Annotated in this window: 31 protein-coding genes and 1 pseudogene; 14 read left to right on the top strand and 18 right to left on the bottom strand. The window is 69.9% G+C overall.

Annotated features, from left to right (window positions below):
* A pseudogene (locus tag QMX80_RS07195) lies at nucleotides 1–232 on the bottom strand (hypothetical protein); the annotation flags it as partial.
* 278 nt (nucleotides 233–510) lie between these two features.
* Between QMX80_RS07195 and ggt the strand changes: the two are divergent.
* A complete protein-coding gene (gene ggt / locus QMX80_RS07200) occupies nucleotides 511–2,247 on the top strand; it encodes a gamma-glutamyltransferase (RefSeq protein ID WP_282276159.1) in 1,737 nt (578 codons plus the stop codon).
* A gap of 444 nt (nucleotides 2,248–2,691) precedes the next feature.
* Here ggt and gltS read toward each other — a convergent pair whose 3' ends face one another.
* From gltS to QMX80_RS07230, 6 genes are all read right to left on the bottom strand, one after another.
* On the bottom strand, nucleotides 2,692–3,903 hold the full coding sequence (gene gltS / locus QMX80_RS07205) for a sodium/glutamate symporter (RefSeq protein ID WP_057505091.1): 1,212 nt from the start codon (nucleotides 3,901–3,903) through the stop codon (nucleotides 2,692–2,694).
* A 454-nt stretch (nucleotides 3,904–4,357) separates the two neighbouring features.
* On the bottom strand, nucleotides 4,358–4,753 hold the full coding sequence (locus QMX80_RS07210) for a RidA family protein (RefSeq protein ID WP_055772130.1): 396 nt from the start codon (nucleotides 4,751–4,753) through the stop codon (nucleotides 4,358–4,360).
* A gap of 185 nt (nucleotides 4,754–4,938) precedes the next feature.
* Complete coding sequence (locus tag QMX80_RS07215; protein ID WP_282276163.1) at nucleotides 4,939–6,363, bottom strand: D-aminoacylase; 1,425 nt, start codon at nucleotides 6,361–6,363, stop codon at nucleotides 4,939–4,941.
* A 3-nt stretch (nucleotides 6,364–6,366) separates the two neighbouring features.
* Nucleotides 6,367–7,230 (bottom strand): MurR/RpiR family transcriptional regulator, encoded by an 864-nt coding sequence (locus QMX80_RS07220; protein ID WP_055772126.1) that lies wholly within the window; start codon nucleotides 7,228–7,230, stop codon nucleotides 6,367–6,369.
* A gap of 16 nt (nucleotides 7,231–7,246) precedes the next feature.
* On the bottom strand, nucleotides 7,247–8,602 hold the full coding sequence (locus QMX80_RS07225; protein ID WP_057505094.1) for a gluconate:H+ symporter: 1,356 nt from the start codon (nucleotides 8,600–8,602) through the stop codon (nucleotides 7,247–7,249).
* Between the two features lie 24 nt (nucleotides 8,603–8,626).
* Nucleotides 8,627–9,892, bottom strand: coding sequence for an amino acid deaminase (locus tag QMX80_RS07230; RefSeq protein ID WP_282276167.1), 1,266 nt, complete (start codon nucleotides 9,890–9,892; stop codon nucleotides 8,627–8,629).
* Nucleotides 9,893–10,100: 208 nt separating this feature from the next.
* Here QMX80_RS07230 and QMX80_RS07235 point away from each other — a divergent pair, with 208 nt between their 5' ends.
* On the top strand, nucleotides 10,101–12,392 hold the full coding sequence (locus QMX80_RS07235; RefSeq protein WP_055772119.1) for an NADP-dependent malic enzyme: 2,292 nt from the start codon (nucleotides 10,101–10,103) through the stop codon (nucleotides 12,390–12,392).
* A gap of 97 nt (nucleotides 12,393–12,489) precedes the next feature.
* Here the strand turns inward: QMX80_RS07235 and QMX80_RS07240 are convergent, their stop codons facing one another.
* Nucleotides 12,490–13,209 (bottom strand): LuxR family transcriptional regulator, encoded by a 720-nt coding sequence (locus QMX80_RS07240; RefSeq protein WP_282276168.1) that lies wholly within the window; start codon nucleotides 13,207–13,209, stop codon nucleotides 12,490–12,492.
* Nucleotides 13,210–13,350: 141 nt separating this feature from the next.
* Between QMX80_RS07240 and QMX80_RS07245 the strand changes: the two genes are divergently transcribed.
* The 3 genes from QMX80_RS07245 (at nucleotide 13,351) to QMX80_RS07255 (ending at nucleotide 14,897) form a co-directional block, all read left to right on the top strand.
* Nucleotides 13,351–13,728: a DUF4902 domain-containing protein gene (locus QMX80_RS07245; protein WP_082443753.1), complete on the top strand. Its 378-nt coding sequence runs from the start codon at nucleotides 13,351–13,353 to the stop codon at nucleotides 13,726–13,728.
* A 163-nt stretch (nucleotides 13,729–13,891) separates the two neighbouring features.
* A complete protein-coding gene (locus tag QMX80_RS07250) occupies nucleotides 13,892–14,464 on the top strand; it encodes an acyl-homoserine-lactone synthase (RefSeq protein ID WP_282276171.1) in 573 nt (190 codons plus the stop codon).
* A gap of 298 nt (nucleotides 14,465–14,762) precedes the next feature.
* Complete coding sequence (locus QMX80_RS07255; RefSeq protein WP_268768318.1) at nucleotides 14,763–14,897, top strand: hypothetical protein; 135 nt, start codon at nucleotides 14,763–14,765, stop codon at nucleotides 14,895–14,897.
* Between the two features lie 166 nt (nucleotides 14,898–15,063).
* Here the strand turns inward: QMX80_RS07255 and QMX80_RS07260 are convergent, their stop codons facing one another.
* Together QMX80_RS07260 and QMX80_RS07265 are read right to left on the bottom strand one after the other, a co-directional pair.
* Entirely contained in the window at nucleotides 15,064–18,144 is a 3,081-nt protein-coding gene (locus QMX80_RS07260) for a TonB-dependent receptor (RefSeq protein ID WP_055772109.1), read from the bottom strand.
* A gap of 227 nt (nucleotides 18,145–18,371) precedes the next feature.
* Nucleotides 18,372–19,979 carry an amidohydrolase family protein gene (locus QMX80_RS07265; RefSeq protein WP_282276172.1) on the bottom strand — a complete coding sequence of 536 codons (1,608 nt, stop codon included), beginning with the start codon at nucleotides 19,977–19,979 and terminating at the stop codon, nucleotides 18,372–18,374.
* A 173-nt stretch (nucleotides 19,980–20,152) separates the two neighbouring features.
* Between QMX80_RS07265 and QMX80_RS07270 the strand changes: the two genes are divergently transcribed.
* From QMX80_RS07270 to QMX80_RS07280, 3 genes are read left to right on the top strand one after another with little or no spacing between them, the layout of a single operon-like run.
* Entirely contained in the window at nucleotides 20,153–20,350 is a 198-nt protein-coding gene (locus tag QMX80_RS07270) for a zinc-finger domain-containing protein (protein WP_055772105.1), read from the top strand.
* Between the two features lie 8 nt (nucleotides 20,351–20,358).
* Nucleotides 20,359–21,471: a glycosyltransferase family 4 protein gene (locus tag QMX80_RS07275; RefSeq protein ID WP_282276173.1), complete on the top strand. Its 1,113-nt coding sequence runs from the start codon at nucleotides 20,359–20,361 to the stop codon at nucleotides 21,469–21,471.
* Nucleotides 21,452–22,795 carry an O-antigen ligase family protein gene (locus QMX80_RS07280; protein WP_282276174.1) on the top strand — a complete coding sequence of 448 codons (1,344 nt, stop codon included), beginning with the start codon at nucleotides 21,452–21,454 and terminating at the stop codon, nucleotides 22,793–22,795. Before QMX80_RS07275 ends, QMX80_RS07280 begins: the two co-directional genes overlap by 20 nt.
* Here QMX80_RS07280 and QMX80_RS07285 read toward each other — a convergent pair.
* Complete coding sequence (locus QMX80_RS07285) at nucleotides 22,780–23,706, bottom strand: LpxL/LpxP family Kdo(2)-lipid IV(A) lauroyl/palmitoleoyl acyltransferase (RefSeq protein ID WP_273084544.1); 927 nt, start codon at nucleotides 23,704–23,706, stop codon at nucleotides 22,780–22,782. The two genes, QMX80_RS07280 and QMX80_RS07285, sit on opposite strands and share 16 nt — an antisense overlap.
* Before the next feature lie 119 nt (nucleotides 23,707–23,825).
* On the opposite strand from QMX80_RS07285, the gene waaA reads away from it, so the two are divergent.
* On the top strand, nucleotides 23,826–25,121 hold the full coding sequence (gene waaA, locus QMX80_RS07290; RefSeq protein WP_055772095.1) for a lipid IV(A) 3-deoxy-D-manno-octulosonic acid transferase: 1,296 nt from the start codon (nucleotides 23,826–23,828) through the stop codon (nucleotides 25,119–25,121).
* 458 nt (nucleotides 25,122–25,579) lie between these two features.
* On the opposite strand, the gene QMX80_RS07295 is transcribed toward waaA, so the two are convergent.
* The 3 genes from QMX80_RS07295 to QMX80_RS07305 all read right to left on the bottom strand — a co-directional run bounded on the left by QMX80_RS07295 (nucleotide 25,580) and on the right by QMX80_RS07305 (nucleotide 28,406).
* Nucleotides 25,580–26,938 (bottom strand): TolC family outer membrane protein, encoded by a 1,359-nt coding sequence (locus QMX80_RS07295; protein ID WP_273084539.1) that lies wholly within the window; start codon nucleotides 26,936–26,938, stop codon nucleotides 25,580–25,582.
* Between the two features lie 24 nt (nucleotides 26,939–26,962).
* Nucleotides 26,963–27,610: a protein-L-isoaspartate O-methyltransferase gene (locus tag QMX80_RS07300; RefSeq protein ID WP_282276180.1), complete on the bottom strand. Its 648-nt coding sequence runs from the start codon at nucleotides 27,608–27,610 to the stop codon at nucleotides 26,963–26,965.
* Between the two features lie 130 nt (nucleotides 27,611–27,740).
* Nucleotides 27,741–28,406, bottom strand: a complete 666-nt coding sequence (locus QMX80_RS07305; protein ID WP_055772082.1) for a TetR/AcrR family transcriptional regulator — start codon at nucleotides 28,404–28,406, stop codon at nucleotides 27,741–27,743.
* 105 nt (nucleotides 28,407–28,511) lie between these two features.
* On the opposite strand from QMX80_RS07305, the gene QMX80_RS07310 reads away from it, so the two are divergent.
* The 4 genes from QMX80_RS07310 (at nucleotide 28,512) to pip (ending at nucleotide 36,895) form a co-directional block, all read left to right on the top strand.
* Nucleotides 28,512–29,627 carry an efflux RND transporter periplasmic adaptor subunit gene (locus QMX80_RS07310; protein WP_282276184.1) on the top strand — a complete coding sequence of 372 codons (1,116 nt, stop codon included), beginning with the start codon at nucleotides 28,512–28,514 and terminating at the stop codon, nucleotides 29,625–29,627.
* Between the two features lie 3 nt (nucleotides 29,628–29,630).
* A complete protein-coding gene (locus tag QMX80_RS07315; protein WP_282276186.1) occupies nucleotides 29,631–32,792 on the top strand; it encodes an efflux RND transporter permease subunit in 3,162 nt (1,053 codons plus the stop codon).
* A 188-nt stretch (nucleotides 32,793–32,980) separates the two neighbouring features.
* Nucleotides 32,981–35,872, top strand: coding sequence for a ligand-binding sensor domain-containing diguanylate cyclase (locus QMX80_RS07320; RefSeq protein ID WP_282276188.1), 2,892 nt, complete (start codon nucleotides 32,981–32,983; stop codon nucleotides 35,870–35,872).
* 81 nt (nucleotides 35,873–35,953) lie between these two features.
* Nucleotides 35,954–36,895, top strand: coding sequence for a prolyl aminopeptidase (pip, locus tag QMX80_RS07325; RefSeq protein ID WP_055772073.1), 942 nt, complete (start codon nucleotides 35,954–35,956; stop codon nucleotides 36,893–36,895).
* Nucleotides 36,896–37,041: 146 nt separating this feature from the next.
* Here pip and QMX80_RS07330 read toward each other — a convergent pair whose 3' ends face one another.
* The 4 genes from QMX80_RS07330 to QMX80_RS07345 are packed head-to-tail and all read right to left on the bottom strand — an operon-like array spanning nucleotide 37,042 to nucleotide 39,915.
* Entirely contained in the window at nucleotides 37,042–37,860 is an 819-nt protein-coding gene (locus QMX80_RS07330) for an N-formylglutamate amidohydrolase (protein ID WP_282276193.1), read from the bottom strand.
* Nucleotides 37,857–38,408, bottom strand: coding sequence for an NUDIX hydrolase (locus tag QMX80_RS07335; protein WP_055772066.1), 552 nt, complete (start codon nucleotides 38,406–38,408; stop codon nucleotides 37,857–37,859). The genes QMX80_RS07330 and QMX80_RS07335 overlap by 4 nt, the downstream gene beginning before the upstream one ends.
* Entirely contained in the window at nucleotides 38,405–39,352 is a 948-nt protein-coding gene (locus QMX80_RS07340) for a 5'-3' exonuclease H3TH domain-containing protein (RefSeq protein WP_282276198.1), read from the bottom strand. Before QMX80_RS07340 ends, QMX80_RS07335 begins: the two co-directional genes overlap by 4 nt.
* Nucleotides 39,340–39,915 (bottom strand): nitroreductase, encoded by a 576-nt coding sequence (locus QMX80_RS07345; protein ID WP_273084524.1) that lies wholly within the window; start codon nucleotides 39,913–39,915, stop codon nucleotides 39,340–39,342. Before QMX80_RS07345 ends, QMX80_RS07340 begins: the two co-directional genes overlap by 13 nt.
* 312 nt (nucleotides 39,916–40,227) lie before the next feature.
* On the opposite strand from QMX80_RS07345, the gene QMX80_RS07350 reads away from it, so the two are divergent.
* A partial coding sequence (locus QMX80_RS07350) for a DUF1631 family protein (RefSeq protein WP_282276196.1) occupies nucleotides 40,228–40,949 on the top strand: 722 nt, incomplete at its 3' end.

Below are 40,949 nucleotides of genomic sequence, written 5' to 3' on the forward strand. Positions count from 1 at the left end.
CTGCGGCGCCGGCCCGTGCGGCCAGCGGAGGCGCGGCGACGACGATGGCCGGCGAGGCCTTGCCGGCCGAGACCGCTGCCGCCGCCGGCGCGCGCGCATCCGGCGCGGTGCCGCAGCCGGCCAGCGCGAGCGACAGGCACAGCAGCACGAAGCCGGCAGCGCGGCGCCCGCGCGCCGGAATGGCGGGCGCACCGACCGTGGGGGAGGGCGTGTAGCGGACGGGCTTCGGCATGGCCGGCAGATTACCGCCGGCCGTGGCGGAGCAGGGATCACAATCGCGGTGCAGGTGTTAACCCGCAGCTATGGAATGCCGTGGTCTTGCCCCCGGCGCGCGGCCGCGGAGCGGCGCTTCCATGCGCGCGAGCTATACCGTGGGCCATGAAATATGGGCGACAGTCGCGCCATCGCCGGCCATGCTTCCAGATGGGCCAGTGCGGCCGTCGCCATCGGCACCGTCGCGGGCGGACGACGGCCGGCATTGCGCCCGCAAACCGCAAACCGGAGAAAGGCATGACCCTGCGAACCCTCGTTTCCCTCCCGGGCCGTGGCATGGCGCTGCTGCTGTGCGCGCTGCTGGCGCTGGCGCCGCCGGCCGGCGCGCGCGAACTGCTCAACTACCAGGCGATCCAGAAACCCGACCACGGCGACCGCGGCATGGTGGTCAGCCAGAACCAGCGCGCCAGCGAGATCGGCGCGCAGGTGCTGCGCGACGGCGGCAACGCGGTGGACGCGGCGGTGGCCACCGCCTTCGCGCTGGCGGTGCTGCTGCCGCGCGCGGGCAACATCGGCGGCGACGGCTACATGCTGCTGCACCTGGCCGGCGAGAACCGCAGCGTCGCCATCGACTACCGCTCGATGGCGCCGGCGGCGGCCACGCTGGAGCGCTTCATCGGCGCCGACGGCCGCATCGACGGCGAGACCGCCGGCTGGAAGGCCGCCGGCGTGCCCGGCACCGTGGCCGGGCTGGCGCTGGCGCATCGCCAGCACGGGCGCCTGCCGTGGGCGCGTCTGCTGCAGCCGGCGATCGAACTGGCCGACAAGGGCGTGGTGCTCAGCCGCGACGAAGCCTTCGCCCTGGACTGGGGCCGCCAGCGGCTGGCGCGCAGCCCGGCCGGCGCCGGCGTGTTCCTGCACGCCGACGGCAGCGCGCTGCGCGCGGGCGAACGCCTGCGCCAGGCCGACCTGGCGTGGTCGCTGCGGCTGATCGCGCGCGACGGCGAGGACGCGTTCTACCGCGGGCCGATCGCGCAGCGGCTGGTGGCGGCGATGCAGCGCCATGGCGGCCTGATCGGCAGCGAGGACCTGGCCGGCTACCGCGCCATCGAACGCGAGCCGCTGCGCAGCACCTACCGCGGCCGCGAGGTGGTGACCATGCCGCCGTCCAGCGGCGGCGGCGCCAGCGTGCTGGAAATGCTCAACCTGCTCGAACACGAGGACCTGGCCGCGCAGGGCCCCGGCTCGGCGGCGGCGCTGCACGCCATGGCCGAGGCGATCAAGCTGGCCTGGGCCGACCGCGCGCGCCATGCCGGCGACCCGGCCTTCGTCTCCGCGCCGGTACGCGGGCTGGTATCCAAGGCCTATGCCGACGCGCGCTGGAAGCTGTTCTCGCCCGACCGCGCGCTCGACGCCACCACGCTGGCGGCGGGCGATCCCATGCCTTACGAAAGTCCGCAGACCACGCATTTCTCGGTGGTCGACGCCGACGGCAACGCGGTCAGCAACACCTTCACCCTGGGCTCGGACTTCGGCGCCGGGGTGATGGCCGAAGGCACCGGCTTCCTGCTCGGCAACCTGATCGGCAACTTCTCGCTGCGCGCGCAGCTGGCCGCGCGTGCGGAGCCGGGGCGGGTGGTCGCCAACGCGCTGCTGCCCGGGCGCCGGCCGGTATCGAGCATGTCGCCGACCATGGTGCTGCGCGACGGCAAGGTGTGGCTGGTCACCGGCAGCCCCGGCGGCAACACCATCCCCGGTACGGTGATGCAGACGATCGTGGACGTGGTCGATTTCGGCATGAACATCGCCGAGGCCACCCACCGGCCGCGCATCCACCAGGACATGGGCAGCGGCATGCTGCAGATCGAACCGGGCTTCAGCCCCGACACGCTGCGCCTGCTGCGCGGGCTGGGCCACCGCATCGAAAGCGACGAGACCATCGGCAGCACGCAGACGCTGATGGTGGGCGAGGATGGCGGCGCGCAGGGCGCTGCCGATCCGCGCCGGCCCGGCGCCGGTTCCGCCGCGCAGTGACCGCGCGCATGGCCTGAGCCTCGGAAAGCCCTTTTCTGCAGGGCAGGTACGGCAGGGCCCGCCTTGCGGGCCCTGGGCCGGAAGCGCCCCGCCACAGGCGGCAGGGACCGGGCGAAGGCGGGAACGGCCCGAGCGTCAGCCCGGTTCCGGACAGGGCGATGTCCCTGGCCGCGTCCCGGCCGGGGACGCGGCGATGCGTTCCGGCCGTGACTTCCGGCGGCGCACCGCGGTGTCCCTGCATCGGCCTCCCAGGCCCGTTCCGAAGCCGGTTTCCGCCTCCGGCACCCGCATGCGCTTCATCCCGCTGGTGGTCTTGCGACCGGCGGCGTGTTCCCGCAGGAAAAGCGGGCCGCGGGAGCAACGCTCCTGCGCACTCCCGGAAACAGCAGGGCCGCCATCGCGGCGGCCCTGCGCACAACTGCTCGAACGCTGCTCCCGGCCGCGTCAGTGCGGCCAGAAGTTGAGGAAGCCGGTGATGATCAGCGCGTTGACGAAGTCGATGAAGAACGCGCCCACCAGCGGCGCCACCAGGAACGCGCGCGGCGCCACGCCGTAGCGCTGCACCAGCCGGCGCATCACCGCCATGGCGTTGGCGGTGGTGCCGAGCATGAAACCGATGAAACCGCCGCCCATCACCGCCGCGTCGTAGTCGCGGCCCATCACGTAGTAGATCGGCACCGCGAACAGCGCCACCAGCGCCACCTGGATGACCAGGTTGACCACCAGCGGCAGGCCCATGCCGGCCAGTTCCCACAGCTTCAGGTCCATCAGCGCCACCGCCAGGAACAGCGCCAGGCAGATGTTGCCGATCAGGTCGGTGGTCGGCACCGACAGCCTGATCAGGCCGGTGTAGTCGTCGATGTTGCGCACCACCGCGCCCACCAGCATCGCGCCGATGTAGGACGGCAGGGTCAGGCCCAGGCCCGCGAAGCCCTGGCTGACCCAGGCGCCCAGCCACATCGCCATCAGCAGCACGACGATGCTCTTGAGCGCGTCGAATTCGCGCGCCGACTCGCTGGGGAAGTGAACGTGCACGCTCTCGTCGGCCTCGGCGGCGCCATCGGCCCTGGCGCCGTTGCCGGCCGGGCCGCTGATGCGGAAGCGGCGCATCAGCACGGTGATGGCCGGCCCGCCGACCACGCCGCCGCAGATGATGCCGGCCATCGCCGCGGTGATCGCCAGGGTCTCGGCGCCCTGCAGGCCGGCCTTCTCGAACAGCGGCGCGAAGGCCATGCCGGTGGCCGGGCCGCCGGTGAGGGTGGCCGAACCGGCGAGCACGCCGAACATCGGGTGCAGGTCGAACATCCACGCCACGCTGATGCCGACCAGGTTCTGCACCACCGCGAAGATGCTGGCCAGCAGCAGGAAGACCATCACCTGGCGGCCGCTGATGCGCAGCAGGCGCAGGCTGGCGTTGATGCCCAGCGTGGTGAAGAAGGCCACCATCAACGGCACCTTGAGGCTGGTGTCCAGTTCGAACAGGGTGGTGCCACGCGCGTGCGCGGCCCATACCAGCAGGGCCACCAGCAGGCCGCCGACGACCGGTTCGGGCAGGTTGTAACGGCGCAGCACCGGGATCGCGCGGCACAGCGCATAGCCGGCGAACAGGGTCAGGCCGCCGAAGGCGATCGTCTGTACGGCATCAAGTTGGATCATCTAATCAGTACCTCGTGCCCTGCCAATGCAGGTGTCGTGGGCGGGGGCGGCGGAGGGCCGGTACCGCCGGGGGGAGAACTGCCCGGGGAATGTGGCTCCGCGGCACGGGGGAGGGGACGGAGCCACGGGCAGTCCGGCGGGAGCCGGCCCGTCCGCATGACGGATGGCAGACGGTTCGATGCCCGACGGCGGGTTTTCCGCCAGTCGGGGCAGGTGGGATGGCTGCGGCCGGCGTGGGCGCAAGCAGGCAGGCATGGCGTGTCTCCATGGCGAGCGGGCCGGTCTGCCGCGCCGCAACACGATGCGTGGGGCGGGACGGCGGCATCCACCATAGCCATGGAACGGGGCGTGGCGCCAGTCGAAAAAGATCGCGGCGGCATAGCCGGCCGTTATGCGCGGCAGCCGCGGATGTCCCTGCCCGGCGGCGCCGGAGCAGGGATCGGCAGGCGTGGATTCAGCGCTGCGGGCGCTTCCAGGCGACGCAGTCCACTTCCACCTTGCAGTCCACGACCATGCGGTTCTCCACGCAGGCGCGCGCTGGCGGGTGTTCGCCGAAGTAATGCCTGAACACGGTGTTGAACGCGTAGAAATCGCGCGCGTCGTCCAGCCATACGCCGCATCGGACCACGTGTTCAGGGCCGTAGCCGGCCTCGGCGAGGATCGCCAGCACGTTGCCGATGGCCACGTGCGCCTGCTCGGTCACGGTGCCGCCGACCAGCTCGCCGTCGCGCATCGGCACCTGGCCGGAGACATGCAGCCAGCCGTCGGCCTCGACCGCGCGCGAAAACGGCATGTGCTGCCTGCCCTGGCCTACGCCGCCTTCGGCGCCGTAACGCTTGATGTCGCTCATGAGATTCTCCTGACTTGATTTGCAGTAACCAGAGCCTTCTCTCCGCGGGGGGGGGGGGCGAGGGTACGGGCGGAGCCTCGACCGTCCCTTCGGCGCACCGGCGCATCCCTGTGCAGCGCCTTCCGTGCGGCTTGGCCGAGCAACCCGGCGATCCTGCCGGTTTGCCGCCCGCAGGGAGAAGGGAATCAGTGGCCCGGCGCGATGAACCGCCCCGGCCGCGCGACCACTTCCGTGCCGTCGTAGGCCAGTTGCCCGTTGACCCACACCGCGTCGATGCCCTCGGCCGCGCGCACCGGATCGTGGAAGCTGGCGGTATCGCGCACGCGCGCCGGATCGAACAGCACCAGGTCGGCGCACCCGCCCACGCGGATGAGGCCGCGCGCGCCCAGCGCGAAGCGCGAGGCGGGCAGGCCGGTCATCTTGTGCACGGCGGTGTGCAGCGGGAACAGAGCTTCGTCGCGCGCGTAATGGCCGAGCACGCGCGGGAAGGTGCCCCACAGGCGTGGATGCGGGCGCGGATCGCGTGGCAGGCCGTCCGAACCGATCATGGTCAGCGGATGCGCCAGGATGCGGCGCACGTCGGCCTCGTCCATGCAGTGGTAGACCGCGCCGGCCGGCTGCAGGCGGACGGCGGCGGCCATCAGCGGGATGCCCCAGTCGGCGGCGATGTCGGCCAGCAGGCGCCCGCCCTGCGACGGCTCCGGTCCGGACCAGGTGATCAGGATGTCGTAGGCATCGGTGACCTGCTTCAGGTCCAGGGTGGAGGCGCTGGCGGCGTAGGGATAGCAGTCGCAGGCGACGTCCTGCCCGGCCGATGCGGCGTCGAGGCTGTGCAGCACTTCGCGGCTGCGGCCCCAGTTGTCGATGCCGGCGCACTTCAGGTGCGAGACGCGCACCGCGGCCCGCGGCGCGCGCGCCGCATCGAAGGCCTCCTCCATCGCCTCGAGGATGCCGCCGAATTCATCGCGCAGGTGCGTCGCGTACAACCCGCCGGGCGGCAGTTCCGCCGCCAGTTCCGCCACTTCGCTGGACGGCGCGTGGAACGCCGAGCCATAGGCCAGCCCGCTGCTCAGGCCCAGCGCGCCCTGCGCCAGGCTCGCGCGCAGCTGCACGCGCATGGCCGCGATCTCCGCGGCGGTGGCGGCGCGGTCCAGCCGGTCCATGTGGTTCTGGCGCAGCGCGGTATGGCCGACCAGCGCGGCCACGTTCACCGCCGGCCGCGCGGCTTCCACCGCCTGCCGGTAGCTGGCGAAATCGGCGAAGCGGAAATCGCCGGCTTCGCCGAGCAGGTTCATCGGGTCCGGCACTTCGTCGCGGATGCGTACCGGGCTGGCGCTGATGCCGCAGTTGCCGACGACCACCGTGGTCACGCCCTGCGACAGCTTGCTGGCCATGTCCGGGTTGCGCAGCACTTCCAGATCGTCATGGGTGTGCACGTCGATGAAGCCCGGCGCCAGCGCGCGGCCGCCGGCGTCGATCACCTGCCGCGCGCTGCCGGCCACTGCGCCGACCTCGACGATGCGGCCATCGCGCAGCGCCACGTCGCCGTGGCTGCCGGGCCGGTCGCCGCCGTCGAGCACCAGCGCATCGCGGATCAATACGTCGTGCATCGGTCAGTCGCCCAGCGGCAGGCGCGAGTCGCCACCGCGGTAGCGGTCCAGCGCCAGCTTGATGCGGCGCAGGTGCTCGTGGTTGTCGCCGGCGCCGTTGAGCGCGGTGGTGGTGGCGAGCACGTCGATGGCCAGCATCATCGCGTAGCGCGAGGCGGAGGGTTTGAACACGAAATCGGTTTCCTCGATGCTGATCGGCAGCAGCCAGTCGCTCAGCCCGGCCAGCGGCGTGCCGGCGCGGGTGATGGCGCCCACGCGCGCGCCATAGGTGCGGGCGATCTCCACCGCCGAGGTGACTTCCGGGGTGATGCCGCTGACCGAAAGCGCCAGCACCAGGTCCTGCGGGCCGAGGATGGCGGCGGTCATCTTCATCACCACCGCGTCGCTGCAGGCGGTGATCGGCAGGCCGAAGCGCATCAGGCGGTTCTGCAGTTCCTGCGAGAACACCGTCGAGCAGCCGCCGATGCCGAACACGTGGATGCGCCGCGCCTGGCAGACCGCGTCGGCCAGCTGCTGCACCACCTCTTCCTGCAGGTTGGCCAGGTTGTGGCGCAGGCAGGCCTGGATGTCGTCGCAGATCTGCGCGAACAGCGCCGACACCGGCGGCGCGTTCTGCTGTTCCAGGAAGCGCTTGCCGACCGCGCTTGCCGACGCCAGCCGCGCGCGCAGCTCGCGTACGTGCTCGCAGCCCAGGGTCTTGGCGAAGCGCGAGATCGCCGCGGCGCTGACCTCGGCGCGCTCGGCCAGCTCGGTCACCCCGTACTGGGCGGCGGCATCGACGTCGGCGAGGATGGTGTTGGCGATGCGGACCTCGACCGGGCTGAATTCGTGCAGCCGCTGGCGCAGTTCGTAGACGATGTCGAACATGGTGGGGATCTTCGGTTCAGAGCACGGCGGCGAGGGCCGCCACCAGCGCGAGCGCGGTGACGGAGATGAGGGTTTCCAGCACGGTCCAAGTCTTGAAGGTCTGGGCTACGGACATGTTGAAGTATTCCTTCACCAGCCAGAAGCCGCCGTCATTGACGTGCGACAGCACCACCGAGCCGGCGCCGGTGGCCAGCACCAGCAGTTCCGGGTGCGGGTAGCCCAGGGCGGCGGCGATGGGCGCGACGATGCCCGAGGCGGTGGTCATCGCCACCGTCGCCGAGCCGGTGGCGATGCGCATCAGCGCGGCCATGGTCCAGCCCATCAGCAGCGGCGACAGGTCGAACTGGCGGGACAGATCGATGATCTGGCTGGCCACGCCGGTATGCACGAGGATGCCGTTGAGGCCGCCGCCGGCGCCGACCAGCAGGGTGATGGCGGCGGTCGGTGCCAGGCATTCCTGCGAGAACTTCAGGATCTGCTCGCGGTTGAAACCGCGCAGCAGGCCCAGCGTGACGAAGCTCAGCAGCGTGGCCAGCAGCAGCGCGACGACCGAGTGGCCGATGAAGCGCAGGCCGTGGTTGAGCGGCGAGCCTGGCGCGGCGATCTGGTCGGCCCAGCCGCCCAGCAGCATCAGCGCCACCGGCAGCAGCAGGGTGGCGATGGTGATGCCGAAGCCGGGCAGCTGGTCGTCGGGGATGCGGCCGTGGCCCTCGTCGAGCAGCGCGGCCTCCATCGGGTTGCGCGCCGGCAGCTTCACCCGCGGCGCGACCACCCGGGCGAACAGCGGGCCGGCCAGCGCGGCGGTCGGCAGGCCCACCAGCAGCGCGTAGAACACGGTGCGGCCGACATCGGCGCCGTAGGCATGCACGGCCAGCATCGCCGCCGGGTGTGGCGGCACCAGCCCGTGCACCACCGACAGCCCGGCCACCATCGGCAGGCCGACCAGCAGCAGCGGCACGCCGGTGCGGCGGGCGACGTTGAGCGCGATCGGGACCAGCAGCACGAAACCGACCTCGAAGAAGATCGGCAGGCCGATGCAGAAGGCGATCAGCATCATCGCCCAGTGCACGTTCTTCGTACCGAAGCGCGCGATCAGCGTGCGCGCGATGCGCTCGGCGCCGCCGGACTCGGCCATCATCTTGCCGAGCATGGTGCCCAGCGCCACGATCAGCGCGATATGGCCCAGCGTCTTGCCCACGCCCTGTTCGTAGGCGGGCAGGATTTCCGGTGCCGGCATGCCGGCCAGCAGCGCCAGCCCGACCGAGACGACGGTGACGCTGATGAAGGGGTTGAGCCGGTAGCGGGCGATCAGCACGATCAGCGCGAGGATCGCCAGCACGGCGTAGATCAGCAGCAGGTGTCCATGGCTCATGCGTACCGGTCCGGGGCAGGCGGGTCAGAACTGCGTGGTGACGGCATCGACCACGATGTGGTCGTCGTCGACCACCAGCAGGTGGCGCCACTTGTCGAAGGTCAGGCACGGGTGCGAAATGTCGAAGCACAGCATGTCGCCCACGCGCAGGTCGTCGTCGGCGCGCACCTGCAGGAAGGCGTGCTGGTCCATCATCGCGGTGACCTGCCAGTGCGCGGCGGCATCGCCGGGCGCCGCATCGCCGGGCCGGTAGTGCAGCGCCGGCACCGGGAAGCCGGCATCGAAGGCGGCATCGCGCTTGCCGAGCCCGACGATGGCCTTGTCCGGCTCCGGCCGCGACTGCACGTAGGCCCAGAGCCGTAACGCGGGCTGCAGGCTTTGGCCCATCTGCCGGGCGACCGGATTGCTGGCATGGATGCGGGTGGCGGCCTGGCGGTAGGCGCCGACGTCATGGGTGAGGTAGCAGCCCGGGCGCAGCACGATCTCGGCCGCGGCGTCGCCGGACAAGGCGGCGAATTCCTCGGCGACCACGTCGAACCAGGCCGAGCCGGCGCCGGACAGCAGTGCCGGCATGCGGCCGAAGGCGCGGCCGTCGCGCAGGCGCTGGAAGGTTTCCACGCTGCGGCGCAGGACCGCGCGCACGCCGGCTTCATCGGCCACCACGCCCTCGTAGACTTCCACGCCGGCCAGCCGCAGCGCCTGCGGCCAGCACGCGACGGCTTCGACCACCGCCTGCGCCTGCGCGTCGTTGCGCACGCCGGTGCGGCCGCCGGCAACACCGATTTCCAGCAATACGTCCAGGCGCAGCCCGCGCGCGTCGAACCAGCGGCCCAGCGCATCGGCGTTGTCGGCCGAGTCCACCAGGCAGAACACCTCGGTATCGCCGGCGTCCAGCAGGTCGGCGACGATGGCCATGTTGGCCGGGCCGACCAGCTGGTTGGCGATCAGGATGCGGCGCGCGCCGGCCAGCCACGCCTCGCGTGCCTGCGGCGCGGTGGCCACGGTGATGCCCCAGGCACCGGCGTCGAGCTGCAGGCGGAACAGTTCCGGGCTCATCGTGGTCTTGCCGTGCGGCGCCAGCTGCACGCCATAGGCGGCGACGAAGCGGCGCATCCATTCCAGGTTGTGCAGCAGCGCCGAACGCAGCAGGACGGCGGCGGGCAGGCTCACCTGTTCGCGCAGGATGGACCAGCCCTGGTGGCCGGCGTCCGTCGGCAACGCACCGTCGCCGGCACCGAGGCCCTTGCCCCTGAGCGTGGCCGGTGCGTTGTGAAATAGTTTTTTATCCATGCCGGATTACTTTCATGTGGCCGCCGTTCTTCCCGCTGGAGAGGTGTCTATGTAGCAGATAACTGCTTCCATGAAAAATATTTTCGTATATTGTTGCGAAGCAGCATGGCGAATCGGGAGCGCTGTCCTGAATACAGTCCCCGATGAAACGGTCCATGTCGTCGTTGAGTCGCTAGAATCGGGCATTCAGCCACAGCAAGTCCCGTCGATGTCCAAAGAAGATTTCAAGCAGGCCGCCCTCGACTACCACCGCATGTCGCCGCCGGGGAAGATCCGGGTCGCCGCCACCAAGCCGATGCTCACCCAGCGCGACCTGTCGCTGGCGTACTCGCCGGGCGTGGCGTATGCCTGCGAAGCGATCGTGGCCGATCCGGCCGCGGCCAGCGAGCTGACCGCGCGCGGCAACCTGGTGGCGGTGATCTCCAACGGCACCGCGGTGCTGGGCCTGGGCAACATCGGTCCGCTGGCCGGCAAGCCGGTCATGGAAGGCAAGGGCGTGCTGTTCCAGAAGTTCGCCGGCATCGACGTGTTCGACATCGAGGTGGACGAGAACGACCCGGACAAGCTGGTCGACATCATCGCCTCGCTGGAGCCGACCTTCGGCGGCATCAACCTGGAGGACATCAAGGCACCGGAATGCTTCGTGGTCGAGCGCAAGCTGCGCGAGCGCATGAACATCCCGGTGTTCCACGACGACCAGCACGGCACCGCGATCATCGTCGGCGCGGCCATCCTCAACGCGCTGGACATCACCGGCAAGAAGATCGGCGAGGTCAAGGTCGCCACCACCGGCATGGGCGCGGCCGGCATTTCCTGCGTGAACATGCTGGTGGAACTCGGCGTCAGGCCGGAGAACGTGCTGGCCTTCGACCGCGACGGCGTGATCTACGCCGGGCGCGAGGGGCTGGACCCGGAGAAGGCGCGCTATGCGCGCGACACCGACAAGCGCACCCTGGCCGAGATCGTCGAGGGCGCGGACATCTTCCTGGGCCTGTCGGCCCCGGGCATCCTCACCGCCGAGATGGTCAAGACCATGGCGCCGGACCCGGTGATCTTCGCCCTGGCCAACCCGACCCCGGAGATCATGCCGGAGCTGGCGCGCGCCGCGCGCCCGGACGCGATCATCGGCACCGGCCGTTCGGACTACCCGAACCAGGTCAACAACGCGCTGTGCTTCCCCTACCTGTTCCGCGGCGCGCTGGACGTCGGCGCCACCGGCATCAACGAGGAGATGAAGGTCGCCTGCGTGCGCGCCATCGCCGCGCTCGCGCGCAAGGAGGCTTCCGATCTGGGCGCCGCCTATGGCGGTGAAACGCCGAGCTTCGGCCGCGACTACCTGATCCCGCGCCCGTTCGACCGCCGCCTGCTGGTGGAGCTGTCCTCGGCCGTGGCCCAGGCGGCGATGGATTCGGGCGTGGCGACGCGCCCGATCGCCGACATGGCGGCCTACCGGGAGAAGCTGGCGCAGTTCGTGTATCGCACCAGCCTGCTGATGAAGCCGGTGCACGACCAGGCGCGCACCGACAAGCAGCGCGTGGTCTATGCCGAAGGCGAAGAGGAAGTGGTGCTGCGCGCGGTGCAGAACGTGATCGACGAGGGCGTGGCCTTCCCGATCCTGATCGGCCGCCCGGACGTGATCGAGTCGCGCATCGAGCGCCTGGGACTGCGCATGAAGCCGGGCGTGGATTTCGAGATCACCAACATCAACGACGATCCGCGCTTCAACGACTACTGGCAGTACTACCACGGCCTGACCGGCCGCCGCGGCGTGACCGTGGCCGCGGCCAAGAACCTGCTGCGCTCGCGCCCGACCCTGATCGCCGCGGTGATGGTGGCGCGCGGCGAGGCCGACGCCATGCTCAGCGGCGTGGTCGGCCGCTTCCACAAGAAGCTCGGCTACGTGCGCAGCGTGATCCCGCTGGAGCCGCGGGTGAGTTCGACCTCGGCGATGACCGGCGTGATCAACTCGCAGGGCGTGTTCTTCTTCGTCGATACTCACGTGCAGGAAGACCCGAGCGTGGAGCAGATCGTGGAGTCCACGCTGCAGGCGGCCTACCGCATGAAGCTGTTCGGCATCGAGCCGAAGGTGGCGCTGCTGTCGCATTCCAATTTCGGCAGCCACGACTCCAAGGACGCGCTGAAGATGCGCCAGGTGCGCGAACAGCTGCTCAAGCGCAACCCGCGCCTGAACGTGGACGGCGAGATGCAGGGCGACACTGCCTGGGACGAGGCGCTGCGCGAGAAACTGCTGCCCAACAGCACGCTCAAGGGCCGCGCCAACCTGTTCGTGCTGCCCAACCTGGAAGCGGCCAACATCGCCTACAACCTGGTGCGCGTGTTCACCGACGGCGTGGCGATCGGCCCGATCCTGATGGGCACGTCCAAGCCGGTGCACATCCTTACCAGCAGCGCCAGCGCCCGCCGCATCCTCAACATGACCGCCATCGCCGCGGTCGATGCGCAGATCCGCAAGCAGATGGAAGCCGAACGCGGCGGCTGAGCGCCGCCCGCGGAGTGACCACGACCGGGCCGGCGGATGCCGGCCTTGTCGTATCCGCAGGTCGCCGCTGCGCCGCCTTGCCGGCCGGTGGCGCGGATCAGGCGAGGATGCCCAGCACCACCGCGCGTACCGCCGCGGCCGTGCGGTTGCCAACCTCGAGCTTGGCCATGGCGTTGTTCAGGTGGAAGTTGACCGTGCGCTCGGTGATGTTGAGGCGGGCGGCGATCTGGCGGTTGGTATGGCCTTCTGCGACCCAGCGCAGGATTTCGATCTCGCGCTCGCTCATGGCTTCGCGGGAGGTCGAGCGCCAGCGCGTGAGCATTTCCCGCGCCAGCCCGTGATGGGCGACCTGGCCCAGCCAGAGCAGCTGCGGCCACCGGGCCCGCAGTTCCTGCGCGTCCAGCCTTTCGCCGCCGCGGGTCACCGTCAGCATGCCGCGCACGCTGTTGGCCGCCAGCGCCGGCAGCGATACGCCGCAGGTGATGTCGTGCAGGCGCGCGTCCTCCCAGAACGCGGCGGCCGGATCGAGCGGATCGTCGGAGTTCGACCAGGCGAAGGGATCGAGCGATGCCGCGCCCTGGCGGACCGTGGGATCGACCTGCAGGTAGGCGTTGTCCTGGTAGCGCTTCTGCCAGACTTCCGGGTAATCGTTGAGCATCACGATCTCCGGCTGCGCCAGCGGCAGCGGCGCGCGCATGCCATAGGCGCAGTGTTCGAAGCCCAACGCGCGCACCAGCCCGGCGACCGTGCCGAACAGGTCGTCCTGCCCGCCGGGCGCCAGCAGCGCATTGAGTTGGTCTTCCCGCCACGCTTCCATTTCCGCCCTCGACGAAATCGTGATCCCGGTCCGGCGGTACTGTCAGCACTGACAGTTTCCAGCGCATGCGCAGGGCATCTAGATTGGGCAACCCGACCGCCCTGCGCGGTGCACCGCCGCGGCCTGCACCGCCAAAGACGCATGATAATGATTGACGACGACGGTTACATCCGCCTTCCGCGCGGTGCGCTGGGCCAGATCCGGCTCGTGCACCTGGTGTCGGGGCTGGACGAGGAGGAGCGCACCGGTGCGATGGGGGCGGTCCACTCGGCCATCTGCGGCTATACCGAATGGGCCACCGCCTCCGCACCGGCGGTCTCGGTGGGCTGGGACTGGCATATCGATACCCTGGCCCGCCCGGTGTCCGCCGCCTGCCGCGACGCTCCGCGCAGCAACGTGATGCTGGTGGATGGGCAGGGCAGGGACATCGGGCCGGAGTACACGGCTCGCTGCCTGCAGCGGCTGGTCGAGGCGCTGGAGTGGAAGCCGGTGGTGCTGGACGCCATCGGTTTCCGCTGACACCCGGTCCGGACGCGGCCTCCATCCGGTTCGTGCGGGTGTCGTATGGAGGACATGCCGTCCCGTTCCGGGGCGCCCGGCGACCTGTCAATTCTGACAGTTATCAGGCCTGTGCTGCATTGCAAGACTCGTTTCCCATCCATCAGGAACAGGGGAATGCGTCATGGAATTCATCCTTGCCAGTGCGAACAATCTGTCGCCGCTGCTCAACCAGGCGCTGGGCCAGTACCGCTACCGGGTCTTCATCGAAACGCTGGGCTGGCAGATGGACACGCCGCCGGGAATCGAGCGCGACCGGTTCGACCAGCCGGAAACGGTGCACGTGATCGTCCGCGACGAACAGCACGACATCGTCGGTTATGCGCGCCTGCTGCCGACCACCGGCCCGTACCTGCTGGGCGAGATGTTCCCGGAGCTGATGAACGGCCTGCCGCCGCCCTGCTCGGAAGATGTGTGGGAACTGTCGCGCTTCGCGGTGATGGACCTGCGCGGCGCGCGCACCGGCATTTCCGCGTTGCGGCCGTCCGCGCTGGCGGTGGATATCCTGCAGCTGGCGGCTGATTACGTGGAAAGCCGTGGCGGGAAACGGCTCATCACGGTCTCGCCGCTGGCGATGGAGCGGTTGCTGCGCCGGACCGGCTTCCATGTCCACCGCGCCGCGCCGCCGGTGATGATCGAAGGCCATCCCACCTTCGCCTGCTGGATCGAACTGGCCGGGCGTCCGACCCGGGAGTAGCGGAAGGCGCCAGGAGCGGCTTTTCGACCCGCTTTTCGATGGCACGGAGGCTTTGACGTCACCGATAGCGGAAAAGCAGGGAAAAACCTGTCAATCCTGACAGTTACGGAAAGAGGGGCATCTCGGGTGAAATTCCCCGTGAGGCCGGAGAGCCTTCGAGAGGCAGGAAAGGGGACGTCTCTCGATCGGCGGGGAACGCCATACGGAGGGAACAGGGAGGTTGGCGGCGGGAAGGGGTCCCGCTTTCGCGCGCGGTCGTCGCGCCCCTCCGTGTTCTGTTCATATCGGGAGACGAGGCATGTTCAAGAAGAGTTCGGACCACGACGGCAGGCACGGCGTCTCCGATCCGCTGCGGCTGCAGTTCCTGGCAGGTCTCTTTGTCGGTACCGTCGTCGGCATCGGCGTGGGTGGGCTGCTGGGCATCCTGTCCTGAATCGGCAAGCCCCGGCGTCCGCTGCTCCGGACCGCTGCTGGGCGTGGAACTCCGCATCGCCGGAACCGGCTTACCGGTTCCGGCGTCTGCGTGTCCGGGACCACGCGATCATCGCGGACGGCGTGTCCGCCGATGCGTGGCGTCGGGACGCGATGCCCGTATCCGCTCAGTCGAAGGACTTGGTCAGGGTCAGGTAATAGCCGCGGCCCAGCGCATTGTGCAGCGAGGAGTAGAAGCCCAGGCTGCGGCCGGACAGCGGCGGATCGCGGTCGGCGACGTTGCGCACGGTCAGGCGCACGCTGCTGTTGTCCAGCAGGTTGCCGTGCTTGCCGAAGCGGTGTTCCAGCCACAGGTTGGTCGTAGTCCAGGACGGGATCCGGTACAGGGTGCCGTCGGCCAGCTGCGCATCGCTTGAATCGAAGGCGCCGACGCGGCGCACGAAGGTACCCACGCTCCAGTCGCGGTAACGCCAGCTGGCATTGAACGAGGCGCGCCATTCCGGCGTGCCGTTGATGCCGAGCAGGCTGCCGGCGCTGCGGATGGTGAAGCCCTTGTCGATCAGGCCGGACTGCTGCGCCTGGTCGACCATGTCTTCCAGGTCGGAGGGCATCTGCGTCTGTTCGATCAGCCGGCTTGCATCGAGGCTGGCGTTGAAGGTGCCGAGCCGGTCGGTACGCAGCCGCCAGGACAGGCCGAAGTCGATGCCGCGGGTCAGGCGCGGCAGGCGGTTGGTGTACTGGTCGCGTACCTGCAGCACGTTGCCGACTGCTTCCAGTCCGGTCCCGGCGAAATTCTCGCGCTTGGCGTCGTCGGGCGCCTCGCGCAGGACGTTGGGGTTGTACGAGCCCTGCATGCGCAGCAGGTAGTCCAGCGCCAGATGGGTCTGCTCGCCGGTGACGGCGATCATGTCCTCCTGCTTGATGGACCAGTAGTCCATGGTGAAGGTGAACTGTCCTGCCGTGCGCGGCAGGAAGCGGGGCTGGAACACCATGCCCGCCGACCACGCCTCGGAGGTTTCCGGCTTCAGGTCGAGGTTGCCCTCGCGCACCGCCTGCGTGCTGTACGACTTGCCGCACTGGCTGAAGCTGGCGATGCGCCCGGCACGCATATCGGCCTCGCACTGGTAGTAGTCGAGCCGGCTGTTGCTGACCACCGTGCCGTCGGAATACATCTGCAGGATGTTGGGGGCCAGGAAGCTGGTGGACCAGTTGCCGCGCAGCATGAAGCCGTCGAACACGTCCCAGGCCAGCGCGACCTTCGGATTGGAGACATTGCCGAAGTCGGAATAGTGCTCCCAGCGCCCGGCGATCTGCAGGTCCAGCGAGCGGACCAGCGGGATTCCCATTTCCGGCTTCACCAGCGGCACGGCGAACTCGACATAGGCCGAGGCCACGTTGCGGTCACCGCTGGTATTGCCGGCCGGACTTGCGCCGAGCACGTCGGAGGTGATGTCGCCGGTCAGTGGATTGGTGTAGGTAAGAGTGCCGTTCATGCGGTCGTCGCGTGCGTCGGCCAGCGTCTCGCGCCGCCACTCCGCGCCGAAGGACAGGCCCACGTCGCCGGCGGGCAGAGCGAACAGCTGTTCGCGGGTGAAGCGCGTGTCCACCTGGAACAGCGAGGCGGTGGCGCGGCGCTTCACCGGCACCAGGAAGCCGGCGATGGTGGCCGGGTCGTTGGGCGCATTGCTCGGCGCCGACCAGTCCTGCAGGTTGCCGCCGCCGAACGGGTTGTAGGCACTGGCGTCGTTGCGCGCGAGCGCCTGCGCGAACAGGGTGTTGCTGATCGAACCGTGCTGGGTGTCCAGGGTGGTGGCGCGCGAGTACAGCACGGCGCTCTCCCAGTCGAAACCGGCAAGCATGCCGCGCACGCCGCCCATGACGCGGTAGGAGTCGTCGTCGACCGTGTACGGGCGCGTGGTCTCGGTGGCGCGGTAGTTGCTGATGCGCAGGTCCACGCCTTCGTCGGCGACGTTCAGGCCGGGCAGGCGGTTGGGGTTGAGCGAGCCGTCGGCCAGGTACTTCGCGCCGAACGGGTTCCAGTAGTTGGAAGCGGGCACGATGATCGGCGCGGCGGCGAGCGAGGCGGCCTGTTCGCGCATGCCTTCGTACCGGGACTGGTAATAGTTCAGTTCGCCGAAGGCGACGAAGTTGTCGTCGATGTCGTGTTCGAGGGTGCCGAACAGGTTGTTGCGGTCCAGTCCGCCCATCAGGTAGCGCTGCGAGTTGGCGTTGAAGCGCAGCGGCCGGTCGATGGCGGTGCTCTGCGCGCCGGTCTGGATGCAGACATCTGCGTTGAGCGCGGTGACGCAGCCGTTGGCGATGGGCTCGATGTGGAAGCTGCCGCTGCTGTTGGTGATGTTCTTGCCGTTCTGCTTGACCTGGCGGCCATTGACGGCCTGGAACACGCCCCAGGCGCTGGAGGTGGTGCGGTCGTCGAAGGCGGACATGCCTTCCCACGGCGTGCCGACCATGAAGTCCATGTGGTCCTGGTTGGCCGAGTAGTCGCGCTCGGACGCTTCCATCACGCTGCGGTAGGTGTGCCCGCCCAGCACGGTGACGCGCGTGCGGCCGTCGTTGAACCAGTGCCCGGCCTTGAAGTTGATGTTGCCCTGGCGGAAGTCCGTGCCTTCCGAACCGCCGTACTGGCCCTGGATCTTCAGGCCCTGGAAATGCGTGTCCATCACCACGTTCATCACGCCGGCCACGGCGTCGGAGCCATACAGCGCGGAGGCGCCGCCCAGCAGCGTTTCCATGCGCTTCACGCCATACAGCGGGATGGCGTTGATGTTGGCGGTCTGCCGCGGCACGTAGTTCTCGGTCTGGGTGCCCGGGTGGTTGACCATGCGCCGGCCGTTGACCAGCAGCAGCGTGTTGCCGGTGCCGAGGTTGCGCAGGTTGACCGAGCCCACGTCGCCGCGCGCGGCGTTGAGGTTGGACGCGGTGTCGGTGTTGTCGAACATCATGTCGCCCACCTGCGGCAGGCTCTGCAGCAGGTCTTCGCCGGATACCGCGCCGGTGGCCTGGATGTCTTCCTCGGAAATGGTGTTGACCGGCAGCATGCCGGTCTGGCTGTTGCCGGCGAAGCGGCTGCCGACCACCACCACGCCGTCGAGCGTGGTCGCCTTGGGCTGCTGCGGATCGTTGCCGGTCTCCGGCGGTGGCGTCTGTTCCTGCGCGGCCGTCGCGTCCATGGCGATGGCCGATGCGAGCATGAGGCTCAGGATGGAAAGTGCCGGTTGCTGCTTCATCGTGCGTTTCCCCTTGCTTGGACGCGGAAGACATCCGCATGCCCGGATGGTAGCCACGGATGCATGCGCACAGACTTTCCGTTCCGTCGGTCGGGCATAGCTTGCGGCTATTGCGCGCATGCGCATGAATGCAGAAGCGATGCGGCAAGCGCGCATCGCACGCACGGAACATCCGGATTGAAATGCGGTGCAGGGCGGCGGACGCTGCATCGCCGCCGCGAGCGCGATCAGGGACAGGTGCCCGGTGGTGGTGAATGCCGCAGCACGCGGCCGGCGAGCGCGTCGGTCTGTACGTCGTCCTCGATGGCGATGCGGCCGTTGACCAGCAGCAGGGCGACACCGGAAGACAGTTCGCGCGGATGCAGGTAGTCGGCATGCGGCATGAAGCGTTCCGGATCGAACACCACCACGTCGGCGAAGAAGCCCGGCTGCAGTTCGCCGCGTTTCTCCAGGCCGAGGATGCGCGCGGTCAGTGCGGTGGAGCGGTGGATGAACTGCCCGGTGCTCAATACGCCGAGTTCGCGCACGTAGCGCTGGTATTTCAATGGAAAGCTGGCGTACTGCCGGGGATGCCCATCGTTGCCGTCGGAACTGGTCGCCATCCAGGGTTGGCGCATCAGCAGCTGCACATCGTCCTCGTCCATGTTGAACGAGGCCACCGAACCGCTGTTCTGGTCCGGGTGCTGGATGCCATGTTCGATGATGCGCAGGGCCGCGTCGATCGGATCGAGCCTCCATTCGCCGGCCACCGCGTCCAGCGTCCTGCCGGTCCACTGCTGGTCGGCGGAGATGAGCAGCAATGCTTCCGCGCCGCCGCGGCGTTGCAGGTTCTCGCGCATCGCGACGCGGATGCGTTCGAGCTGCGCGGGATCCTGCAATCGTTCCCTGAGCGCGCTGTTGCCGCCGTCCACGGCCCAGCGCGGCAGCAGTGCGGCGGTGATGCCAGTGCCCGATGCCAGCCACGGGTACTGGTCGGCGGTGACCCGCTGTCCCTGCGCGCGTGCCTGCTCCACCAGTTCCACCAGCGCCGGCGCCATGCCATGCACATCGTTGCCCAGTGCCTTCAGGTGCGCGATGTGCACCGGCAGCCCCGCGTCGCGGCCGATCGACAGGGCTTCGCGCGTGGAGGCGAGCAGGCCGATGTCGTAGGACGACTCGTCGCGCTGGTGCGTGTCGTACAGCCCGCCACGGATCGCCGCCTCGCGCGCCAGCGCCACCACTTCGTCGCGGCCGGCGAAACTCTGCGGCGCGTAGAACAGGCCGGTGGAAAAGCCGACCGCGCCCTCGCACATGCCCTGCGCCACCAGGTCGCGCATGCGCTGCAGTTCGGCGGGGGTCGGCGCGCGCGCTGCGTGGCCGAGCACGGCGCGTCGCACCGGGCTGAAACCCACGTAGGGGACGAGGTTGGTGCCGACGCCGGCGCGCGCGAATTCCTCGCTTTCGCGGGCGACTTCCGGCGTGCCGCCGCCATCCACGCCATGGGCGATGGTGGTCACGCCCTGGTATTGCCACGGCGCGTTGCGGCGCACGCCCGGATCGTCCGAGCGGATGTAGGTATAGGGATGGGTATGCGGATCGATGAAGCCGGGCGCGACGATCCTGCCGGTGGCATCGATGGTGCGCGCGGCCGCATGACGCCTGCCTGCTCCCGGCCCGACCGTGACTATCCGGTCGCCGACGATGACGACATCGCCGATGACGGCGGGGCCGCCGCCGCCATCGTGGATCTGCCCGCCGGCGATCACCAGGTCTGCCGGAGGCAGAGCGGCCGACCACCCGGACGGGCAGAACGACAACACGGCGATGGCGGCGGCAAGACGGACGATGGGCGGCACGACGACTCCCGGACGGCGCGATGGATGCCGGGCCACCATAGGAGCGCATCGCCGCCCGGGCCATTGAAAAAAGTGGCGACGGGCATGGCGTCCGGTTATGCCCTGCCGGGCTCATGCTTCTGCCCGGCGCTGCTAGAATTGGCCGGTCCCGGTTTTCCTGTGTGAATGACGCCATGAGCCATACCGCCGCCGCGCCCGCCAACGCGCAGAAGCGCTACAACGTGCACCGTGCCGACCTGCCGTTGAGCTGCCCGACGCCGGAAATGGCGCTGTGGAATTCGCATCCGCGGGTCTACCTGCCGATCGAGAACGAGCCCAACGGCGAAGCCGCCTGCCCGTACTGCGGCGCGGTGTTCGTGCTGGTCGACTGAACGCCCGCATGCGCCGCCTGACCGTGGTGCAGCTGCTGCCGGCGCTGCACTCCGGCGGCGTGGAGCGCTCGACGCTGGAGATCGCCCAGGCGCTGGTGGAGGCCGGGCACCGCGCCATCGTGGTCTCCGCCGGCGGCCGCCTGGTCCAGCCGCTGCTGGCGAGCGGGGCCGAGCATCTGGCGCTGGACATCGGCCGCAAGTCGCTGCTGACCCTACGCCACGTGGTGTCGCTGCGGCGGCTGTTCGACGAAACTGGAGCCGACATCGTGCACGCGCGTTCGCGGCTGCCGGCCTGGCTGGGCTGGCATGCGCTGCGCGGCCTGCCACGGGAGCGGCGCCCGCACTGGGTCACGACCATGCACGGGCTGAACTCGCCCGGCCGCTACAGCGCCATCATGGCCAGCGGCGAGCGGGTGATCTGCGTATCCAGGACCGTGCGCGACTACCTGCTCGCGCATTACCCGGCCACCGATCCGCAGCGCCTGCGGGTGATCCCGCGCGGCGTGGACCTGGCACAGTTCCCGCACGTGGCGCCCACCGATCGTCGCCCGCGGCTGGCGGTGGAGGGCGCGCATCCGGCGCTGGCCGGCGACGGACCGCTGCTGCTGCTGCCCGGCCGCGGTACCCGCCTCAAGGGGCACCCGCACGCGCTGCGCCTGTTGTCGACCCTGCGCAGGCAGGGCATGCCGGCGCGGTTGTGGATGCCCGGCGCGCGCGAACCCGGGCGCGAGGCCTACGTGCGCGAACTCGAACAGCAGGCCGCGGCGCTGGGCATCGCCGACGCGGTCGCCATCACCGAACCGACGGCGAAGATCGCGCAGGCCTACGCGGCCAGCGATCTGGTGCTGCAATTGTCGGACAAGCCCGAGGCGTTCGGCCGCACCGTGCTGGAAGCGCTGGCCGTGGGCCGCCCGGTACTGGGGTGGGATCACGGCGGCGTGGGCGAACTGCTTGCCGAACTGCAGCCCAGCGGTGCGGTGCCCAGGGGCGATGCGCCGGCATTGGCGGCGCGCGCCATCGAACTGCTGCGGCAACCGCCATCGCTGCCGCGGCGTATTCCTTTCACCTTGCGGGCCATGCAGCGCGCGACGCTGGATACCTATGGCGAACTTGCCGGTTGAATCCCTCCCGCCGTCTTCAACGCTCCCGGGGAAGTGGGCGCCGGCGTGGGTGATCGCCTTCGTCGCGCTGTGGCCGGCGCCGGGCATCGCCGAGGCGGTGCTGGGGCTGGGCGCATTGGCGACGGTGCTCCGCCTGCTGCACCTGCGCTTCCGGGCCGGTGGCGCCGCGCTGCTCAGCGTGCCGGCGTGGGCGCTGACCAGCACGCTGTTCCTGGCCTACTGGCTGCCGCAGGTGGTTTCCGCGCTGGATGCGGACGACCCGGCCCGGGCATGGGGCCGGGTGGCGGCCGGGCTGCGCCATCTGCCTTTCATGTGGCTGGTCGCCATCGCGGTGGCGACCGGGGCGCGGCGCCGCGTCACCTTCACCGGGCTGGGCGTCGTCGTCGCGCTGTGGGTCGTGGATGCGCTGGCGCAGGCGGCGCTGGGCACCAGTCCGCTGTTCTGGTCGATGGACCAGCTCAAGTGGCTGATCAACGGACACGGCCTGTGCAGCGCCGGGCAGGCGGCCCTGGCCGACCGGCTCAGCGGCGTGTTCGGGCCGTGCAACCTGAAGTTCGGCCAGGTGCTCGCCAGCCTCACTCCGTTCCTGCTGTTCGCCGCCGCCGCACGCTGGGGACGCTGGGGCTGGCTGTTGGCGGCGGTGCCTACCGGCGTGGTGATCGTGCTCGCCGGCTCGCGCGCGTCCTGGATCACCTATGCGCTGGTGGTGCTGTTCTCGGGCTGGCGCCTGCTTGGCAGGAAGGGCATGGCGCTGCTGCTGTTGTCCGCCGTCATCGGCGCGGTGGCGCTGGCGGGGCTCTCCACGCAGGTGCGCGAGCGCGTGACGCGCACCACGCTGGCGCTGGCCGGCGATGCGGCCGGCGTGGATGCGGCCCTGTCCGGGCGCGGCCAGATCTGGTCCGCGGCACTGTGCATGGTGCGCGCGCATCCGTTCAACGGCGTGGGCGCGCGCGAATTCCGCAACGCCTATCCGCAATGCGATCCGGCACCCGGACAGTACGCGGCGTGGGGCGCCGGGCCGGCCCTGCACGCGCATCAGCTGGTGCTCGAAATCCTGGCCGAGACCGGCATGCTGGGCCTGCTGCTGTGGCTGGCCGGCGCGGCCATGGCCTGGCGCGCGTGGCGCTATGCGGACGAGGAGGCGCGCGCGCGCGCGCGGCCGGCGACGCTGGCGCTGGCGGTGACGGTGTTCCCGTTCAACACCCACCTGGCGTTCTACTCGGCGTTCTGGGGCGGCGCGACCCTGCTGCTGGCCGCGCTGTTCGCCGGCGCGCTGCTGGCAAACCCGGCACGACCGCAGGAAAGCGCTCAGCCGCGTTCGTAGAAGCGACTGCGCCCTTCCGGCTGCCGCTTGAAGCGGCGGTGGATCCACAGGTACTGGGCTGGCGCCTCGCGCACCATCTCCTCGATGGCGGTGTTGACGCGTGCGGTATCGGCGACCGCGTCGTCGGTGGGAAAGCCCGGCAGCGGCGGGGCGATCTTCAGCAGGTAGCGCCCGCCCTCGCGGCGATGGAAAAAAGGCACTACGGCGCAGCCGGTGAGGCGCGCGAACTGGTGGGTCGCGGTGATGGTGGAGGCGGGCATGCCGAAGAACGGCACGAACACCGAATCCTTGCCGCGCATGTCCTGGTCGGGCGCGTACCACAGCAGGCCCCCCTTCTTCAGGTGGCGCACCGTGGCGCGGATGTCCTCGTTGGCGAACATCGCGCTGGCGTAGCGCAGGCGGCCGTGCTTGACCGCCCATTCCATCACCGGGTTGCGGTAGCGGCGGTACATGCCGGCCAGCGGCACGTGGTCGCACAGCAGGCGCCCGCACATCTCCAGGGTCATGAAGTGCCCGGAGACCAGCAGCACGCCGCGCCCTTCCGCCTGCAGTGCGCGCAGGTGCTCCAGCCCTTCGATCTCCACCCGAGGGCGGATGGCATCGATGCCGCCCCACCATGCCCGCGCGAATTCGAAGATGCCCACGCCCAGCGCGTCGAAGCTGTCGCGCAGCAGTTGCCGGCGCCAGGCCTCGTCCTGTTCGGGGAAGCACAGGCGGATGTTCACTTCGGCGGCATGCCGGCGGGAACCGGCCAGGTGCAGCGCGAGCCAGCCGATGCCGCGGCCGATCGCACGCTGCAGCAGCCAGGGCAGGCGCGCGCCCAGCATGGCCAGCGCCAGCCAGGCGAACGTCGGCCAATGGCGGGGTTGCCACGGCGATGGGCGGGTGGCGGTGGTGGGGGTGTCGGACATGGGGGGATTCTAATTTGGAACCGGTGGATGGGAACCCGCAACTGGTGAAGGCGAGGGGGACGCGGCCGCATGCCCTCGCTCCTATCCACTAGTTCCCCGCTCCTAGGTATCCTCGCCGCATGCGCAAGGATCCCGTCGAACTGCTGCTGCGGGGCCTGTATTCGGCCCTGCTGTACCTGCTGCTGCCCATCACCGTCTATCACCTGGTCTGGCGTGGCTTCCGGGTGCGCGAGTACTTCAAGCGCTGGGACGAACGCTATGCGTCCTATCCGGAAAGCGGCCGCCGGCCCTGCGTCTGGCTGCATGCGGTGTCGGTGGGCGAGGTCAACGCCGCCGCGCCGGTGGTGGATGCGCTGCGCCGGCAGCGGCCGGACATCCGCTGGGTCATCACCACCATCACCCCGACCGGCTCGCAGCGCGTACGCGCGCTGTGGGGCGACGCGGTGGACCACGTCTACCTGCCGTACGACGTGCCCGGCAGCGCCGGCCGCTTCCTCGACCATTTCCACCCGAGCCTGGCGCTGATCCTGGAAACCGAACTGTGGCCGAACCTGCTGTTCGGCTGCCGCGACCGTCGGATTCCGGTGTACATCCTCAATGCGCGGCTGTCGGCACGGTCGCTGAAGGGCTACCGCCTGCTGCGGCCGCTGGTCGGGCGCGCGCTGCGCACGGTGACCTGCGTGGCCGCGCAGTCGCGCGAGGACGCGCGCCGTTTCGTCGTGCTGGGCGCCCGGGAAGAGCAGGTCTGCGCGCTGGGCAACCTGAAGTTCGACATCCGTCCTCCCGACCCGACGCCGCTGCTCGCCGCCTTTCACGCACATGTGCCGGCCGGACGCGTGACCTGGATCGCCGCCAGCACGCACGAAGGCGAAGAACAGGCGGTCATCGACCTGCATGCGCGCGTACTGGAACGGTATCCCGACGCCCTGCTGCTGTGGGCGCCACGGCATCCGGAACGGTTCGGCAAGGTCGAGGCCTCGGTGCAGGCGCGGGGCTGGCGCGTTTCCACGCGCAGCGCCGAGCGCTGGCCGGGCGCCGACACGCAGGGGTTCGTGATCAACACGCTGGGCGAGCTGATGCCGTTCTTCGCCTGCGCGCAGGTGGCCTTCGTCGGCGGCAGCCTGCAGGCCATCGGCGGGCACAACCTGCTGGAACCCGCGGCGATGGGCACGGCGGTGATCACCGGCCCGCACCTGCACAACTTCGCCGAGATCTCGCGGCGCATGAGCGAAGCCGGGGCGTTGAGCATCTGCGATGACGTCGACCAGCTTGGCGACGAGCTGCTGCACCTGCTGGGCGACGTATCGGCACGCCGGAAGATGGTCGAGGCGGGCGCCGAGCTGGTGGCCAACGGTCGCGGGGCCCTGGAGCGGACGCTGGAGCTGATCGGGCCGAGCCTGCCCGCACTGGACTAGAGCGGGGAACCGCCCCGCTGGGGCCTTCCCGGCCAAGCCCCGCCGGGCGTTGCCCGGCGCTACAAAACCGCGACGCTCGGCCGTCCCGTAGAGCGGGGCACCGCCCCGCTGGGGTCTTCCCGGGTCAAGCCTCGCCGGGCGTTGCCCGGCGCTACAAAGCGGCGACGCTCGGCCGTCCCGTAGAGCGGGGCACCGCCCCGCTGGGGCCTTCCCGGTCAAGCCTCGCCGGGCGTTGCCCGGCGCTACAAAGCCACGACGCTCGGCCGTCCCGTAGAGCGGGGCACCGCCCCGCTGGGGCCTTCCCGGTCAAGCCTCGCCGGGCGTTGCCCGGCGCTACAAAGCCACGATGCTCGGCCGTCCCGTAGAGCGTGGCAGCGCCCCGCTGGGGCTTTCCCGACGGACACGAAAAAGGCGGGCCGGAGCCCGCCTTTCCGTTTCCACGCGGTGATCGGCGGGAATTACTGCATGCTGCCCGGTGCCAGCTGGGCTTCCGCATCCTGGGTCAGCAGGCGGTTGACGTCCTGCACCTCGGCCACGTCCAGCCCGCCGATGGCCTGGCTGAGCTGCAGGCGGCTGAGCAGGAAGTTGTAGCGGGCCTGCGCGTAGTCGAGCTTGGCCTGGAACAGGGTGCGCTGGTTCTGCACCACGTCCAGCACGGTACGGGTACCGACCTCCAGGCCGACCTGCGAGGCGTCATAGGCGCTCTGCGCGGACACCACGGCCAGGCGGCGCGCTTCCACTTCGCTGATGCCGGCCACCACCGCCTGGTAGGCGTTGCGGGTATTGCGGTCCAGCGCGCGCTTCTGCTGCTCGTAGCCGTCCTGGGCCATGTCGCGCTGGGCCAGGGCCTGGCGCACATAGGACTGGGTGGCGCCGCCGGCGAAGATCGGCACGTTCAGGGTCAGGCCGATCGAGTTGGTGGTCGTATCCGGTCCGGAAGACGACGCGCCGACGCTGTCGCCCCAACTGGCGCTCTTGCCCCAGCTGCCGCCCAGCGACAGGGTCGGGTAGTGACCGCCGCGGGCGGCCGAGACGCTGGATTCGGCGGCGTTGACCTTCAGTTCCTGCGCCTTCAGCGCCGGGTTCTGGGTGATCGCATCGGCCACCAGCCTGTCGACGTCGCCGCGGTTGGCCGGCAGTTCCGGACGGAAATCTTCCGGCAGGCTGCGCAGGCCCTGCACCGGCTGGCCGGTCAGTTCGGTCAGCGCCTGGTAGGCGTCGGCCAGGGTATTGCGGGCGAGGATGGTGTTGGCGCGCGCCTGGTCGTACTGGGCGCGGGCTTCGTGCACGTCGGTGATCGGCGCCAGGCCCACTTCCAGGCGCTTGTCCGCGTAGTCGAACTGCTTCTTGGCGGCCGCCTCGTTGGTCTGCGCGGCGCTGAGCGATTCGATCGCCACCAGCACGTTGAAATAGGTGGTCGCGGTACGCACGATCAGGTCGTCGTTGGCCGATTCGAGGTCGAAGTCGGCCGCCTTGCTGATCTCGCGCTGGGCGCGCAGGTTGGCGAACTGGGTCCAGTTGAACAGGGTCTGCTCACCGCCGATGCTGTAGCGGCGCGACGTGGCGGTGGTAGAGCCACTGACGCCGTCCTGCGAGGTGCGGGCGCGGTTGAGCGTGGCCTGGCCGTTCAGCGACGGCAGCAGGTTGGCGCGGGCCTGCACCTGGCCTTCCTTGGTGTACAGCCGGTTGGATTCTGCGGAGGCCAGCTGCGGATCGCCGTTGCGGGCCATTTCGTAGACCTGCAGCAGGTCGGCGGCGTTGGCCGCCAGCGGCGAGAGGGCGACAGCCAGCGCAAGGGCGAGGGATCGGCGGATCATTGCGGCTTCCTTGGATGTAGCGGATCAGAGGTGGAACTGCGGGGCCGGCGCGGCACCCTGCAGATAGTCGATGTCGGTTTCGAACAGGGACTGCACGCTGCCGTCGGCCTTGATCAGCACCGCTTCCATCACCGGCGAGTGGCCCTGGATGACGAACAGGCGACCGCCCGGGCGCAGCCACTTCAGGATGTGCGCCGGCACGGTATCCACCGCCCCGGTGATGCAGATGGCGTCGAAATGACGCTGGGTCTGCCATTGCAGGGCGTCGGCGATCTCGATGCGTACGTTGGAGCCGAGCCTGGCGGCGTCCAGGTTCTGGCGGGCGCGCTCGGCCAGCTCGGGCTGGATTTCCAGGCTGAGCACTTCACGGGCCAGTTCGCCCAGGCAGGCGCTGATGAAGCCGCTGCCGGTGCCGATTTCCAGCACTTCGTCGCCCGGCTGCAGGTCCAGCGCCTGCAGCATGCGGCCTTCGACGACCGGCTTCATCATCTTCTGGCCATGGCCCAGCGGCAGTTCGATGTCGGCATAGGCCAGCGCCTTGTGCAGCTCGGCCACGAAGGCTTCGCGCGGCAACCGCGCCAGGACGTCCAGCACGCGCAGGTCCAGCACGTCCCAGGGACGTACCTGCTGCTCGACCATCATTTCGCGGGCGTGGGAGTAATCGATCGTCATGGTTTCTCGTCAATCCGGCGCAGTGGGCCGGCCATTTTACCGGTTGGCGCGGGCAGTGCGGGGCAAGCATCGCCGTGCCCGCGGCAGGTCCGCAGTGCCGGAAGTCATCACGACCTCCGGTTCGTTCAGGTTACGGGCGGGGCGCATACGCACGGATGAAGAAATCGACCGTGGTGGCGATGTGGGCGTCGGCGTCGCGCTGTTCCGGGGCCGGGCACAGCCCGCACATCATGTGCGCGTGCAGTTCGCCCTTGATCAGGCAGAAGAACTGGCGTGCGGCCAGGTGCAGGTCGCCGATGGCCAGTTCGCCGCGCGCCACGCGCGCGCCGAGGAATTCGGACAGCGCCATCTCCGTGCGCTGGGGGCCGGCCTGCCAGAACATCCGGCGGATCCGGTCGTCGGTCTCCGGCGTCATCATCATGCGCTGGGTGGCGATGGCCGCGTCGCTGCTGATCAGGGCGAAGAACGCGTGCCCGATCCCGCGCAGCTGGTCGCGCAGCGGGCCTTCGCTGTCGGTCACGAACAGTTCGTCGGGCATCATTTCCACGCACTTGGCCTGGATCGCCTCGGAGAACAGGGTCTCCTTGTCGCCGAAATGGCTGTAGACGGTGAGCTTGGAAACGCCCGCGCCGGCGGCGATGCCGTCCATGCTCACGCCGTTGAAACCCAGTTCGATGAACATTTCCTTGGCCGTTTCCAGGATCGCGGCGCGCTTGCCCAGGTCCTTGGGGCGGCCGGGACCGGCGCCGCGCGGGGCGGGCTTGCCGGGGGTGTGGGAGGGCTGGTGCGAAGACATGCGCGAATACTAGACCAATTGGTTTTGTATTTATACTATACCGCGTCGTTCAGTAATGGCGGTGAACGCCGCCATCCCCCTTCCTCATCCCTGCGATCCTCACCCATGAACACTGCTCGATGGATTGGCGGTTCCCTGTTGTTGGCCCTGCTGGCCGCCTGCGGCAAGACCGGGCCCGCCCCCGCACATGCTGTACCTGTCCTGGTCGTCCACCCCCAGGGAAGCGGCGATGCCATCACCGCCTACCCGGGCGAAGTGCGGGCGCGCGAGGAAGCGGCGCTGGCGTTCCGGGTGGGGGGCAACCTGCTGCGGCGCGAGGTCGATGCAGGCCAGCGGGTGAAGCGGGGCCAGTTGCTGGCCGAGCTGGACGTGGCCGACTTCGCATTGCAGGCGCGCGCGGCACAGGCGCAGTACGCCGCTGCCGAAGCCGATCTGGTGCGCGCGCGCGACGAGCAGAAGCGCTATGCCGCGCTGGCCGGGCAGCAGCTGGTCAGCCGTTCGGCGCTGGACGCGCAGACCGCCGCGCTGAAGGCGGCGCAGGGCCAGGCCGATGCGGCCCGGTCCAATCTGGACGTGGCCCGCAACCAGGCCGGCTATGCGCAGCTGCGCGCGCCTGTCGATGGCGTGATCGCCAGCCGCCAGGCCGAGGCCGGGCAGGTCGTCGCCGCCGGGCAGACCATCTATACGCTGGCCGCCGACGGCGCCCGCGAGGTCGCCATCGCCCTGCCGGAAAGCGGCATCCGCGATTTCGCGGTGGGCCAGGCGGTGGAAGTGGAGCTGTGGAACCGCCCCGGCAAGCGCTGGCCCGGCACCATCCGTGAGATCGCGCCGGCCGCCGACGCGCAGGCGCGCACCTATGCCACGCGCGTGAGCCTGGCGGCCGAAGCGCTGGATGCGGTGGAGCTGGGGCAGAGCGCGCGGGTCTACGTCGCCCATGCCAAGGGCGGCGCGTTGAACGTGCCGCTGGCGGCGGTGCAGCCGGGCAGGACGCAGCAGCAGGCGGGGGTGTGGGTGGTGGACCCGGGCAAGGGCACGCTGCACCTGCGCGAGGTGACGCTCGGCGCCTACGGCGCGCAGAGCGTCCCGGTGCTGTCGGGCCTGAAGGCCGACGACTGGGTGGTCGCCGCCGGCGGCCACCTGCTGCGCGAAGGCCAGCCGGTGACGGCCGTGGATCGTGGCAACAAGCCGGTGATGCAGGCTCCCGCGAAGCAGGGGGACTGACCCGTGCGCCGCTTCAATCTCTCCGAATGGGCGCTGGGCAACCGCCCGCTGGTGCTGTTCATGATGATCGCGCTGGCGGTCATCGGCGCCTGGTCCTACAAGCACCTCGGCCAGTCCGAAGATCCTCCGTTCACGTTCAAGGCGATGGTCGTGCAGACCGCCTGGCCCGGCGCCACCGCCGAGCAGGTCTCGCGGCAGGTGACCGAGCCGATCGAGAAGGCGCTGATGAACACCGGGCAGTTCGAGTTCATCCAGTCGTACTCGCGGCCGGGTGAGTCGCAGGTGATCTTCATGGCGCGCGATTCGATGCGGTCGAAGGACGTGCCGGAGCTGTTCTACCAGGTGCGCAAGAAGGTCGGCGACATCCGCTCGCAGTTGCCGGCCGAGGTGGTCGGGCCGTTCTTCAACGACGAGTTCGGCGACACCTTCGGCAACATCTACGCGCTGACCGGCAAGGGCTTCGACTACGCGCTGATGCGCGACTACGCCGACCGCATCCAGCTGGAGCTGCAGCGCGTGGCCGACGTGGGCAAGGTCGACCTGCTCGGCCTGCAGGACGAGAAGGTGTGGATCGAGCTGTCCAACACCAAGCTGGCCACGCTGGGGGTGTCGCTGCAGCAGGTGCAGCAGGCGCTGGCCGACCAGAACGCGATCACGCCCGCCAGCTGGTTCGAGACCGCCAGCGACCGCGTGCAGCTGCGGGTGACCGGCCAGTTCCAGTCGGTCGAGGACATCGCCGCGTTCCCGATCCGCGCCGGCGACCGCACCGTGCGCCTTGGCGACATCGCCCAGGTCAAGCGCGGCTTCGCCGACCCGGCCTCGCCGAAGATGCGCTTCATGGGCGAGGACGCCATCGGCATCGCCGTGGCGATGAAGGACGGCGGCGACATCCTCAAGCTCGGCAAGGCCCTGGACGATGAGTTCGCGCGGCTGCAGAAGACGCTGCCGGCCGGCATGGAGCTGCGCAAGGTGTCCGACCAGCCGCATGCGGTGGAGGACTCGGTGGGCGAGTTCGTCAAGGTGCTGACCGAGGCGGTGGTGATCGTGCTGCTGGTGAGCTTCTTCTCGCTGGGCTGGCGTACCGGGCTGGTGGTGGCGGTGTCGATCCCGCTGGTGCTGGCGATGACCTTCTTCGTCATGCACCAGTTCGACATCGGCCTGCACAAGATCTCGCTGGGCGCGCTGGTGCTGGCACTGGGACTGCTGGTGGACGATGCGATCATCGCGGTGGAAATGATGGCCACCAAGATGGAGCAGGGCTACGACCGCCTGCGCGCGGCCAGCTTCGCCTGGGAGTCGACCGCGTTCCCGATGCTGACCGGCACGCTGATCACCGCCGCCGGCTTCCTGCCGATCGCCACCGCCGCCTCGAGCACCGGCGAGTACACCCGCTCGCTGTTCCAGGTGGTGACCATCGCCCTGGTGGTGTCGTGGATCGCCGCGGTGCTGTTCATCCCGTACCTGGGCGACAAGATGCTGCCGGACCTGCACAACCCCAAGGCTCCCAGGCCGGGCAGCCTCGCCGGGCGCTGGCATGCGCTGCGCCTGCGCTGGGCCGACCGCAATCCCGCGCTCGCCAACCTGGTGCGGCCGAAGCAGCTGGCGCACGACCATGACCCGTACAAGAGTGCGTTCTACCAGCGCTTCCGGACGTTCCTCGACGCCTGCCTGCGCCGCCGCTGGCTGGTGATCTTCGCCACCATCGGCCTGTTCGTGTTCTCGCTGGCGATGTTCCGCTTCGTGCCGCAGCAGTTCTTCCCGGACTCGACCCGGCCGGAACTGATGGTGGACATCGAACTGGCCGAAGGCGCCTCGCTGACCGCGACCCAGGCGCAGGCGCACAAGCTGGAAGAGCTGCTCAAACAGCGCGAAGGCATCGCCAACTATGTCGGCTACGTGGGCAGCGGTTCGCCGCGTTTCTACCTGCCGCTGGACCAGCAGCTGCCGGCGACCAACTTCGCCCAGTTCGTGGTGCTGGCGCAGGACATCCATGCGCGCGAGGAAGTGCGCGACTGGCTGCTGAAGGAGGTGGTGCCGCAGTTCAACGACGTGCAGCTGCGCGTGACCCGGCTGGAGAACGGCCCACCGGTGGGCTATCCGGTGCAGTTCCGCGTGTCCGGCGAGCATATCGACCGGGTGCAGGCCATCGCGCGGCAGGTGGCCGACAAGGTGCGGCAGAACCCGCATGTGGCCAACGTCAACCTCAACTGGTCCGAGCCGAGCAAGGTGGTGCGGCTGGTGGTGGACCAGGACCGCGCCCGCGCGCTGGGCGTGAGCAGCGCGCAGATCGCGCATTTCCTGGGCAGCTCGCTGTCGGGCATGCAGGTGAGCACCTACCGCGAAGGCAACCGCCAGATCGGCATGCTGCTGCGCGGCCCGGACGAGGAGCGCGCGCAGCTCGACCTGCTCGCCAGCCTGGCCATTCCCACGCCCGGCGGCACCGCGGTGCCGTTGTCGCAGGTGGCACGGCTTGAGTACGTGTTCGAGGACGGCATCATCTGGCACCGCAACCGCCTGCCCACCGTCACCGTGCGCGCGGACATCGCCGACGGCCTGCTGCCGCCGGAGGTCACCGGGCAGATCCTGCCGGCCCTGGACGACATCCGCGCCGCCCTGCCGGACGGCTACCTGCTGGAGGTCGGCGGCACGGTGGAAGATTCGGCGCGCGGGCAGAACTCGATCAAGGCCGGCATGCCGCTGTTCCTGATCGTGGTGGTGACCCTGCTGATGCTGCAGCTGCGCAGCTTCTCGCGCGCGGCGATGGTGCTGGTCACGGCGCCCCTGGGCATCATCGGCGCGACCCTGTTCCTGCTGATCTTCCGCGTGCCGTTCGGCTTCGTGGCGCTGCTGGGCACCATCGCGCTGGCGGGCATGATCATGCGCAACTCGGTGATCCTGGTGGACCAGATCCAGCAGGACATCGACGCCGGCCACGACCGCTGGCACGCCATCATCGACGCCACCGTGCGCCGCTTCCGCCCGATCGTGCTGACCGCGCTGGCCGCGGTGCTGGCGATGATCCCGCTCTCGCGCAGCGCGTTCTATGGCTCGATGGCGATCTCGATCATGGGCGGACTGATCGTCGGTACGGTGCTGACCCTGGTGTTCCTGCCTGCGCTGTACGCGGCCTGGTTCCGGGTGCGGCCGGACGAGGCGGCAAGCTGAACGGCGCATCCGCCGTCGCTTGCCGGCGGATGCGCGCACCTTCGCGGTGGTAGATTGGCGTCGCGCGGCGGGCTTCCGTGGCTCGCCGCGCCAAGCCGCGAAGGGGGACGGTTCTGTTGGCCCGTAGTATCGAGATCGCCTGGGGCAGGGGGTTCCGCGGCGCGGCCCGGCCGGTGCCGTGCTGGTGCATGGCCCTGGTGCTCGCCTGCCTGATCCTGCTGCCGGCGGCGCGGGCCGCGGACGGCCGCCATTACATGGTCAGCGACTGGACCATGGCCGATGGCCTGCCGCACAACCTGGTGCATGCGCTGGCGCAGGACCGCGATGGCTTCATCTGGGCCGGAACCTGGGAAGGCGTGGTCCGCTTCAACGGGCGCCATTTCACCGTTTTCGACCGCCAGAACACGCCGGGTGCAGAGCTGTCGGGCGTGTTCTGCATCCTTGCCGAGGCCGATGGCGGCGTCCTGTTCGGCACCGCGGCCGATGGCGTGTTCCGCTATCACCATGGGCGCTGGCAGCACCTGGGCGAACCCGCCGCCCGCCGCCTTCCGGTCTCGGCGCTGTTGCGCGACACCGACGGCGGCCTCTGGATCGCCTCGGCCAATCGCCTGCTGCGCATGGACGTCCATGGCCGCGTCCACGACGTGGGGGCCGACGCCGGCCTGCCCGGCGTGCGGATCAATGCGCTGGCAAGCAGTGGCGATGGCGCCCTCCTGGTGGCTGCCGATACCGGCGCCTACCGGTTGCAGGGCGGGCGCGCCCTGCCCTGGGCCGCCGACTGGGCGGGCACGAATGCCGTGCGCGGCATCGCCGGCGACGGCGCCGACGGCTGGCTGCTGGCGACCGACGATGGTGTGTACTGGCGCGATGCCGGCGGCAAGGTCGAGCACCTGCAGGCCGGCCGGCGGGTGGAGGCGGTCCTGCGCGACGCGGTCGGCGCGATCTGGATGAGCCTGTCCAGCGGCGACCTGCTGCGGCATGCCGGCGATGGCGACGAGCGCCTGACCATCACCGGGCCGGTGAGCCCGGCCCTGCTCGCTGATCGCGAGGGCCTGATCTGGAGCGGCAGCACCGATGGCCTGCACCGCGTGGCGGAAGTCGCAGCGGTCGGCTTCACCCGCAAGGACGGACTGGGCAGCGATTACGTCCGCGTGGTCCTGCAGAGCGAGGACCGCACGCTGTGGATCGGCCACGCCGACGGCCTGGACCGCTGGCACCAGCAGCGCATGCATCCGGTGCGGCTGGGCGATGGTGGCGGCCGCGATCCGTCGGTGCTGGCGCTGGCCTGGCGCGACGGCATGCTGTGGGCGGGCACCTACGACAAGGGGGTGTTCCGGCTGGACGCGCAGGGCAGGGTGCAGGAGCGGATCCGGCTTGGCAGCCATGGCGAACCCATCGTGCGCGCCCTGCTCGCCGACCCCGACGGCGGCCTGTGGATCGGCGGCACCCACGGCCTGAGCCATTACCGGAACGGCCAGCTGCAGCTGCGGCTGGACAGCAGGGGACAGCCCACCGCGGTGGTGCATGCGCTGTATCGCGACGGCGACGGGACGCTGTGGATCGGCACCACCGGCGGCATGGCCGCGCTGGGGCCCGACGGCACGCTGCGGACCTGGAACGCCGAGGACGACATTCCCGCGCAGTACGTGTTCGATTTCCTGCGCGACCCGGGCGGCGACCTGTGGATCGCCAGCGACCGTGGCCTGCTGCGCATGCGCGAGGGCGGCTTCCGCGTCTACGACCACCGCCACGGACTGCCGCGCGACAAGCTGTTCCGCATCATCGACGACCAGGCCGGGAACCTGTGGCTGCCCAGCAACATCGGCGTGTTCCGCATCGCCCGCAAGGAACTGGACCAGATCGATGCCGGTACGCGGCGGCAGTTGGCCGTGCATGTGATCGACCACAGCGACGGCATGCCGGGCAGCCAGGGCAACGGCGCCTCGATGCCGGCCGGCTGGCGCGCCAGCAATGGCGCGCTGGCGTTCCCGACCTCGGCCGGGCTGGGCCTGATCGACCCGCGGATCGCGGGCCGCTACGACGGCAAGGCGCCGCCGGTGGTATTCGAGAGCGTGTCGGTGGACGGCGTACAGCAGACCCTGGCCGATCGCCTCCGGCTGGAGCCGGGCGCCCGCCGCCTCGCGGTGGACTACACCGCGCTGAGCTTCCGCGCGCCGGACAAGATCCGTTACCGCTACCGCCTGCATGGCTTCGATGGCGATTGGGTGGAAGCCGGGGCCGGTACCGAGGCGGTCTATACCAACCTGACGCCCGGCCACCACCGCCTGGAAGTGCAGGCGATGGCGCTGCCGCTGGACTGGTCGCGGCAGGCCGAAGTCGGCACGGCGGTGATGGAACTGGACGTGGTGCCGCCGCTGTGGAAGCGCACCTCCTCGCGCGTGCTGGCCGGCCTGGCCCTGGCGGCCGCCGTGGTGCTGGGGTTCTGGCTGCGCACGGCCAGTTACCGGCGCAGCCAACGGCGGCTCGGCCGGGTGATCGCCGCGCGCACCGAAGAACTGAGCGACAAGAACCGCGCGCTGGAACTGGCCGGCATCGAGCGCGACCGGCTGCTGCAGCAGCTGGAACACCAGGCCACGCACGACGTGCTGACCGGCCTGCCGAACCGTCGCGCGGCCGAGCTCCACCTGCGCCAGGCACTGGAACGTGCCGGCGATCGCGGCGAACCGCTGTGCGTGGCACTGATCGACATCGACCATTTCAAGCAGATCAACGACCGCCATGGCCACCACAGTGGCGACCGGGTGCTGCGCGAGGTGGCCGAACTGCTGCGCCTGCAGCTGGATGGCGACCAGTTCGTATCGCGGCATGGCGGCGAGGAATTCCTGGCGGTGCTCCGCGGCGTCACCCTGGAACAGGCGCTGGAGCGGCTGCAGGCGCTGCGCCTGGCGCTGGCCCGGCAGCGCATGGACGAGATCGCACCGGGGCTGGTGGTCACTGCCAGCATCGGCGTGGCCGAATGCGGCCCGGGGCAGGAATCCCCGCGCACCCTGCTGGCCGCCGCCGACCGCCAGCTGTACCGCGCCAAGCGCGAGGGCCGCAACCGGGTCTGCGGCCTGTAGCGGCGGGCCTGCCCGTTAAAACCCCAGCGGGGCGATGCCCCGCTCTACAATCGGGGGTTCTCCAAGCCAGTGAGTCCGCGCATGCGCACGCTTTATCCCGCCATCACGCCCTACGACACCGGTACGCTCAAGGTCGACGAGCGCCACACGCTGTACTACGAACAGTGCGGCAACCCCGACGGCAAGCCGGTGGTGATGCTGCATGGCGGCCCCGGCGGCGGCTGCACGGAGAAAATGCGCCAGTTCCACGACCCGGCCAAGTACCGGATCATCCTGTTCGACCAGCGCGGCTCGGGCCGTTCCACGCCGCACGCCGATCTGGTGGACAACACCACCTGGGATCTGGTGGCGGACATCGAGAAGCTGCGCGGCCACCTCCAGCTCGATCGCTGGCAGGTGTTCGGCGGCAGCTGGGGCTCGACCCTGGCGCTGGCCTATGCGCAGACCCATCCGCAGCGGGTGACCGAGCTGGTGCTGCGCGGCATCTTCATGCTGCGCCGCTGGGAGCTGGAATGGTTCTACCAGGAAGGCGCCAGCCGCCTGTTCCCCGATGCCTGGGACCACTACGTCAACGCGATTCCGCCGGTGGAGCGGCACGACCTGATCTCGGCGTTCCACCGCCGCCTGACCAGCGACGACGAAGCCACGCGCCTGGCCGCGGCCAAGGCCTGGAGCGTCTGGGAAGGCGCCACCAGCTTCCTGCACGTGGACGACGACTTCATCAACAGCCATGAAGACCCGCAGTTCGCGCTGGCCTTCGCCCGCATCGAGAACCACTACTTCGTCAACGGCGGCTTCTTCGAGGTCGAGGACCAGCTGCTGCGCGACGCGCACCGGATCGCCGACATCCCCGGCGTGATCGTGCATGGCCGCTATGACGTGGTGTGCCCGCTGGCCAACGCCTGGGACCTGCACAAGGTATGGACCAAGGCGCAGCTGCACATCACCCCGGCTTCGGGCCATTCCGCGTTCGAGGCCGAGAACGTGGATGCGCTGGTGCGCGCCACCGACAGCTTCGCGTAGAGCGGGGCAACGCCCCGCTGGAGCTTTCCCCGGGCAGTTCCCGCCGGGCGCTGCCCGGCGCTGCAAAGCGGGTTTCCCGTAGAGCGGGGCAACGCCCCGCTGGAGCTTTTCCCGGCTAGTCCCGCCGGGAAAGCCCTGTGCCGCAGCTACGCCTGCAGGGCGGCCTGCGCCAGCAACGCCGGCTGCAAGGCGAGGAAAACCCGCTCCAGCCGTTCCGCCCAGGCCTGCTGGCCGGTGGTGTCGGCGATCAGGTCCTGGCGGATCTCCAGTTCCACGTGCACCAGCCCGCGGCCTTCGCCATGCACCGGCACCGCATAGTCGCTGGTGCTGCTCACCGAATACGGCTGGTTGTCGCCGACCACCAGGTCGCCTTCGTCGCGCAGCGCCTGCAGCAGCGCATGGGCGAAACGCGCATCGCGGTGGTACAGCACGCCCGCGTGCCACGGGCGTGCATCGCCGTTCATCGCCGGGGTGAAGCTGTGCATCATCACCAGCAGCGTCGGCCTGCCGGTATCGCGGCGGTGGTCCAGCTCGGCGGCGATGCGCGCGTGATAGGGCGCATGGATGGCGTCGATGCGCTGCTGCCGCTGCAACCCGCTCAACCCTGCGTTGCCGGGAATGACGGTGCCATCGCTGGTTCCGGGCATCAGGGTCGGCGAGGCCAATGGCCGGTTGCAGTCGATCACCAGTCGCGAATAGGTCTGCTCGATCGCGAAGGCATCCAGCCGCCGCGCCAGCGCCCGGGTGGTGCCGGCGATGCCGATGTCCCAGCCGATGTGCCGGTCCCGTTCCGCCTGTGCCAGGCCGAGGTCGCCCAGTGCTGCCGGAACGCGCTGCCCGGCGTGATCGGCGAGCAGCAGGAAGGGCGAGCCGCCCTGTGGGTTGTGCACGGTGAACGGCGGCGGGTCCTGGGCGCCGAGCAGCGGTGCGGCCAGCAGGTCGGCGGGGCTTTCGAGGCGGCTCATCGCGGGCGGCCGTCCAGGTGGTGCTCGATCATCCACAACCCGGCCCAGAGCTTGGCGTCCAGTTCGAAGCCCTGGCCCATCTTCTCCACCAGCCACGCCGCGGCGCGGTTGCGCGGGACGTGGTGCACGGTGATGTCCTCGCTGTCGTCGCCGCCGCCTTCGCCGACCCGGCGCAGGCCGGTGGCGCGCACGAAGGCGATCTTCTCGCTGCTGGCGCCGGACGAGGTCGGGCCGATCATCAGCACGTCGGCGTGGTCGGCGGTCCAGCCGGTTTCCTCTTCCAGCTCGCGGATCGCCGAGGCCTCGATCGACTCGCCGGCGGTGATGTCGCCGACCAGTCCGGCCGGCATCTCGATCGTGCGCGCCTGCAGCGGCACGCGGAACTGCTCGACGAACAGCACCTCGTCGTCGGGGGTGACGGCGATGATGATCGCGGCCAGCCCGCCGGCGTGGGTGCGCTCGCTGTATTCCCAGGTGCCGCGTACGACCATGCGCTGGTATTTGCCTTCGTAGACGACGCGGGGTTCGGAAGCGGGGTCGTGGTTCATGCGGACTCGTTGGCGGAAGGGGGAGCGGTTTCCAGCCCCGCGGCGGCCAGCAGCCGGCGCCGGGTCAGCGGGCCGAAGCGCAGCGATCCGCACAGGCCGTCGAGCATGTCGGGGTCGGCCGTGCCGCGGGTGAAGCCGGGCGTGGCCGGCGCCAGCGGCGCATCGAGGGCGATGGTGGTCAGCTGCCGGAACAGCAGCGCCAGTTCGCGCTGTTCGCGCAGGCGCACCGCCATCTGCGCGGCGCCGCGCAGGCGCAGGAACGGGATTTCATCGATCCGCTCCAGCAGCGCGTCGAGGCTGCCGAAGTGGGACAGCAGCACCGCCGCCGACTTGGCGCCGATGCCGCTGACGCCGGGAATGTTGTCCACCGCGTCGCCGCACAGCGCCAGGTAGTCGGCGATCTGGTGCGCGTGCACGCCGTGACGCGCCTTGACCCCGGCCGCGCCCCAGCGCTGGTTGCGGGCGTAGTCCCACTGTTCGTCGTGTTCCAGCAGCAGCTGCGACAGGTCCTTGTCGGCCGAGACGATCACCCCGCGCAGGGCGTGGTCGCGGCCTGCATGCAGCGCGCTGCCGATCAGGTCGTCGGCCTCGTAATCGCGGTCGGCCAGTACGTCCAGGCCCAGTGCGGCGCACAGCGCCTTGCAGTGCGCGAACTGGCGGCGCAGCGCTTCCGGCGCCGGCTCGCGGTTGGCCTTGTAGGCGGGATAGATGCGGTGGCGGAAGCAGCTGTCCAGCGCTTCGTCGAAGGCGACGGCGATGTGCGCCGGGCGCTCGCGTTCGAGCAGTTCCAGCAGGAAGCGGGCGAAGCCGTGCACGGCATTGGTCGGCCAGCCCTGCGCGTCCTGGAAGCTGTCGGGCATCGAGTGCCAGGCGCGGAACACGTACAGGCTGGCATCGACCAGGTAGAGCGGCCGGCCCGCCGCCGTGTCCGTCACGGCCGCCAGTCCTCCAGCAGGCCGGCCGGATCCGGGCGCTCGCGTTCGGGTACCTGCAGTTTCGGCGTGCCGATATGGATGAAGCCGACGATGCGCTCGTTGCCGGCCAGCCCCAGGTGGCGGGCCACCCCGTCGTCGTAGGCCATCCAGGCGGTCAGCCACTGCGCGCCGAAGCCGAAGCCCTGCGCAGCCTGCAGCAGGGCGAAGCACACGCAGCCGGCGGTCAGCAGCTGCTCCTGCTCGGGAACCTTGGGGTTGTCCTGCAGGCGCGCGATCACCGTCAGGATCAGCGGCGCGTGCGAAAAACGCTGGCGGTCCTTCTCGACCACCGCCGGCGAGGCGTCGGGAGTGCGCTCGCGGCTGCGCCTGGCCAGGTATTCGCCCAGCGCATGGCGGGCCTCGCCCTGCAGGCGGAGGAAACGGAACGGCACCAGCTTGCCGTGGTCGGGCACCCGCACCGCGGCGGACAGCATGCGCAGCAGGGTCGCCTCGTCCGGCGCCGGCTCGCCCAGTTGCAGGGAAGGGACCGAGCGGCGTTGGCCCAGCGCTTGCAGGAAGCAGGAATCGGACATGGTGCTTACGCGAGGAAGATGGCCGTGGATTATAGACACCGGGGTGCGGGTGCCCGCCGGCCGCGGGCGGCGCCGGATCTGAGCAGTCCGTCGAGGGCGCTCCCTGGCGGATTTCTCGCCAATTCACCCCGGTACCCTTAGCATGGCGCGACATGCCGGGTTGCCGGCGGCGAGGTACAAAGTGCGGACTGCATCACTGGCCCTGTTCAGCTTATCCCCCTACCATGCGTGGGCGGAAACCGGGGGGCTGTCCGCTTTCTTCCATCCGATCCCGAGAGGAGCAGCGCCTGCGAAGGTGCGGAGCCACTGCGCATGATGTCCCAGCCGCATCCTCCAGAGCGCCCTGGCCATAATCCGGACCTGCTGGCGCTGTCGCGCGAAATCGCGTTGCCGGCCTTGTCGGCCACCTTCACCCGGATGCTGGCCGGATTCGACGACGCCCTGTTCGACCGTGCCGAAACCGCGGGCGCGTCGCAGCTGGTCTTCCTTGACGGCATGCGCGAACTGCGCCGGCGCCGCGAGGACATCGCCGCGCGCTTCGCCAGCCACCTGCGGCAGGCCTGGGCGTCGCTTGAGGCCGCCGCTCCGCTGTCGGCCGAGGCCGCGCTGGCCCAGACCGGGCAAGGAGATGCCGGGCTGAGCCTGGTGTCCGAGCACGAACTGGAATCGCGGCTGGCGGTGCGCAATTTCGCCGCGGTGGTGCTGCGCGAGTGGAAGCAGGTGCTGGCGCGGCTGGACCGCCGCCTGGCCTGGATCAGCGGCGTGGAAACGCTGGAGATCGACACCAACCCGATCGGCCCCGAACACATCGGCGTGGCGGTGCACGAGGCTTTCGGCGTGTGCGACCTGGCCGCCGAGGTCCGCCTGGTACTGATCAAGCTGTGCGAGCGGGAATTCGCCGCGCAGGTGGGGCGCATCTACCGCGAGGTGGACGAGCGCCTGGCGCAGGCCGGGGTGATGCCGGGCATCTCGCAGCCGCAGCCGCAGCGTCCGGCTGCGGCGCCGCGTCCCGCGCGGCCGGCCGCAGCCGAGGT

This window comes from Stenotrophomonas sp. PS02297 (genome assembly GCF_029959705.1).
GTDB classification, from domain to species: domain Bacteria; phylum Pseudomonadota; class Gammaproteobacteria; order Xanthomonadales; family Xanthomonadaceae; genus Stenotrophomonas; species Stenotrophomonas nitritireducens.

Excerpts from the sequence above, each read along its gene's own strand:
- ggt (WP_282276159.1), top strand. The coding sequence starts at position 511 with ATGACCCTGCGAACCCTCGTTTCCCTCCCGGGCCGTGGCATGGCGCTG.
- gltS (WP_057505091.1), bottom strand. The coding sequence starts at position 3,903 with ATGATCCAACTTGATGCCGTACAGACGATCGCCTTCGGCGGCCTGACC.
- QMX80_RS07210 (WP_055772130.1), bottom strand. The coding sequence starts at position 4,753 with ATGAGCGACATCAAGCGTTACGGCGCCGAAGGCGGCGTAGGCCAGGGC.
- QMX80_RS07215 (WP_282276163.1), bottom strand. The coding sequence starts at position 6,363 with ATGCACGACGTATTGATCCGCGATGCGCTGGTGCTCGACGGCGGCGAC.
- QMX80_RS07220 (WP_055772126.1), bottom strand. The coding sequence starts at position 7,230 with ATGTTCGACATCGTCTACGAACTGCGCCAGCGGCTGCACGAATTCAGC.
- QMX80_RS07225 (WP_057505094.1), bottom strand. The coding sequence starts at position 8,602 with ATGAGCCATGGACACCTGCTGCTGATCTACGCCGTGCTGGCGATCCTC.
- QMX80_RS07230 (WP_282276167.1), bottom strand. The coding sequence starts at position 9,892 with ATGGATAAAAAACTATTTCACAACGCACCGGCCACGCTCAGGGGCAAG.
- QMX80_RS07235 (WP_055772119.1), top strand. The coding sequence starts at position 10,101 with ATGTCCAAAGAAGATTTCAAGCAGGCCGCCCTCGACTACCACCGCATG.
- QMX80_RS07240 (WP_282276168.1), bottom strand. The coding sequence starts at position 13,209 with ATGGAAGCGTGGCGGGAAGACCAACTCAATGCGCTGCTGGCGCCCGGC.
- QMX80_RS07245 (WP_082443753.1), top strand. The coding sequence starts at position 13,351 with ATGATAATGATTGACGACGACGGTTACATCCGCCTTCCGCGCGGTGCG.
- QMX80_RS07250 (WP_282276171.1), top strand. The coding sequence starts at position 13,892 with ATGGAATTCATCCTTGCCAGTGCGAACAATCTGTCGCCGCTGCTCAAC.
- QMX80_RS07255 (WP_268768318.1), top strand. The coding sequence starts at position 14,763 with ATGTTCAAGAAGAGTTCGGACCACGACGGCAGGCACGGCGTCTCCGAT.
- QMX80_RS07260 (WP_055772109.1), bottom strand. The coding sequence starts at position 18,144 with ATGAAGCAGCAACCGGCACTTTCCATCCTGAGCCTCATGCTCGCATCG.
- QMX80_RS07270 (WP_055772105.1), top strand. The coding sequence starts at position 20,153 with ATGAGCCATACCGCCGCCGCGCCCGCCAACGCGCAGAAGCGCTACAAC.
- QMX80_RS07275 (WP_282276173.1), top strand. The coding sequence starts at position 20,359 with ATGCGCCGCCTGACCGTGGTGCAGCTGCTGCCGGCGCTGCACTCCGGC.
- QMX80_RS07280 (WP_282276174.1), top strand. The coding sequence starts at position 21,452 with ATGGCGAACTTGCCGGTTGAATCCCTCCCGCCGTCTTCAACGCTCCCG.
- QMX80_RS07285 (WP_273084544.1), bottom strand. The coding sequence starts at position 23,706 with ATGTCCGACACCCCCACCACCGCCACCCGCCCATCGCCGTGGCAACCC.
- waaA (WP_055772095.1), top strand. The coding sequence starts at position 23,826 with ATGCGCAAGGATCCCGTCGAACTGCTGCTGCGGGGCCTGTATTCGGCC.
- QMX80_RS07295 (WP_273084539.1), bottom strand. The coding sequence starts at position 26,938 with ATGATCCGCCGATCCCTCGCCCTTGCGCTGGCTGTCGCCCTCTCGCCG.
- QMX80_RS07300 (WP_282276180.1), bottom strand. The coding sequence starts at position 27,610 with ATGACGATCGATTACTCCCACGCCCGCGAAATGATGGTCGAGCAGCAG.
- QMX80_RS07305 (WP_055772082.1), bottom strand. The coding sequence starts at position 28,406 with ATGTCTTCGCACCAGCCCTCCCACACCCCCGGCAAGCCCGCCCCGCGC.
- QMX80_RS07310 (WP_282276184.1), top strand. The coding sequence starts at position 28,512 with ATGAACACTGCTCGATGGATTGGCGGTTCCCTGTTGTTGGCCCTGCTG.
- QMX80_RS07320 (WP_282276188.1), top strand. The coding sequence starts at position 32,981 with ATGGCCCTGGTGCTCGCCTGCCTGATCCTGCTGCCGGCGGCGCGGGCC.
- pip (WP_055772073.1), top strand. The coding sequence starts at position 35,954 with ATGCGCACGCTTTATCCCGCCATCACGCCCTACGACACCGGTACGCTC.
- QMX80_RS07330 (WP_282276193.1), bottom strand. The coding sequence starts at position 37,860 with ATGAGCCGCCTCGAAAGCCCCGCCGACCTGCTGGCCGCACCGCTGCTC.
- QMX80_RS07335 (WP_055772066.1), bottom strand. The coding sequence starts at position 38,408 with ATGAACCACGACCCCGCTTCCGAACCCCGCGTCGTCTACGAAGGCAAA.
- QMX80_RS07345 (WP_273084524.1), bottom strand. The coding sequence starts at position 39,915 with ATGTCCGATTCCTGCTTCCTGCAAGCGCTGGGCCAACGCCGCTCGGTC.